The sequence below is a fragment of the Streptomyces sp. NPDC088733 genome (assembly GCF_044751185.1).
Classification (GTDB): domain Bacteria; phylum Actinomycetota; class Actinomycetes; order Streptomycetales; family Streptomycetaceae; genus Actinacidiphila.
The window spans coordinates 171,560-228,992 of sequence record NZ_JBIVLH010000004.1; the positions used below are offsets into that span (position 1 = coordinate 171,560).

Consider the following 57,433-nt stretch of genomic DNA (forward strand, 5'->3'; position numbering starts at 1 on the left):
ACAACGCCGAGATGTACTCGTACGCCGGCGACAAGTGGCACGTCACCGTCGCGTCCGACCAGAGCAAGCAGGTCGCCGACTACTGGCAGAAGCTGATCGACGAAAAGGTGGTACGCACCGACCTCGCGCACGGCTCGACGCAGATGTACGCCGCGTACCAGAAGAACCAGATCGCCACCTACGTGGGCGCCGCCTGGGGCTACAGCATGTTCCGCGACAACCTGCCCAAGCAGGCCGGCAAGTGGTCGATCGTCCCGATGCCCACCTGGGGCACGAGCGCCGCGTCCGGCGACTGGGGCGGCTCCACCGTCGCGTTCATGAAGGGCAACACGCACCTGTACGAGTCGGTCAAGTTCAACGACTGGCTGAACTCGGACCCCGAGGCCCTCGCGATGGAGAACAAGCTGGGCGGCCTCTACCCGGCGGCCACCGCCGGCGCGCAGCTCCCCGCGCTCTCGGAGGGCGTCCCGTACTACAACAACGAGAAGATCTTCGAGGTCTTCGCCGAGTCGTCCAAGAACATCGACACCAAGTTCTCCTGGGGTCCCACCCAGAAGACGGTGAACCTGGCGCTCCAGGACACGCTCGCCAAGGCCGCGGCCGGTGACGGCAAGCTCACCGACGCGCTCGACGCGGCCCAGGCCGCCGCGCTGAAGTCGATGAAGGACCAGGCGATCCCGGCTGCCGCGGGCAAGTGACCGCGGATGACTGACATCGCAACCCGCGCGACGCGCGTGGTGGCGGCCGGAAGGGGCCGCCGTCGTCTCAACGGCGGCGGCCCCCGGGCGGGCACCATCATCGCGTTCCTCACCCCGTTCTTCCTCCCGTTCGTGCTGTTCTACCTGGTGCCGGTCGGCTACGCCGTGTGGCAGAGCTTCCAGGTCGTGCGCCGCACCGGGGGCCAGTACGGCACGTCGTACACGACCTTCGGCGGCTTCGAGCAGTACGTGCAGGTCTTCCAGAACGCGGAGTTCTGGAGCAGCATCGGGCGCATCGGCCTGTTCGGCGTCGTGCAGGTGCCGGTCATGCTGTTCGTGGCCCTGATCATGGCGCTGCTGCTCGACACCCCGCTGCTGAAGCTCAAGGCGTTCTTCCGCATCACGGCGTTCATGCCGTACGCGGTGCCCGGCGTCATCGCCGCGATCATGTGGTCGTACCTGTACTCCCCGCAGCTCAGCCCGCTCGTGGACGCCCTCAAGGGCATCGGCCTCCAGCCCGACTTCCTCGGCCCGGGCGCCGTGCTGTGGTCGGCGGCGAACGTCTCCACGTGGCTGTGGACCGGCTACAACATGCTGATCATGTACTCGGCGCTGCAGGCGATCCCGCAGGAGCTGTACGAGGCCGCCAAGCTCGACGGTGCGAGCAACTGGGCCATCGCCTGGAAGATCAAGGTCCCGATCATCGCCCCGTCGATCATCCTGACCACGGTGTTCTCGATCATCGGCACGCTCCAGCTCTACGCCGAGCCGGCCGTGCTGCGCCAGATCTCCTCGAACATCTCGAGCACGTACACGCCGAACATGCTCGCCTACGCGGTGGCCTCCGGGAACAACTACCAGCAGGCTGCGGCGATCTCCGTGGTCATCGCCGTCATCACCTTCGTCTTGAGCTTCGGGTTCATGCGACTCACCTCGAGGAAGGCGGGACTGTGAGCAACCAGACCCTGACCCGCGAAAGCCGCGTCAGCCGGACCGCCGTCATGGCGCTGATGCTCCTGCTGGCGATCTACTTCCTGCTGCCGATCTACTTCCTGATCGTCGCGGCGACCAAGCCGCAGGGCGACCTCGCCTCCACCAACGGCCTGGTGTTCTCGCACTTCGACCTCTTCAGCAACCTCAAGCTGCTGTTCACCCGCAGCGACGGCATCTTCGGGCGCTGGGCGCTGAACAGCGTCATCTACGCGGTGCTGGGCGCGGCCGTCGGGACCCTGATCTCCGCGCTGTGCGGCTACGCGCTCGCCAAGTTCAGGTTCCGGGGCCGGGAGTTCCTGTTCTCCGTCATCCTCGGCGGCGTCCTGGTCCCCACCACCGCTCTCGCGCTCCCGCTGTTCCTGCTGTTCTCGGCGACCGGCCTCGTCAACACCTACCTCGCGGTGTTCCTGCCCAGCATCGTCAGCCCGTTCGGTGTCTACCTGGCCCGCATCTTCACCGCCGCCGCCGTCCCCGAGGAGATCCTGGAGTCGGCGCGCCTGGACGGCGCGGGCGAGTTCCGCACGTTCTTCTCGGTGTCGATCAGGCTCATGGCGCCGTCGCTGGTGACCATCTTCCTGTTCCAGTTCGTCGCGATCTGGAACAACTTCTTCCTGCCGATGGTGATGCTGCAGAAGGAGTCGCTCTTCCCGATCACCCTCGGCCTGTACGAGTGGAACGGCCAGACGGCCCGCGCCCCCCTGCTCCAGGAATCCGTGATCACCGGTGCGCTGGTCTCGATCGTCCCGGTGATCATCGTGTTCATCCTCCTCCAGAGGTTCTGGCGCACCGGGCTCGCCTCCGGCTCCCTGAAGTAGTTCCGCGGCACCGCTCCCCCGCCCCCGGCTCTCCCGCCACCCGCAACAGAAGGTCCCCCGCGCTATGCACAACTCCGCCGACTCCGCCGTTTTCGTTCCTCATTTCCACTGGGACCGCGAGTGGTACGAGCCGTTCCAGGTGTTCCGGCACCGGCTTGTCGCCGCCCTCGACACCGTGCTGGAGACGGCCGAGGCGAACCCGGACTTCCGGTTCACCGTCGACGGGCAGATGGCCGCGATCGAGGACTACCTGGAGATGCGGCCGGAGAACCGCGACCGGGTCAAGGCCCTGGTCGCCGACGGCCGGCTCGCCATCGGACCGTGGCTCATCCTGCTCGACGAGTTCCTGTGCTCCGGCGAGACCATCGTGCGCAACCTCCAGATGGGCTGGGCGGCGGCGGCCGAGCTGGGCGGTTCCATGCCGATCGGCTACCTGCCGGACATGTTCGGCCACGTCGCGCAGATGCCGCAGATCCTGGCGCGCGCCGGCATCGAGCACGCGGCGCTGTGGCGCGGTGTCCCCGGCTCCGTCGAGGGCCACGCCTTCCGCTGGCGTGCTCCCGACGGCTCCGAGGTGCGCACCGAGTTCCTCTTCGACGGCTACGACAACGGCCTCGACGTCCTGCTCGTGCCCGACCAGATCAGGCGCGCGCTCGGCGAGTACGCGGAGATGACGGCCGGGCGCTGGGGCAACGACCCGGTGCTCGCGATGGCCGGCACCGACCACAACGCGCCCGACCCGCAGCTGGCGGCCTGGCTGCGGCGCGCCTCCAGCGACGAGCGCGCCATCACCATCGCGACGCTCGACGAGTACATCCGCGAGCACGTGCGCGACGAGGTATCCGCCGTCGTCACCGGTGAACTGCGCAGCCACGTGCGCGGCAACATCCTGCCGGGCGTGCTCTCGGTGCGGCTCGCCCTCAAGCAGCGGATGGCCGCGGCCGAGCGCACCATCGACCACGCCGAGCGGGTGAACGCGCTGTGGTCGAAGCGGGACGACTCCCCGTTCCTGTCGCTCGCCTGGCACAAGATCATCGAGTCGTCCGCGCACGACTCCGTGGTCGGCTCCGGCACCGACGAGACCTCCGACCAGGTCGAGGCGCGTCTCGCCGAGGCCGCGCAGGCCGCGCGCGCGGTCCGGGACGCGGCCCTGGCCGAGCCCGCCGCGCGGATGCCGAGCGACGCTCACCTGGTCGCCAACCCGCTGCCGTTCCCGCGTACGGCACTGGCCGAGGTGGATGTCGTGGCCCCGCCGGAGGGCACGCGTCTCGTCGCGACCGCCGCCGACGGCTCGGCGCACCCCGTGCAGCTCATCTCCCAGGCGCCGACCGTGCTCAGCGACGAGCGCATGGACGCCACGCAGCTCGAACGCGTGCTGCGCCGCATCCACCGCCGCGAGCTCTTCGGCCGGCTGATCGACCACTACGAGCTGACCGCGGGCTCGCTCGTCTTCCACCTGGCCGAGGTCCCGGCGAGCGGGCCGTTCGACCTGCTCATCCTGCGCCGGGAGGTCGCCGCGGCGGCCGCCGCGCATCCGGGCGAGTGGCGGGTGCTCACGCTGGAGGAGGCCCGGGCGACCGCGCTGGTGCCCGTCCACGTGCCCGCCTCCGGACTCGCCGGCTTCCGCGTCGCGCCGAGCGAGCTGCCCGCCCCGCAGCCGACGGCGTACGCCCCCGCCACCGCGAAGGACCGCACGCTGACGAACGGCCTGGTCCAGGTCGCGGTCGCCGCCGACGGCACGCTGGACGTGACCGGCGCCGACGGCACCGTGCTGCACGGGGTCGGCCGCCTCGTCGACGGCGGTGACCGCGGCGACAGCTACAACTACGCTCCCCCGGCGCGGGACGTGCTCGTGTCGGAGCCGGCGGACGTCACCGTCGAACTCCTCGAGGACGGCCCGCTGCGTTCGCGGATCCGGGTCACCCGCGTCTACGAGTGGCCTGCCGAGCTCTCCTCCGACCGCGACGTCCGCAGCGCCCGGACCGTGGCCACCCCGGTGGAGACCCTCGTGGAGGTGCGGGTGGGCGAGCCGTTCGTCCGCGTCTCGACGTCCTTCCTGAACCAGTCCGCGGACCACCGGCTGCGCTTCCACGTACCGCTGCCGCAGCCGGCGGCCGGCTCCGCCTCCGCCGGGCAGTTCGCGGTCACCGAGCGCGGGCTGACCTCCGAGGGCGGCTGGGGCGAGTACCCGATCCCGACCTTCCCCGCCACCGAGTTCGTGTCGGCCGGGGCCGCCAACGTCCTGCTCGACCACGTCGCCGAGTACGAACTCGTCGGCGACGGCGCCGAACTCGCCATCACCCTGCTGCGCGCGATCGGCTCGATCAGCGTCAACATCCACCCGCTGCGGGACGAGCCCGCGGCGAGCGAGATCCCGGTGCCGGGCGCGCAGGACCTCGGTGTGCGCATCGAGAACCGCTTCGCCGTGGTGCCCTCGGCGACCGGCTGGCAGGGTGCCCACGCCGTCGCGCTCGCCGCGGAGTTCCGCAACGACGTGCTGGTCACCCGCGGGACCGCGTCCGCCGGGGGCCAGTTGCCCCCCGACGCCGCGGGCCTGCGGGTCGGGGGCGCGGACGTCCTCGTCTCCGGCATCCGCCGCGTCACCGGCGACGACCGCGGCGCCGGCACGGAGGTCCGCATGGTGGCGATGACCGGCACGGGAGCGACCGCCCGGGTGACCGGCGCGTTCACCGAGGCCACCACGGTCGACCTGCTCGGCCGGCCGCTGTCCACGGCGCGGGCCGAGGGCGTACTCGAACTCCCCCTCGGTCCCTGGGAGATCCGCACGGTCGTGGTCCGGTAGGGAGACAGCAGGCGCACGCGAAGGACGACGTCACAGTGACCGACACATCCATGATCCACGGCACAGGCGAACGCCCCTGAGTTCGCCCCACCTCCCCAGAGCCGGCCTTCTCCGCACGACGCCGGGTGACCGGGGCCATCGGGCCCCGGTCGTCCGGGTCGGCGCACCCGTCCGGCGTCCGGACCCTTTTGTGAGCAAGAAAGAGTTGTGACCTCGTGCCCTCCCCCATTTCCGCGTACGTTTCGGACACCTCGCCAGGGCGTGGCGCGCTGCGCCCGGCGCGCTCGTGGCTGCACTCCGACGCCCCCTCCCGGTCGCTGAACGGGAACTGGCGCTTCCACCTGTCGCCGACGGTGCCGGCGGAAGAGGACTTCGCGGCCGAAGGCTTCGACGACAGCGGCTGGGACAGCATCCCGGTGCCCTCCCACTGGGTGCTCCAGGGCGACGGCGCCCACGGCCGGCCGATCTACACGAACGTGCAGTACCCCTTCCCGATCGACCCGCCGCACGTCCCGGACGAGAACCCCACCGGTGACTACCGCCGCCACTTCGAGGTGCCCGCCGACTGGTCGCGGGCCGAGCGCGTCGTGCTGCGCTTCGACGGTGTCGAATCGCTCTTCAAGGTGTGGGTGAACGGCGACGAGATCGGCAGCGCCAGTGGCAGCCGCCTCGCCCACGAATTCGACGTGACCTCGTCGGTCCGCCCTGGCGGCAACGTCGTCGCCGTGCGTGTGCACCAGTGGTCGGCGGCCAGCTACGTCGAGGACCAGGACCAGTGGTGGCTGCCCGGCATCTTCCGCGACGTCACCCTCCTCGCGCGCCCGGCCGGCGGCATCGAGGACGTCTGGCTGCGCGCCGGGTTCGACGGCGGGCGCGGACGGATCGAGACGGAGATCACCGCCGAGCCGGCCGCCTTCCCCGTCACGCTCCGCGTCCCCGAACTCGGCGTCGAGAAGGTCTGGGCCTCGGCCGCCGACGTGGCCCCGTTCGCCGTCGACGGCGTGGAGCCCTGGTCGGCGGAGCTCCCGCGTCTGTACGACGTGACGGTGTCGACGGCCGCGGAGCGCATCGAGCTGCGCGCGGGCTTCCGCACCGTCGAGATCCGCGGCGACCGGTTCCTGGTCAACGGCCGCCGCGTCGTCCTCCACGGCATGAACCGCCACGAGACCCACCCCGAGCGCGGCCGCGTCTTCGACGAGGAGCACGCCCGCGAGGACCTGGCGCGCATGAAGCGGTTCAACGTGAACGCCATCCGCACCAGCCACTACCCGCCGCACCCGCGGCTGCTGGACCTCGCCGACGAACTCGGGTTCTGGGTGGTGCTGGAGTGCGACCTGGAGACGCACGGCTTCGACAAGCTCGGCTGGGTGGGCAACCCCAGCGACGACCCGGCGTGGCGCGCCGCCTACCTCGACCGCATCGAGCGCACCGTCGAGCGGGACAAGAACCACCCCAGCATCGTCATGTGGTCGCTGGGCAACGAGGCCGGCACCGGATCCAACCTCGCGGCCATGTCCGCCTGGGTCCACGCCCGCGACCCCGAGCGGCCCGTGCACTACGAGGGCGACCACGCGGGCGAGTACACCGACGTCTACTCGCGCATGTACGCCTCGGTGCCCGAGACCGAGCAGATCGGCACCGACGGCTCGCGCGCGCCGCTGCTGAACTGCACCCCCGCGCAGGGCGCCCGGCAGCGCACCAAGCCGTTCGTGCTGTGCGAGTACGCGCACGCGATGGGCAACGGCCCGGGCGCGCTCGACCAGTACGAGGAACTGGTGCACCGTCACCCGCGCCTGCACGGCGGCTTCGTGTGGGAGTGGCGCGACCACGGCATCCTCGCGAAGGCCCCGGACGGCACGCCGTACTACGCGTACGGCGGCGACTTCGGCGAGGTCGTGCACGACGGCAACTTCGTCATGGACGGCATGCTGCTCAGCGACGACGTCCCGACCCCCGGCCTGTGGGAGTACAAGGCGGTCGTGCAGCCGGTCCGCTTCACCTTCGGCGAGCTCAGCAGTGTCAGCGGTATCAACGGGTTCAACCTGGTCGACGCCGACCACGTCGCGATCACCAATCTGCGGCACTCGGCCGACACCTCCGACCTGCGCTTCCGCTGGCGCGTCGAGCACGACGGACGGCTCGTGGACACCGGGGACCTGGCGGTGCCGGTCGTCGCGGCGGGCGAGTCGGCGCGGGTGCCGCTGCCGAAGATCGCGGTGGCCGACGACGCGGAGACCTGGCTCACCATCGACGCCGAACTGGCGGCCGGGACCGCCTGGGCGGACGAGGGACATGTGATCGCCACGGCCCAGCTGGACCGTTCGGCCCGGCGACCCGCGCCGGCCGTCCCGCCGCGCGGCGACTGGCAGCCTGGCGACGGCACCCTGACGCTCGGCATCGCCGAGTTCGAGGGCGGGTCGCTGGTGCGCCTCGCCGGGCGCGACGTCGCGGGCCCGCGGCTGGAGCTGTTCCGTGCCCCCACCGACAACGACGAGGGCACGTCCGGGGAGAACGAGGAGACCGACACCGGCGTCGCCGGGGTCTCCCACGCCGAACTGTGGCGTCGCGACGGTCTCGACCGGCTGACCTCGCGGCTGGTGTCCGTGGAGCAGGCGGACGGGGCGCTGCGCACCGTCGCCAAGGTCTCCGCGGCGGACTCCGCCCTGTCGGTGACGGTGGAGTCCGTCTGGTCGGTCGAGGGCGGCGAGCTCGAACTGCGCGTGGAGATCGAGCCCTCGCGCGGCTGGTCGACGGTGTGGCCGCGGATCGGGATCCGGTTCGACCTGCCCGACGGCACGGCCCCGGTCGACGGCGCCGAGTGGTTCGGCCTCGGGCCGCTGGAGTCCTACCCCGACAGCATGCGCGCGGCGCGCACCGGCCGGTTCTCGTCCACCATCCGCGACCTGTCCGCCGACTACGCGCGGCCCCAGGAGACGGGGCACCGCTCCCAGGTGCGGGAGCTGTCGCTGACGAGCGCGGGCGGCGAGGTACTGCGCGTCACCGCGGTCCCGGACTCGCGCGGGCGCCGCCCGGGCTTCACGCTCGGCCGCCACACCCCGCAGCAGATCGCGCGGGCCGCGCACCCCTTCGAGCTGCCGCACTCGACGACGAGTCACCTCTTCGTCGACGCGGCACAGCACGGCCTGGGCTCGCGGGCGTGCGGGCCGGACGTGTGGGCGGAGTTCGCACTCCGCCCCGAGTCCCGCACGATCCGGCTGCGCATCGCGGCGGGCTCGTGACCCGCTGGCCCAGTGACCGAATGAACGGCGAGGGGCGCCCGCGGGAAGCGGGCGCCCCTCGCCGTTCTGGCGTCAGGCCTCGACGAGTTCGCCGGCCGGAGCGGCGGCGGTGGAGGCGGCGGCACGACGGCGGGCGATCGTGCCCGAGAACCAGTAGCCGGCGATCATCAGGGCGACGACCGCGACGGTCTCTGTCGTGCCCAGCACCCAGGTGGAGGCGGTGGCCTCCTTCGGCGGGAGCCGGGGAAGGTCGTCCAGGGCCAGCGGAACCGCCGAGTGCGCGGCCGCGTCCGCCTGGAAGGCCTGGTTGCGGGCCGAGCCGTGCAGGAAGGGCGCGACGAAGAGCAGGGTCATCGCGAGCAGCGTCTCCAGGGTGATCACGACGGGGAACTCCCGTATCAGCAGCGTCCGCAGCGGGCGCTCGTCACCGGCGGCCCGCAGCGCGTCGATCCGCGGGTGCAGCCAGAACTGGTTGAAGACGCCGAGCAGCAGCAGCGTGCCGAAGATGAGGATCTTCACGCCCAGCACGCGCCCGTACATCGTGGTGAACAGCTGCGACGGGCCGTCGACGTGCTCCCAGTACAGGAACAGGCCGGACAGGGTGATCGCGGCGACACAGCCCATGGCGGCGGCCGAGAAGCGCCGGATGGCCGGGGACCAGAAGGCGCCGCGGTCGGCGGGTGCGACCGCCCCGGGGAGGGCGAGCAGTGCCAGTCCGGCCACGCCGCCCAACCAGACGGCGCCGCCGAGCAGGTGGAGCATCCACATCACGGTCTCGAAGGTGGTGCGGCCCCAGTCGTCGGGGACCTCGTCGGGGAACTTGGTGGTGCCGAGCGCGACGGCCCCCGCACCGAGGCCCGCCACGAGCAGCAGGCGGCGGGTCGCGGCAGGCACGCGCGCGCGGAGGGCCAGGGGTGCGACCAGGAGAGCGCCGGCCAGGACGAGGGTGACCTCCAGTCCCGACAACCGGCCCGCGTTGCTGCCGTCGTAGAGCGAGTTCCATGCCGCGCCGTAGTCGTACCCGCCGTCGTCCCCGGAGTGGGCGAGGCCGGTGAGCACCGCGGGCACGGCCAGGACTCCCAGGACGACCGCGGCGCGGGCGAGCCGGACGGTCACCGCGGACAGCGCGTCGGCGCCGATCCGGCCGGCCGCGGGACCCGCGGCCACCAGGGCCAGGGCCGTCACTCCGACGAACCCCATCAGGGTTACCCAGGCCGACCAGGCGACAGCGCTGTCAGCGAACGGGCCGAGCGGGGTCGACGGCGCCGGAGCCGCGGAAAAGGGCAGCTGGAAAGGCAATTGATGGGACGGCGGCATGACTGATCACCCTCGGGCATTGGCAGGAGAAATCCAGAGGCCCTTAGGTTAGGCACACCTAACTTACCCGTCAATCCGGCTGGGACACGCCCGCGGGGACGGTGGACGCGCGGGCACAGCATGGGCGCGATGGTGGCGTACGAGCCGGCCCCGCGGCTGGAGCGGACGACCGGGCAGGGTCCCGTACACCTCTTCGTCGGCGCCGCGCACGCCCCGGGCACCGGCGCCGTGCCGACCGACGCGCCGGCGGAGCGGCCGGCCGACCACATCCGGGCGCTGCTTCGGCGGTCTGCCCGCCGAAGTGCGCAATGACGAGGCATGGGTGCGCCAGTTGACGCAATCGCTCGCCGCGGACTTCGCGCTGTACCGGTCGTACCGTCCCCGCCCCGGCGGTCCGTGGCGCCTCAGCGCGGGCATCAACGGTTTCGCCGGGGACCGGGACCATCTGGTGCCCGCGGGGCAGATGGCCGCCTGGGCGGACCGGACGACGTCCGGGTTCCAGCCGCGCAGCGAGCCAGGAGCCCACCTCTTCATCCGTGAAGGGTGGGCTCCCGTGGCCGAGACGGTCAGCGCGGTGCTGCGGCCCCGGCTTCTCGCCTGAGCCCCGCCGTCGCCTCGGCTTCGTCCTGCAGAGCGTCCGCCTGGCTCTGCAGGACGTCGAGGTCCTCCGAGATGACGCTTCCGGTGGGGATGTCCGGCAGCCGGTCCTCGATCTCGCGCAACGGGCGGTAGCGCAGCCCGAAGACGCCCCAGCAGGCCAGCAGCAGTCCGCCCATGACCATCAGCAGCCCCATGCCGCGGCCCGGTCCGCCGCCCAGCACGGTCTGAAGCGGCGCGCTGCCGGCGACCAGTGGGCCGAAGACGTGGTCGTTCAGGACCGGGGTGAGCAGGAAGCCGAGCGGCATCATGGCGGTCGCCAGCATCTGGTTCGTGGCGACCACCCGGCCCTGCAGCTCGAGGCCGACCTTCGCCTGGATGATGCTCAGCCAGTGCGCGTTGAGCACGGCGTTGCAGGCCCACCACAGGAACAGACCGATGCCCATGAGCAGCGGTGTGGGCCGCAGGCCGATGAGGGCCGTGGCCAGTCCCAGACCCACGGTGGTGCCGATCATGCCGTCGGCGCGACGCCGGGTGCCGCCCCAGAACGCCATCGTGAGCCCACCGACAACCGCGCCGAGGCCACCGGCGGCGACCACCAGGCCGAGGACCGCCGGGGTGCTGGTGGACAGCACCAGCGGGGCGGTCAGCACGGTGGTCGTGGCGGTGATGTAGTTGACCACCACGAAGAAGACGACCATCGCGACCATCGGCCTGCGGCGCACGATGAAGCGCCATCCGCCGGTGAGCGCGGCGGCAAAGGTCTCCCGCCGTCTGCGGAACAGCCGGTCCGGGAACCGTACGGCCAGCAGCACCGCCGCTCCGCACACCAGGGCGGCGATGTCCACGCAGATCATCCCGGTGAGGCCGACCAGTGTGATCAGCGCACCGCCGAGCACGGGGGCGATGAGGGTGCTGAGCGCGGTGCCCAACTGGGCGACTCCGTTGGCCTGCCCGAGATACGGCTTGGGTACGAGCTGGGCGACGGCGGCGAGATAGGCGGGGCGCTGGAACGCCGCCGTGAGCGAGGTCAGTCCCGCGAAGAGCGCGACCTCCCACACATGGAGACTGCCGGTCGCCGCCGCCGTGATCAGCCCGGTCAGGGCCACGCCGTACACGGCGGTGCAGCCCAGCAGGACCCGGCGGCGCTCGTAGCGGTCGGCGACCGCGCCGCCGAGGGGCGCGGCGAAGACCGCGGGGAGCAGCGCCAGCATGGTGATCACGGAGTAGTAACCGACCTGGTGCGTGCGCTGGTAGACCCAGACGCCCAGGCCGAAGGCGGTCAGACTCGCACCCGTCAGCGAGATCGTCTGGCTGAGGGCCAGCAGTGCGAACCGGCGCAGGTCGCGCAGGTCCTGGCGCCCCGGTCGCTCGCGGGCGGGCGGCCGCACTTCCGTGGGCCCGTCGGCCGGCACCGAGACGGGAGCGGGAGCTGCGTCGGCTCCTGGTGCGAGCCGCGCGGAGATCAACTCCGCCAGTTCGGCCGCCTGGTGTTTGACGAAGTAGTGCCCGGCGCCGCCGATCCGCGCCAGGTCGACCTGCTCGGCGAAGCCGTACCACTCCGCGTACCGCTCCTCGGACAGTTCCGTGGTGCGGTCACGGTCGCCGACGACACACAGCACCGGGGTGTTCAGCCGGACCGCGTCCGGGACGGCCAGCCGGGTGCTGAACCAGTCGACCGCCTGGCGGACGTCGTGCCGTACGCCGCGGATCACGGCCTCCTGGGTCGCCTCCTCCAGCTGTCCGCCGAGTGCCTGGAGCACCTCCCGGTAGGCGCGGTCGGAAGTCCAGCGGTCGTTGGGGAACCAGCGGTCCACCAAGGAGGAGAAGCGGCCGGGAAGCCGCGCGGTGGGAAAGGCGGCGCCGAGGACCACGCCCGCCAGTTCGGTGCCGTCGGCCTCCAGTTCCAGGGCGATGCCCACCGCCGTGGCGGTTCCGACGCAGTGCCCGTACACCAGGACCGGTCCCGCCGCGCGCTCGGCGAGTTCGGCGCGGCAGCCGTCGATCAGCTCGGGCAGGCCCGGCATGACCTCGTCCGGACGAGCCGGGTCGTGGCCCGGCGGCTCCAGTGCGAGGATCTCGGCGCCCGGGTGGCGTACCGCCAGTTCGGCGGCGAGCGGCCCGTACGAGGCGGCGGAGCCGCCCGCGTAGGGGACGCACAGCACCGTGAGGGTCACCGCGGTCCCCTGCGCCGGTCCCGCCAGGCGCTGCAGGAGCCGGGTGTCCCGGTCGCCGGGCCCGTCCAGGAAGAGGGCGAGGTCGCGGACGGTCGGGCGGGTGAACAGGTCGATGACACGGAGGTCCGGATCGATGGCCCGGGCGGCCCGCAGGGCGCGGAAGGAGTCCCCGCCGAGGGCGAAGAAGTCCTCGTCGATGTCCACGTCGGCGTCAGGGAGTCCGAGCACTTCCTGCCAGACGGCGGCGATACGGCGCTCGGTCTCCGTACGGGGCGTGACCCGGTCGGTGGGCGCGGCCTCCGTCGGCCGGGGCAGCGCGGCGCGGTCGACCTTGCCGTTGGGGGTCAGGGGGACGGCCGGGATGCCGACCAGCGCGGTGGGGACCATGTGGCCGGGCAGGGCGGCCCGCAGTGCCGTGCGGACGGCCTTGACGTCCAGCGGCTCGTCGCCCGCGGGGACCAGCCAGGCGGCGAGCTGCCGCTGGTGGTCGGCGCCGACGGCGAGGACGACGGCCTCGCGCACGCCCGGCAGGGCGCGGCAGGCCGCGGCGACCTCGCCGAGTTCGACACGGTATCCGCGCACCTTGACCTGGTCGTCGAGGCGGCCGAGGAACTCGATGAGGCCGTCGGCACGCACCCGGACGCGGTCGCCGGTGCGGTAGCAGCGGCGGGTGCCGTCCAGCGGGTCCGGTACGAAGGCGCGCCGCGTGGCCTCCTCATTGCCGAGGTAGCCGCGCGAGACACCCGGTCCCGAGATGAGCAGTTCACCGGGAACGGTGGGCGGCAGGAGCCGCCCGGCCGGGTCCACGACGTAGCAGACGGCGTTGGGGAAGGGCGTGCCGAGCGGGGCCACCGGACCGCCGCGCCGCCGCGGGTCCACCTGGCCGAGGTCGCAGCCCAGTACCGAGACCGTGGTCTCGGTCGGGCCGTAGTGGTTGTGCAGGACGAGGTCCGGGCGGGCCGCACGGATGCGGTCGGCCAGTTCCCACGGGCAGGGCTCGCCCGCCAGTACGAGGGTGCGTCGCGGCAGGACGGCCGCCAGGTCACCGTGTGCGGCGAGCAGTTCGACGTGGCTGGGCACCATCTTGACCACGTCGACCGGGTGCGCGGTGAAGTACGCCGCGAGCCGCTCGGGATCGGTGGCCGTGTCCCGCTCCACCATGTGCAGGGTGCCGCCGCCGGCCAGGGCGCCGAAGACCGAGAGGTATCCCAGGTCTGCGGCGGCGGTCGACAGCAGCGCGAAGGAGCGCCCGTGTCCGTCGACCCGCTCCAGGCCGCCGCGCACGTAGTGCACGAGGCTGCGGTGCTCCACCGCGACGCCCTTGGGCGTTCCGGTCGAACCCGACGTGAAGATCACGTACGCGAGGTCGTCCGGCCCGGCTTCCGTCGCCGCGGGAGTGGCCGGCAGCGTGCTGTCGCCGGCGATCTCGCCGATCACGCCGATCACGGAGATACGGTCCGCGGGGACGCGGCCGGTCAGGCCGGCCTCGACGAGCAGATGCCCGGCTCCGGCCGCGGCAAGGGTGCCGGCCAGCCGCTGGTCCGGATAGGAGGGCTCCAGCGGGACGAAGGCCGCCCCCGCCTTGAGCACACCCAGCACCGCGACCGTGAAGTCCCTGCCGCGCTCGGCGAGCACGGCCACCGGGGCCTGCGGACGCACTCCGGAGGCGAGCAGCCAGTGCGCGACGCGGTTGGCCCGCATGTCCAACTGGGCGTACGTCAAGGAACCGTCGGCGGCGACGACCGCCACCGCGTCCGGGGTATCGCGCGCCCAGTCCTCGACCAGGGAGTGCAGCGGGCGGTCCAGGGTGAACTCACGGACCGGACCGTGGACGATCCCGGCCTCCGGCGCGGCGGGAGCCAGCGCGCCCACGGGCGCGTCGGGGTCGGCCAGCAGCCCGTCCAGCAGGCGCAGGTACCAGCCCGCGAGGCGCCGCGCGCTGTCGGGTTCGAACCGTTCGGCGCGGTACTCCAGGATGCCGCTGAGCGTGCCGTCGGACTCCCGCTCGAAGAGCTGAAGGGCCAGGTCGGCCTTGACCGAACCGGTCGGCACCTCGCGGAACTCGGTCGTCAGACCGGGGAAGAGCGCGCCGACGTCGGGGCGCCGGTAGAAGTTGGCCATGGTGTCGAACAGCGGGTTGGCGGCGGCGGACCGCTGCGGGCGCACCCGCTCCACGACCCTGTCGAACGGCACGTCGCCGTGCCCGATCGCGTCCAGGACCGTGGTCCGTACCCGGTCGAGGAGTTCCCGGCCGGTGGGGTCGCCGGACAGGTCGCCCCGCATCACCACCGTGTTGACGAACAGGCCCACCGCCCGGTCGCTGCCGGGCGCGCGACGCCCGCCGTCGGGAACACCGACGGGAATGTCGGTGCTGCCGGATATCCGCGCCAGGAGCGCCTGCCACACGCCGAGCAGCACCATGAACGGCGTGCAGCCGGATGCCGTGGCCAGGGCCCGCAACCGTTCCTGCGATGCGGTGGACAGCGCCAGCGGCACCTTGCCGCCGGCGTCCGACGGGATCGGACGGTGCGGGCGGTCGGCGGGCAGGTCGAGCCCGGCACCGCAGCCGGAGAGCCTCCGCTCCCACCAGTCCAGCCGGTCCGCCTCCAGTTCAGCGGGGCGCCGGTCGTTCACGGCCGCGTACTGCGGCGCCGGTTCCGGTGCGGGCCGCAGGCCGAGGCGGGCGGCGTACAGCGCGGCCAGGTCCTCGACGAGCAGACCGTTGGACCAGGCGTCGGTGGCGATGTGGTGGACCACCAGCAGGAGCGCATGGTCCTGCTCGCCCAGTGCGAAGCACACGGCCCGCAGCGGGCACTCCCGCTCCAGCGAGAAGGCCCGGCCCACGCGGACGCGCACCTGCCGGTCCAGTTCAGCCTCGGCGTCGGCGTGTCCGGCGAGGTCCACGGTCTCCACCGGGACGTCCCCGGCCGGACGGGTCACCATCACCGGCCGCGGGCCCGAGGCGTCGACCACACCGCGCAGCACACGGTGCCGCTCGGCGAGGTCGCGGACGGCGCCCAGCAGGGCGTCGGGGTCGAGCACCCCGCGCAGCCGGAGCAGTACGGGCACCAGGTAGGCGGGGCTGTCGGGCTGCAACTGGGCCTGGAACCACAGGCCTTCCTGGGCCGGGCTGAGCGGTGCGGGACCGTCGCCGGCCTCGGTGGGGTGCTCCTTGCGGGCGGCCGCGGCCCGGGTGGCCAGCAGGGCTCGCAGCCGGTCCTGGTTCCCGGGCTCGACACGAGTGGTGGGGGCGCTCATCGGGCACCGGCTTCCGTGTCCATGGCGACGAGAGCCAGGCGCTCGACATCCGCCGGCATCCCGGACAGCAGCGACATCCGGCGCTGCTCGGGCGACGCGTGTGCGGCGTCGGTGGGGGTCCCGGGCAGGTCGGTGGGACGGTCGGCGAGGGCCACGGCGGCGTGGAGCTCGGCCAGCGTGGGGTCGTTGCGCAGGAAGTGCCCGGCCGGCAGGGAGACGCCGAGCCGGTCGTGGATCTCCGCGGCCAGCCGCGCGCCCAGCAGGCTGTGCCCGCCCAACGACACGAATCGCGCCTCGGCGCGGCCCTCCTCGGCCGCCTGCGGAAGCACCTCGTACCAGATCGAGGCCAAGGCGCCCGGGTCCTCCTCCTCGGCGGAGGCGGCCGTCCGTCCGGACCGTTCGCGCATCAGCCGCTGCAGGAGCGGTCGCCCGCCGTCCGCCGGACGGGACGCGACCGGGGTCCGCGCGACGTTCAGCTGCTCCTCCGCACGCTGCCGCAGCTGCTTGCGGTCGCGCTTGCCACTGCTGCTGAGGGGGAGTTCGGGAACGATCAGGAACCGGGTCGGCACGTACGCGGGCGGCACCCGGTCCGCAAGGTGCTCCCGCAGCCTTCGCGGCAGTCCTTCCGGCACCTCGGCAGTCGGCTCGGCGGGCTGGATCCAGGCCACGAGTTCCACGTCGTCCCCGATGCGCGCGGCGACGACGGTCCCCGCGGCGACCTCGCGGTGGCTGCCCAAGTGGTGCTCGACTTCCTGCGGTTCGATGCGCTGGCCGCGGATCTTCACCTGGTCGTCGACGCGGCCCAGGTACTCCAGGCCCCCGTCCGCCAGCCGCACCCGGTCCCCGGTGCGGTACCAGGTGGGCACGGACGCGTCGGCCCCGGCGGGGACGAACGCCTGGTCGGTCAGGTCCTGCCGGTTGAGGTAACCCAGCGCCAACGGCATTCCGCCGATGCGCAGTTCGCCCTCCTCCCCGGCGGCGACGAGAACGCCGTCACGGTCGAAGACGCCGAGGACGCAGTTGTCGACCGGCTGCCCGATGAGGATCCGGTCGATGTCGGCTGCCCGCTCCGGACAGGTCCAGTGCGTGACGTCGATGGCGGCCTCGGTGGGGCCGTACAGGTTGTGCAGCCGCGCCGGCAGTGATGTGGCGAAGTCGCGTGCCACGGCGACGGGCAGTGCCTCACCGCTGCAGAACACGTGGCGCAGCGAGGTGCAGCGTGCGGCACCCGGCCCGCGCAGGAACTCGCGGAGCATGGACGGGACGAAGTGGCACACCGTGATGCGGTGCTCCTGGACGGCATCCGCCACCCGTGCAGGGTCGCGGTGCTCCTCCGGGGGCAGGAACACGCAGGTGGCCCCCGCGATCAACGGGAGCCACAGCTCCCAGCCGGAGACGTCGAAGGTCACCGGGGTCTTCTGCAGGATCCGGTCCTCCGGCCCCACCGCGTAGGTGTCGCGCATCCACAGCAACCGGTTGCACAACGCCAGGCTGGGCAGGACGACGCCCTTGGGCGCACCGGTGGAGCCCGAGGTGAACAGCACGTACACGGGCTGCTCGTCGGGAACGACGGGCAGCGGGTCGAGCGGAAGCACGGAGGCGTCCCCCGCGGGGCGCAGGCTCTCCACCTCGACGGTGCGCAGCCCGTGTCCGGCGAGCACGGGCTCCGTCGGCGCGCTGACGAGCGCCACGCGGCTGCCCGCCGTCTCCAGGACACCGGCCAGCCGCACCGGCGGATCGGCCGGGTCGACCGGAAGATACGGCAACCCGGCCTTCAGGACGCCCAGCAGCGCCGCGAGCAGCGCGTTGCTGCGCGGCACGGCGACCACCACCGGCAGCCCCTCCGGCGCGTCCGTCCGCAGCACCCGGGCGATCGCGTCCGACCACGCCTCCAGCCGGCGGTAGTTGAGGGAGTCCCCACCGGACCGGACGGCCTCGCGTTTCGGATCCCGTTCCGTGACCTCCCTGACCAGGCCGGGCAAGCCGGTCGAACAATCCCGTATGACCTGGGGCCCCGCCATTTCGACGGCTCCGGTACCCGACAACTGTGGCACGTCCCTTGCTCCTCTCGCCCCAACAGGGCACGCTCAAAGCCTAGGAACGCCGCGAGTCGGGACAACCCCACTGATGCATCCTTAACAACGGGACAAGCGGACTCCTTCATACAGATTTGTCCGCAAATGCCGGGCGGTCCGGCACATCGTGCGCCACCCTTGCTGCCACGTCGGTGGCCATCACGCGCCCCGGGCCTCACGGCCCCGGACCCCGCTGGGACACGCCGGCACCCGCCTCACCCCCGTGAACGGGCAACGCCGCTGAATTGTCGGCCTCCTGACGCACTCCTTGACGGTATGCGTGGTCGCCCTGACCGGCGCCGCCGAAGGAGCGAACGGCCCCGCCGCCGGCGGACGCCGCACCCGGTGGCAACGGCCCTCCGTCCCGGCGAGGGAGTTCCTTGCGTCACGCACGAACGCGGTAGCGGGCCCCGCACGCGGGAGGCGGGCCGGCCGCCCCCGCGGCCGCTCCGTACGGCCACCTCACGTCGCGCGGACCGGCGGATCAGCCCTCGTCCATCCCGAACGAGTCGTGCACGGGCCGCACTTCGACCGCCACGACATGGAAGTCCACGACGCGTGCGGCGATCTCGCGCGCCCGCTCCGGGCTCGCGCACTCGACCACGTAGTACGCGGTGAGCTGGTCGGTCGCCTCCGTGAGCGGCCCGTCCGCGGAGGTCGATCCGTCCCCGCGCCACCGGATCGTCGTGGTGTCCCTCGGGTAGGCCAGTCCCGCCCCGTTGAGCATCTCGCCGGAGCCCGCCAGGTCCTGATGGAGCGCCTCGTGCCTGCGGAACACCTCTGCGCGCTGCGTCGCCGACATCGCCTCGGTCGCCGCGGGATCGGCATACATCAGCACCATGTACTTCATGCGGCCACCCTGGCACCGTACGCGGTCACGGCACCAGACCGGGCCAGGGTGCCGACAGCCCGTCACAGGTCCTGGAAGCGGCGCACGAACCGCCGTTGCCACGGGGTCTCCACCGCGCGGCGGTCGTAGCCGCGGCGGACGAACGCCACCGCCCGGTCGGCCGGCACCCCGTCGAGGACCGCCATGCACGCCAGCGCCGTCCCCGTCCGGCCTCGCCCTCCGCCGCAGGCGATCTCCACACGTTCGCACGCGGCCCGGGCCAGCGCCTCGCGCAGCACGTCCCGCACCTCCCGAGGATCCCTGGGCAGCCCGAAGTCGCGCCAGCGCACCCACCGGGCCTCCCACGCGACCGGCGGAGGCCGCCTGCCCAGCAGGTACACCGCGAACGAGGGCACCGGCCCCGCGGGCAGCGGATCACGCAGTCCCCGGCCCCGCACCAGCGCACCGGAGGGGAACCTCACGATCCCGCCGCCTGCCGTGTCCCAGTCCTCCGCCACCTCCGTGCCGCCCCTCAGCTCCCGGCGGGCCCGGTGACGATGCCCGAGACCTGCTCGCGCACCAGGTCCCGGGCCGCGGCGGGCAGTGTGCCGATGCCGGTGGACTCCAGGGCGTGCAGGGCCTGTTCGGCGCCGGCGTCGCACGGGACGGTCGCGCTCAGGACGTCGTAGCCGTCGCGGACGGCGACCCGCAGCCGGCTCCCTCCGGCGGGATCGGCGTGCACCGCGGCGGCCACGACGAGGGGCGGCGGCCCGCCCGCTTCGGCGGGCTGCTTGCGGTACCCGCTGGCGATCGGCTCGCGCCACCGGATGCCGAGCAGGAGGTGGTGCTTGGCCAGGGCGTCGGACAGGTCGGTCTCGTAGACCCCGTCCGTTTCGAGGGTGACGGCACGGGCGTCGAGGACGAGCGCGGCCGGCAGCAGGCAGCGCAGGGCGCTGCCGACGAGGTTGCCGCCGACCGTGGCCGTGCGGCGAACGGCTCCGGTGCCCACGCTCGCGGCCGCCCGGCGCAGTGCCTCCGGCACGCGGTCGTCGATCCGGTGCAGCACCACGGCCGCGCCCAGCGCCTCCCGTTCGATGCCGTTGGCCTCGGGCAGTTCCCGCAGCGACATGGCGTGCTCGGGGAAGCCGTCCCGCTGCCAGCCGGCCCACACGAGGGTCGCCCCGCCGATGGGCACCGCGTCCCTGGCCATGCACTCCTGGGCCTCGGACACCGTCGTGGGCAGATGCAGCAGCACGGCAGTCGACCTGCTTTCTGGGGAGCGGGCGGTGGAAGGAGATCGCTTCGCCTGTCCGATCGCCTGAGGTGCGTATTCTCCCCCGGCGGGCAGATCGGCGTACAGGGCACGGCAGTTGCGCTCTCCGGCCGCACCGGGGGCGGTCGCCGTGACCGGCGTCTCACCGGCGACCCGACACACTTGCTTGACGCGTCAATCACATCGGACGTACTTTCTCTTCGCAAGCATCTACTTGACGAGACAAGTACACGGCCATGTCGTTCACGCTGTCCACGCTGTTCAGGACGAAGACGAAGAAGAAGAAAGAGGCTCCCATGACCAGGATCGGCATCATCCTCGGCAGCACCCGCCCGGGCCGCAACGGCGAGGCCGTGGCCCGCTGGGTCCACGAGCTCGCCGCGCAGCGCACCGACGCCGAGTTCGAGCTCGTGGACCTGGTGGACTACAATCTGCCGCTGCTCGACGAGGCCTACCCGCCGGCGATGGGGCAGTACTCCCAGCCGCACACCCACGCCTGGGCGCAGAAGATCGCGTCCTTCGACGGCTTCGTCGTCGTCACCCCCGAGTACAACCACTCGGTGCCCGGCGCGCTGAAGAACGCGATCGACTTCCTGCACGCCGAGTGGGTCGACAAGGCCATCGGCTTCGTCAGCTACGGCTCGACCGGCGGCACCCGCGCCGTGGAGCACCTGCGCCTGATCGCCGCGGAACTCCAGATGGCCGACGTCCGCTCCCAGGTCGCCCTCTCCCTGTTCACCGATTTCGAGAACTTCAGCACCTTCAAGCCCGCCGACGGTCAGCGCGACACCCTCGCCACGACCTTCGACCAGGTCGTCCGGTGGGCCGACGCCCTCGCTCCGCTGCGCGCCGCCTGACACCGCACCGCGGCACCGGGAGAGGACCCCGGGCGGCGTCCCGTGGTCCTCTCCCGCCGCACCTCGCGGCACCCGTCCCTGGTGGGCGGGGCTGCGCCGATCGATGGGACGGCCGGGCGGGCGGGCCTGCCTCCGGGAGGGGCTGGGCAGGCATGGGGGCGGAGGTGCTGTCGCATGCCCAGCGGTGACATGCTCGCGCTCGTCGATGAGAGCGGCCGGGTGGTCGAGTGGGGTCCCGCGGCCGAGGAACTGCTCGGCCGGTCGCCCGAGGAGGCCGTCGGACGGTCCGTGACCGCGCTCATGGGCGCTGCCCCCGGGCCGGGCGCCGGCGGACTGCCCGGAGTGCTGGTCAAGCCGGTGCAGCGCGGCACGTCCCTGCTCTGGCAGGTGCTCTCGGCGGGCGATGCCGCGCCGGGGCCGGACGCGGCGGTCCTCCAGGCCCTGTTCGCCCACGCGCCGGTGGCGCTGTACGTCCTCGACGACCGGCTGCGCGTGGTGCGGATGAGCGCCGCCGGCCGCGGGCCGCGGGCCGTGCCCGCCGGACACCGCGTGGGCGGGCCCTTCACCGCGGTGTGCGCGTTCGAGGACCCGGAGGCGGAGGCCGACGTGGCGCGAGCCGTCCTCGACAGCGGGGAGCCCGTGGTGGACCGGCTCGTCCGGAGTGTGCGGACGCCGCAGGAGGCCAGGGACCGCATCCGCTCCTTCTCGTACTTCCGCCTCGAGGACGCCCGCGGCGGTGTGCTCGGTCTGGTGGCGTCGGCCGTGGATGTCACGGAGCGCGAGAAGGCGCTGCACCGGCTGGCGTTCCTGGACAGGGTCCGGGCCCGGGTGGGGCACCGGCTGAACGTCGCCACGGTGTGCCAGGAAGTGGTGGAGGTGGTGGTGCCCGCCTTCGCGAGCGTCGCCGTCGTCGAGGTGGTGGACGACGTCGTCCGCGGAGAGGAACCCCCCGCCGCCCCCGCCCGCCCGGACATTCCGCTGCGCCGGGCGGCCTTCAAGGGGATCGTCTCCGGTCACCCGGTCGGAGACGTGCGCTCCCTGCCGTCCGGCACGCCGTTCTCCCACGTCCTGGCCGACATGAGGCCGCGCCTGGTGCGGATCGACGAGGACAGCCGGTGGCTGGACGTCGACCCGGACCGGGGCGATGCCATCAGGCGGTCGCTCAGCCGTTCCTTGATCGTCGCGCCGCTGGAGCTGCGCGGCCAGGTGCTCGGCGTGGTCAGCTTCTACCGCCAGCTGCACGAGGACCCCTTCGAGGAGGACGACGTCCAGGTCGCGGCGGCGGTGTGCGCGCACGCCGCGCTGTGCATGAACAACGCCCGCCAGTACATGCGCGAGTGGATCATCGCGTCGACCGTCCAGCACCGGCTGCTCCCCCAGCGGTCCACCGCGCCGGACACCCTGGAGGTCACCGGCCTGCACCTGCGCAATCCGGAGAACGCGGGTGCGTGGTTCGACGTGATCCCGCTGTCCGGCGCGCGGACCGCGCTGATCGTCGGGAACGTCGCGGGGCAGGGCATGACGGCGGCGATCGTCGTGGGACTGCTGCGCACGGCCGTCCACACGCTGGCCGCCCTGGACCTGGAGCCCGACGAGTTGCTGGCCCGCCTGAGCGACACCGCGACCCGTCTGGCCGCCGCGTACGCCGCCCTGCCCCCGTTCGACCCCGGCCCGCCCGGTCCCCTGACCGCCGGCTGCCTCATCGCGGTGCACGACCCGGTGGCCCTCACCTGCACCGTCGCCCGCGCCGGCCTGCCGGAACCCGTCGCGGTCCTTCCCGACGGCACGACGCCGGGCGGTTCCGTCCCGCCGGGCCCCTCGCTCACCGGACCGGGCAGGGCCCCCTTCCCGGCGACCACGCTCAGCCTCCCCGAAGGCACCACGCTGGCCCTGGCGACGGCCTCACTCGCGGACCAGGTGCTGGCGCCGGCCGGCCCACTGCGTCCGCTCCTGGACGGCGCCCACACAACCACGCTGCCCGCCTTGCACGACGCCATCGCGTCGGCAGCCAGGGACGACAACGACGCCGCCGAGACGGTGATGCTGCTCGCCCGCACCAAGGCCCTGCCCGCCGGACGCGTGCTGACCCTGCCCCTGCCCGCGAACGCCGAGGCCGCGCCCGTCGCCCGCGCGGCGACGCTGCGGCAGTTGGAGGCGTGGGGCGTGGACGAGGAGACCGCGTTCACCACCGAACTCGTCGTCAGCGAGTTCGTCGGCAACGCGGTCCGCCACGGCGCTCCGCCGCTGCGCCTGCGCCTGATCCTGGACCGGATGCTGACCTGCGAGGTCAGCGACGGCGCGCCCAGCTCACCGCGGGTGAAACACGCCCGCACCGTCGACGAGACGGGCCGCGGGCTGTTCATCGTCGCGAGCCTCGCCGAGCAGTGGGGCACCCGCCACCACGCGCACGGGAAGACCGTCTGGGCGGAGCTGCCGGTGCCGGCCGCCCCGGCGCCCTGACGGGCGGTCCCGGGGCCCGCCGGACAGCGCAGGTGCGCGCAGCCCGTACGCTGAGGGGGCGATGAACGTCTTCAGCACGCCGTGGGGCGCCCTCGAACTGACACGCTTCCCTGCGGACCCGCGGGAGTCGCTGCGCGCATGGGACGCCGCGGACGACTACCTGCTGCGGCACCTGGCGGAGACCGGAACCGACCTGACGGGCGAGGTCGCGGTGCTCGGCGACCGCTGGGGAGCGCTGGCCACGGCGCTGGCCGCGCACCGCCCCACGCAGATCACCGACTCCCACCTCGGCCAGCAGGCCACCCTGGCGAACCTGCGGCGCAACGTTCCGCAGGCCGAGGCCGGCGTACGGATGCTGACGACGCGGGACGAGCCGCCCGCACGCATCGACGTCCTGCTGGTCAGGGTGCCCAAGAGCCTCGCCCTGCTGGAGGACCAGCTGCACCGGCTGGCGCCCGCGCTGCACGCCGGGACCGTCGTCGTCGGCACGGGGATGGTCACCGAGATCCACACCTCGACGCTGAAGCTCTTCGAGCGGATCGTCGGGCCGACGCGCACCTCGCTGGCCGTCCGCAAGGCCCGGCTGATCCTCAGCACGCCCGACCCCGCGGCGCGGCCCGGGGCGAACCCCTGGCCGCTGCGGTACGCGCTGCCCGACGACATCGGAGTGCTGTCGGGCCGCACGGTCACCAATCACGCGGGCGTCTTCTGCGCCGACCACCTCGACATCGGCACCCGGTTCCTGCTCCGGCACCTGCCCTCACGGCAGGGCCCCGACAGCGTGGTCGACCTGGGCTGCGGCAACGGCGTCGTCGGGACCGCGGTGGCGCTCGCCAACCCGGCCGCCGACGTGCTGTTCGCCGACGAGTCGCACCAGGCCGTGGCCTCCGCCGAGGCCACGTTCCGCGACAACCTGGGCCCCGCGGCCAAGGCCCGGTTCCTCGTCGGTGACGCCGCGGACGTCCTGACGGCGGTCCCGCCCGGCGGGGCCGACCTGGTGCTCAACAACCCGCCGTTCCACTCCCACCAGTCGGTCACCGACACGACCGCCCGCCGCATGTTCCACACCGCCAGGGAGGTGCTGCGTCCCGGCGGCGAGCTGCTGGTCGTCGGCAACCGGCACCTGGGCTACCACGTGCGCCTGCGGCGCCTGTTCGGCGACTGCGACGTCGTGGCGTCCGACCCCAAGTTCGTGGTCCTGCGGGCCGTCAGGCGCTGAGGGCCCCCGCCGCCCCGGCCGCTCACCCGAAGGCGGCCTCGTCGAAGGAGCAGCCGCCGCGGTCCGCGGCCGGCAGGGCGTAACGGGACGTCAGCCGGGGCGCGTGGCGGAAGTACTGCCGGAAGCCGGACGCCCGGAACCTCAAGTCGAAGGCGTGGCCCTCGACATGCCAGTGCGGCAGGTCCTGCCGGCCGTCCTCGGGGGCCAGCCGGTGCAGGGCGTCGATCTCCAGCTCCGGCGACCGGCCCCGGAACCCGAGCCCCCCTTCGAGATCCTGGACGTCCTCGAAGACCAGCGTCGCCGGGGACACCCAGAAGGTGAAGTGCTTCTCCGGGGGCAGCGGCTGGACCCATCGGACGATGTAGTCCAGGTCGAGCAGGAGACGCGGGGAGTCCGCGTCGGTCCGCTGCACGTGGAGGCCGTGCACGGTGGCGTAGTGCCACCACATGTCCTCGAAGTCCGCGTCGCTCCACACCCTCTTCGAGAGACCTGATTCCTGGTGATCATCTGCGCTCATGGCTGCATCCAACCAAATCTTCGCCCGGCAGCGGCAACGAGGGGACGGTGTGACAGACCGGGGTACGGGGCGGGTTGGCCGGACTGCCGCGGGTGGACCGGTGGACGACGGCACCGGTCGCGGCCCCGGAATCGGGGAGCAGGGCGGGCGGAGCCCGGTGTGCACGCTCGCCGCGAGGGTCTCGTCGCTCGCGGCCGGGCGGGCGCGGGACCCCCTCGCCGAGGCGGCCGGAGAATCCCCGGACGGCCCAACGCGGGCGGCAGGACGGGGGACGCGCTCGTGCCCGGCGGCTGAAGGGCGGCGCCGCATCCTACAGGGGGCCGTACGCGGCCCTGGCGGGGATCGCAGTTCCCCGCTCCACCCCGCACACGTTCCGTAGCCTCCCCGTCACAAGCGCCCGGCGGTCCGCCTGCCGGGGCACGAGCAGCGAGAGCAGGAGAAGTGACGATGGCGAACATCGAGACCTCCCTCAAGGAGACGATGACCTCGATCGAGGGCAGCGTGGGGGCAGCCCTGGTCGATTACACCAGCGGCATGGCGCTGGGCACGATCGGCGGCGGGAAGGACCTCGACCTGAACGTCGCCGCCGCGGGCAACACCGATGTGATCCGCGCCGAGACCCGCATCATGAAGGAACTCGGCATCAAGGAGGAGATCGAGGACATCCTGATCACCCTGGGCACCCAGTACCACCTGATCCGGCCGCTGAAGAACCGGAGCGGCAAGGGACTGTTCCTCTACCTCGTCCTCAGCAGTGCCAACGCCAACCTCGCGATGGCCCGCCACCAACTCAGGCGCATCGAGGCCGAACTGGAGATGTAGCGACACGACTGCCACCCGGGATCCGCATGCCCGTGAATTGAAGAATCTTTCAATTGGGCACATCCTCATCCTGAGAAGCCCGCAAATCCATCGGTGTGCGGGTCCCGGGGGCGGAAGGATTGGACAGCAGCATCGCGTCGGCCGCCCCGGTGGCCGGCGCGGAACGGCGTCGAGTCCGGGCAGGAGCAATCACACGATGCAGGTACCGCTGTACCAGGCCAAGGCGGAGTTCTTCCGCATGCTCGGGCACCCCGTGCGCATCCGGGTCCTGGAGCTCCTGCAGGACGGCCCCAAGCCGGTGCGCGAACTGCTCAACGAGATCGAGATCGAGCCGTCCAACCTGTCCCAGCAACTGGGCGTGCTCCGGCGCTCGGGCATCGTGGTGTCGATCCGCGAGGGCTCCACCGTCAGCTACGCCCTCGCGGGAGGCGACGTGGCGGAGCTGCTGCGCGCCGCGCGCCGCATCCTCACCGAACTCCTGGCCGGACAGAGCGAACTGCTCGCCGAGTTGCGCCAGGCCGACACCGGGAGCGGCACCGACCACCCGGCCGAGCAAGCCGTCCACCGAGCGGGCTGAGCGCGACCGGAGCGGCGCTTCGTCGCACTCCGCGGGCGGTTCCGGGCGCGGCTTCCCGGTCGTCCACCGTCCGCCGCGCGGGCCGGAGTTCCCCGGAACCCGATCATCACTCTTCTGGAGGCGGCGGCGCGCGCTCCCACCGGTGGTGCGGACGGACTGCTTGGGTGGGGACCCGCCACCCGGCCTCCGTCACCCTCTCCCTGGGGAACACATGCTGCACACCACCGAGGCGACACCTCTCGCCACCGCGCCACCGGATGTCGACTCCGTTCTCCGCGACCGCGTACGGCCGTTCGCCGACGAGGTCGACCGCGCGGGCCGCTTCCCCCGCGAGAGCGTGCGCGCGCTCGCGGACGCCGGTGCCCTCGGCCTGCTCAGCTCTCCGGCGCTCGGCGGGGCCGGCGGCGACCTGCGGCAGGCGGCCTCGCTCGTCGAGCGGGTGGCGGGGACCTGCGGCTCCACGGCGATGGTCCTGCTCATGCACTACTCGGCCGTGTCCGTCATCGAACGCCACGGGCCGGACGACGTACGGCGGGCGATCGCCGAGGGCCGCCACCTGAGTACGCTCGCCTTCTCCGAGCGCGGGTCGCGCAGCCACTTCTGGGCACCCGCGGGCACCGCCGTCGCCGGAGAGCCGGGCACCGTGCGGCTGGACGCGGTGAAGTCGTGGGTCACCGCGGCGGGCGAGGCCGACAGCTATGTCTGGTCGAGCCGGCCGCTGCGGGCCGACGGCCCCATGACGCTGTGGCTCGTCCCGCGCGACCTCCCCGGGCTGTCCGTGCGGGGCGACTTCGACGGTTTTGGGCTGCGCGGCAACGCCTCCTGCCCGGTCACCGCCGAGGGCGTGTCCGTGCCTGCCGAGGCAGTGCTCGGGACCGACGGGCAGGGCCTGGCGACCGCGCTGGAACTGGCGCTCCCCTGCTTCCTCGTGCTCAGCGCCGCGTTCTCCCTCGGGGTCATGGAGACGCTGACGGACCTGACCGCCCGCCACCTGCGCACCGCTCGCCTGGAGCACCTGGGCGAGACGCTGGCGCAGCAGCCCGTCTCCCGCCGCCAGTACGCCCAGTTGCGCCTGCGCACCGACTCCGTGCGCACCTTCCTGGACGCCACTTTGGACGCGATGGCCGCCGGGAGCCCGGAGGCGACGGTGCGGGCGCTCCAAGTGAAGGCGCTGGCCGGCGAGGCCGCGGCCGAGGTGGCGGACGGCGCCATGCGCCTGTGCGGAGGATCGGCCTTCCGCCGGGACCTGGGTGTGGAGCGCCGGTTCCGGGACGCCCTGGCGGCACGCGTCATGGCGCCGACCACCGAGGCGCTGTACGACTTCTGCGGCCGGGCCGGGCTGGACCTGCCGCTGTTCGAGGAGGCCCAGTGACCGGCATCGTCCTGGGCGCCGTCGCGTACGACCCGAAGGTCGTCACGATCTGGTCCGGTTTCCGCTCCTGGCTGCGGGAGCACGGCCTCGACCTGGACTTCGTGCTCTACTCCCACTACGAGCGGCAGACCGAGGACCTCGTCGCCGGGCGCATCGACGCGGCGTGGCAGTCGCCGCTGGCCTGGCTGCGCTCCTGCCGCCTGGCGCGGGCGGCGGGCACGGACGTCAGGCCGCTCGTCATGCGCGACACCGACCGCGACCTCACCTCCGTGATCGTGGTGCGGTCGAACGGGCCGGTCGCCACGGTCGCCGACCTCAAGGGCGAGACCGTCGCCGTCGGCGCGATCGACTCCCCGCAGGCGACGCTGCTGCCGCTGCGTCATCTGAGGGACGCCGGCCTCGTTCCGGGGGCCGACTTCCGCGTCCGGCGCCACGACACCGGCGTCGGCCTGCACGGGGACCACATCGGGGGCGAGCGCGAGGCGGCCAGGGCGGTCCTCGCCGGTGAGGTCGCGGCGGCCTGCATGAGCGACGCCTCCCACCTCACCTTCGGCCTGGAAGGCGCCCTGCCCGCCGGTACCACGCGCGTGCTGGCGCGTACCGCCCCCTTCGACCACTGCGTGCTCGCCGCCGGGCCCTCGCTCGGCGCGGAGCGCGGCGAACGCCTGTCGGCGCTGCTGGAGTCGATGTCCTACGCGGACCCCGACGTGCGTCACCTGCTCGACCTGGAGGGGCTCAGGCAGTGGCTCCCGGGACGGGACACCGGCTTCGGCGACCTGGCGACCGCCGTCGACGAGGCGGGCTTCTACGACGCCGAGGGCGCCGTCACGATCGCCGGCTACCGGCCGTGACCGCGGGCGAGGAGCCCTCCGGCCCCGTACTGGACCTGGCGGGCACCGGTTTCGACGAGGGCGCCCACCTCCTGCTGCGCCGCTCGCTGAGCCAGGTCGCGGCCGGGGGCCGGGTCTCGGTCGCCGGCATGGGTCCCGCGCTCCTCGCCCCCCTCACCGCCTGGTGCCGCCGCGAGGGCCACACCGTGACCCTCGCGGCGCCGCACGAGGCCCCGGTGCGCGCCCATGTGCACCGGGGTCACTCGGCCGTCGCCCGGTGGGAGGGCGCCGAACGTGCCGGGGGGCCGGACGCGCGGGAGGTCGCCGGGCAGCCGCCCCTGTACTGGGGCCTGGCCGCTCGCGGTGCCCTGGTGGAGGCCGGCGGACCCGAGGTGCCCTTCGCGGTCGCCGACCGGGACGTCGCCTGGACGGATCTCGCGCCGCGGCTCTACCGGCAGGCGGCGGCCGCGCAGTGGGACCCGCTGACCGCCGTCCCGTGGGACACCGTCTTCGCCCTGCCGGACGAGGTCGAAGCGGCCGTCGTACAGGTCATGACGTACCTGGTGGAGAACGAGCAGGCGGCGCTGATCGTGCCCGCGCGCCTGCTCGTGCAGGTGCACCCGCACTTCCGCGAAGTGCTCCAGCTCCTGGCCGTGCAGGCCGCGGACGAGGCCCGGCACATCGAGGTGTTCACCCGCCGGGCGCTGCTCAAGGGCGGCAGCATGGGAACGTCCACGGTCGGCGGCCGGGCGTCGCTGACGACCCTGCTGAGCGAGCCGGACTTCTCGATCGCCTCCTTCCTGCTGTCGGTGCTGGGCGAGGGCAGCTTCCTCAATCTGCTGGCCTTCCTCGAACGGCACGGCCCCGACCCGGTCACCCGCCGGATCAGCCGGCTCGTCCGCCAGGACGAGGCCCGGCACGTGGCCTTCGGCCTGGGGCACCTGGAGCACCGGGCGGGCGTGGACCCGCGGCTGCGCGGCCGGCTGCGGGCCGCGGTGGAGCGGCGGCACGACGCGCTGGCGGGCTCCGCCGGCCTGAACCAGGACGTCTTCGACGCCCTCGTGCTCCTGGCGGCCGGTTCATGGGATCCGGCGGCCGTCGCCCGCGGCTGGCGGGCGGTGCAGCGCCTCCAGGCGGACATGGACGAGGCGCGGCGCCACCGGCTCTCCCGCCTGGGCTTCCCCGACGACGAGGCCACCGCCCTGTCGGCGCTGCACACGCGCAACTTCATGTGACGGCGACGGCGGCATGCGGCCGCCGGGGCCGCGCGCGGGCACGACGGGGCGGTGCGTCCTACGATGGTCGAAACGGCCCCTCGCGCCCGCCTGTCCCACTGTGCCGCCCCGGCGGTCACCAGGCAGCCGACGCCCAGGGGTTCGCCGGCCGAGGGAGGCAACTCCATGTCGCGCAAGCCCGTTTCGTGCTTCCTGCTCGCGCTCGCCGTCGCCCTCGTTCCGGCGGCCGCCGTGGCGCGTGCGGATGCGCCGATGCTCCTGGACGACCTGACCCGGCGGCCTTCGGTCATGCCGTCGACCTTCGAGGCGACGAACACGGTCGCGCTGGAGGGCCTGAGCTGGTCCCACTGGGGGTCCGCGACGGCCACCGGCCGGGGCACGCTGAGGATCAACACCTGTGAGCCCAACTGCGCGGAGGGCCGCGTCCGCGTCCTGCCGGGCTCCGACCTCCAGGTCCAGGGCGTACGGATCGACCAGGGCCGGCACTACTACCGGCAGTACCGGATCCTGAACGCGTCCTTCTCCCCGTCGGACCGCGCGCTCTACTCGCACTGGACCGACGCCTACACCCCCGGGGACTTCCGCTGAGGCCGGGGGATCATTCCTCTCCGGAGAACCGCTCCCACGCGGACTGGCGGGTGATCCCGAGAGTGCCCCCGATCCTGTGCCACGTGACGCCGCGCCGGCGCAGTTCCTGCACCCACGAGCGAAGGTCGGCCTCGGCCCGGTCGATGTGCCCCGCCACGCGCGGGATGTGACCGAGCATCTCCTCGTCCGTCATCGACTCCCAGATGGGCACGGCCGGACCCGAAGGGGTGCCGAGGCTCCCGTCGACGATCGAGGCGGACAGGGCCACGCACTCGTTGCAGATGTACACACCGGGCCCGGCGACCAGCTTGTCGATCTCGGCGGCCGACTTGCCGCAGAAGGAGCAGTGGGTGAGTTCCGGCAGGGTCTCGGACACGGTCATGACGCGCCTCCAGACTGTGGACGTGCGTGAACTCTAGGCCGTCAGGGTGCTCCTGACAAGATGTCAGACATGATGATCCGTCAAAGGGTGGGTGGGTCAGACAGGTTCGACTTCCCGTCCCCGCGGACAGCTGTCGCAGCCCGTTCTCCAGCAGCGCGAACGCGTGCTCCGCATCGGCGAGCGCACCCTCGTCACGCGCGTCGGCCGGCTCCCCGTGGGCCGTGCGCTCGGCATTGGCCTGTGCGAGCGCCCCGTGGACGGAGACGATCCGGACGGCGGCCAGTCGTGCGGGGCCCGGTCAGCCGGAGTGCGGCAGCAGCCGGTCGGTCATCGCGGCCACGGCGGCGACAACGGCGGCGCGGTGGCGGTCGCGCCGGGCGGCCTCGTCGTCCCCGGGCGGGTTCCTGATCCCGGGCGGCGTGAAGAGCCAGGACTGCGCGGCGGACAGGGCGATCATCAGCGCGTCCATGCCCGCTTCGAGGCCCGCGCCCCGTGCGTCGGCGACGGCCTGCGCCTTGGCCAGGTGGTTGTCGCGTTCCGCAGCCGACGCTTCCGGCCGCTCCAGCGCCTTCCACTGGGTCAGCCGGATCAGGCCGGGGTCGTCGGTGAAGGCGTCGAACAGCGCACCGGCGTACCCGGCGAGGTCGTCGGGGGTGAACGGGACGACGTCGGCCAGCACGCGCAACCGGGCTTCGAGCACGGCGTCGAAGAGTTCGTCCTTGGAACCGAAGTAGGCGTAGATCGCCTGCTTGTTGGCCGGTGCGGCCTTGGCGATCCGGTCCACCCGCGCACCGGCGAGACCGTGCGCGACGAATTCGCCGTATGCGGCCTCGATGAGGCGGGCGCGCGTAGCGGCAGAGTCGTAGACCATGGGGACAGCCTAAAATATCCGCGCCCGGACAAAGAGACGGGCCTTTCGCGCGGCGCGGGAATCCGGCTCCGGATCAGGTGCCGCCCCGACGGGCGGTCCTCCCCGGTGCGCGCGGCCGCGACCGAACTCCGCCGGCGCGGCGCCCGGTTCCTGAGGTGCCGGTCCGGGGCCGGGCGCCGCCCCGGTCGCGGCTCAGAAGCCCAGTTCCTTCGTGATGTCGCCCCACAGACGGTCGGCGGCGCTCTCGTCGGCCGCCCAAGCGGCGATGCCGCTCCTGCCCGGCGCGGGGTCGGGCTGAGGCGCGGCCACCTGGCAGTCCTCGAAGTAGCGGCCGGTGACGCCGTCCACGAGCGGCGAGGCGGCGAGCAGCACGGAGGTGGCGGCACCCTGCTGCGGCGTCTTCCAGCCCGGCGGCACCTGGAGCTTCCGGCCGGCCTCGTCGGTCGCGCCGACGAAGCGGAGCTGCTCGTCGCTGAGGTGGCGCTGGAGGTTGGTCATGATGCCGCCGGGGTGCAGCGCGTTGGCGGTGATGCCGTCGGCCGCCCAGCGTCGGGCCAGGGCGACGGTGAACAGGATGGCGGCGGACTTGGACTGCCCGTAGGCCGTCCACGCCTCGTAGGGGCGGCGGGTGAAGTGGATGTCGTCGAAGTCGACGGGGGCCATGAGGTGCGCGGAGGAGCTGACCGTGACCACGCGTGCGCCGCCCGCCGCGCGCAGGGCGTCGTACAGCCCCAGCGTGAGGGCGGCGTGGCCGAGGACGTTGACCGCGTACTGCCTCTCCCAGCCCTGCTCGGTGCGGCTGAGCTCGGGCAGCGCCATGATGCCGGCGTTGTTGACGAGGATGTGCAGCGGGCCGCTCCAGCTCTCGCCCACGGCCCGGGCGCCCGCGGGGTCGGCCAGGTCCACCTCGGCGACATGGACGTTCCGGCTGCCGGTCTCCTGCCGGACCCGGTCGGCGGCGTGTTCCCCGCTTTCGGGATCGCGTACGGCCAGGATCACCTCCGCCCCGGCCCCGGCGAGGGCCAGCGCGGTTTCCAGCCCGATACCGGACGCGCCGCCGGTGACGAGGGCGCGCCTGCCGGTCAGGTCCACGCCGTGGACGACCTCCGCGGCCGTCGAGTGGGCTCCGAAGGGAATGCGGGGGGACGACGCAGGGGACACGGGGACTCCAAGGGGTTGCGGTGAGCGCCGGACGAATTTAAATCCATCCGGTTGGTTGGAACCATAGCCCGCCGTGGTGCCAGAAAACAACCATCCGGTTGGATGCATGTCCGGCGGGCGCAGCCCGTCACCGGGGAGGCCGCGCCCCGCGCGCGGCCCCCAGGGGCCCGGGGCAGGCTGAGAACGCGCGGCGGCCGTGGTACGGAACCCGCCACAGCCCTCACGCCACAGGTCGGCCCCCGCCACGGCACGGTGGCGGGGGCCGACAGCGCGCCGGCCCCTGGCACGACGTCTCCGGCGGACCCCCGGCGGACCCCAGGACACCCCCAGGACACCGCCGGTCCGCCCGGGCGCATTTTCGTCCGGCGTGCCCGGAATAGTTGCCTCGACATACGGGTTTGCACGGGGTGGTGGTGTAACCACCGACGCCATGTCCTCTTCCCGGCCCGGAGGCCCCACTCAATGACCCACACGACGACCGACCAGCCCACGCGGAGAACCACCGCGGCCGTCGTCCCCGTTCTCGCCTTCGCAGGCATCGTTGTCGCGGTCATGCAGACGCTGCTCGTCCCCGTCATCAAGGACCTGCCGCAACTGCTGGACACCGCCCCGAGCAACGCCACCTGGGTCCTGACCTCGACCCTGCTCTCCGGTGCCGTGGCCACCCCGATCATGGGCCGCCTCGGCGACCTCTACGGCAAGCGCCGGCTGCTGATCACCAGCCTCGCGATCATGGTGGTCGGCGCCGTCATCAGCGCCGTCACCAGCGAGCTGCTCACGATGATCGTGGGCCGCACCCTGCAGGGCTTCGCCATGGGCGCGATCCCGCTCGGCATCGGCCTGATGCGCGACATGCTGCCGCGCGAGCGGCTCGGCTCCGCGATGGCCCTGATGAGTTCCTCGATCGGTGTCGGCGGCGGCCTCGCGCTGCCCGGCGCGGCCCTGATCGCGCAGCACAGCGACTGGCACGCCCTGTTCTACGCCGCCGCGGGCCTGGGTGTGATCGCGATCGCGCTCACCCTGGTCGCCGTGCCCGAGTCCCCGATGCGCGCGAAGGGCTCCTTCGACCTGCCCGGCGCGATCGGCCTGACCGCCGGCCTGGTGCTGCTCCTGCTGCCGATCACCAAGGGCAGCGACTGGGGCTGGTCCTCCGGCACCACGCTCGGCCTGTTCGGCGCGGCCGTCGTCATCCTGCTGCTGTGGGGCCTGATGGAGCTGCGGGTGAAGGCACCGCTGGTCGACCTGCGCACCACCGCGCGCCGCGAAGTGCTCCTCACCAACCTGGCCTCGATCATGGTCGGCGTCAGCTTCTACGTGGTCTCGCTGGTCCTCCCCCAGCTGCTCCAGCTGCCGGCCGCCACCGGCTACGGTCTCGGCCAGTCGATGGTCGTCGCGGGCCTGTGCGTCGCCCCGCTGGGCCTGACGATGATGCTGACGGCCCCCGTCTACGCCCGGCTCTCGGCCCGCTTCGGGCCGAAGGTCACCCTCATCATGGGCATGCTGATCATCGCGCTCGGCTACGGCGGCGGCCTCGGGCTGATGGACTCCGCCTGGCAGACCGTGATCACCGCGGTCGTCCTGGGTGCCGGCATCGGCCTGGCGTACTCGTCCCTGCCCGCACTGATCGTCGGCGCCGTCCCGGCCTCCGAGACGGGCGCCGCCAACGGGCTCAACACCCTGATGCGGTCGATCGGCACCTCGGTGTCGAGTGCCGTGATCGGCATGGTGCTCGCCAACACCGCGGACCACGTGAACGGCGTCGCCCTCCCGACCATGCACGGCTTCCGCGTGTCGTTCCTCATCGCCACCGCCGCGGTCGGCGTCGGCGTGCTCCTCGCCCTGGGCCTGCCGGGGCGGCGGGCGGCCACGCTCCAGCTGCGGGTCAGCAGCCAGGAGGAGGCCAACCTGGCGAACGCCGGTGCGGTCCTGCGGGGCTTCCGCGGCCGGGTGCTGGCCGCGGGCGGCGCGCCCGTCGCCCGCGCCAAGGTGACGCTCATCGACCGCCGCGGCCGCCAGGCGGGCGCGACGATATCGGGCGACGACGGCACGTACACCCTCACCGTCCCGGCCGAGGGCCACTACGTCCTCGCCGCGCGCGCCGTGGGGCACGGCCCGCTGGCCTCCTCGGCGACCCACCCGGGCCACGACCGGCTGGTCGACCTGGACCTGTCGCTGCCCGGCGAGACGGTCACCGCCTGATCCGAACCCGGACGTGAGGCGAAGGCGGCCGGTGTGCCACGGGGCACCCGGCCGCTCCGCACGGCCTGCGGGCCGCTTCATGGGGGCGCCGCGGGCCCGGCTTCATCGGCCGACTTCACCCTGCCGTCGCCCGCCGGAACGCCCCCGGCCGCCCCAGCGCCGTGAACCGGCCCGGCGGCCTCGGCCCTAGGGCGGCGACTCTGCTGGGCCGCGACGTGGTCTTCGCCAAGACGCCCGGCAGCGCCCCGGACGGCCTCTTCGCCGCGGAGGCGGCGGGACTGCGACCGCCGGCCGCGCCGAGGTGCGGGCGGCCGACCGGCACACCCTGGTCCTGGAGTGGATCCACCCAGGCCGAGCGGCACCGCGGGCCCCGGCTGCATCGGCCGGCTCCCCTCGCCGCCGGCAGCGGGGCCGTGGAGCGGGTCCGCGCACGGCTGCCGCGGATCGCGGGCGCCCCGGAACCGCCCGCGCTGATTGTTCGCCGCGGACGGCGCGCCCGGCTTCGGCGTCACAGGGGGCGCAGCGCCGCCCGGGCCAGGCGGGTCAGGCAGCTGCGCATCCGGTCCTCGCCCACTTCTGCGAGCACGGCGGTCACCTGCGCGGCGGACAGATTGGCGAGCAGCGCGTGGGCCGCGGCCTCCGGATCGGCCGCGCCGTCGAGCAGGGTCACCAGGTGGCCGTGCCAGAAGCGGTACGGCTCCGCCCCGCGGCGCGTGCCCGTGCCCGCGGCCGCGGTCTCGCGCAGGCGCGCCACATCGAGGTGCCGCATCACGTGGTCGAGGTAGGCGTCGAGGAACGCGGTGAGGCGGTCGCCGGCCGGGGCCCCTGGCCCGAGCGGGGGCGGCCCGTGCGTGACGGCTTCGCGCAGGTCCCGCTCCCGTTCGGCCAGCAGGGCCGCGGCCAGTCCCGCCCTGTCGCCGAAGCGGCGGAAGACCGTGCCCTTGCCGACCCCCGCTGCCATCGCCACCTGGTCCATGGACACACCGTCCGCACCGTGTTCGGCGAACAGCCCGGCGGCCGCCTCGAGGATCGCGGCGCGGTTGCGCGCGGCGTCCGCCCGTTCCCTCAGGGGTCCGGTCGCGACCTGCGGGTCCGGGACCGTGCTCACCCGCCCACGCGGGGCGGGGTCGGCGTGCCGTGCACGCGCCTGGCGTGCGCGGCGTAGGCCCGGGGGCCGACGATCGGCATGATCATGCGGGCGACGAAGGGGGCGTGCGAGAGCGCCGCCTTGACGACCTCCGGCTCGCCCTCGTACGCCATCATGCCGAAGGCGAGCACCAGGACCTTCTTCGGCGTCTTCTCCAGCCCGTGCTCCGCGAGGAGCATCCACTCGGCGGCGGTGATGTGCCGCTCCGCCAGGGGCAGGATCTCCTTCTCCTCCAGGGCCATGTGCTCCAGCAGCGCGCTGAGCAGCCGCTCGAAGGCGGCGGCGAGCTCGTCGCCGCCCCGAGCCGTGGAACGCCAGCCCGCGAGGAGTTCCGTGGCGTCGCCGAGTGCCTCGTCGATCCCGTGGTGCTGCTCCTCCATCGTGGGCACGATCGCCGCGGTCCCCTCGCCACCGCGCTCCAGGAGGCGCGGCCACAGGACCTCGTCCTCGCCCTCGTGGTGGAGGTGCAGGATCCGGCACACCGTGTCGGCGTGGGCCGCGACGACTTCGGCACGCCGCGTGTCGCCCGCCGGCACGTCCCGCACCAGCTGCGGGAGCAGCCGGAACTCGCGCCGCATCATGGTGTGGGCCATGTACATGTCCCGCACATCGGCCATGTTCCCGTTCGCTGCCTGGTCCACCGTCACCCGAACCTCGTTCTCACCTTGTGAATGCTTCGTTGCCGCCGGAAGGCGCGAGCCGCCTCCGGGGTCCTGTCCTCGATCGCGTCCGTGTGTCAGGCGAGCGTGGCCGACAGCGTGATCGTCGTGCCCGCGAGGGCCTGGCTCACGGGGCAGTTCTTCTCGGCGTCCTCGGCCGCGGCCACGAACGCGTCGTCGTCCATGCCGTCGACGCGGCCCTCGACGGTCAGGTGGACGCCCGTGATGCCCGTGCCCGGCACGAACGTCACGTCGGCGGAGGTCACCAGCCGGGTGGGGGGCGTCCCGGCGCCGGACAGACCGTGGGAGAGGGCCATCGAGAAGCGGCTGGAGTGCGCGGCGGTGATCAGCTCCTCGGGGCTGGTGCGGCCGTTGGCCTCGTTCGCGCGCGAGGGCCGGGGCACCGGCCGCGTGCCCCTGTCCGAGGAGTCGAGGGTGACGACTCCGCTGCCCTCCGGCAGGTCGCCGTCCCGGACGCTGTGAGCGCTCCGCACGGTTGCCACGACGCCCCTTCCGCATGCTGCCACGGCCCGGTGGCACGGCCCGGTAGGGGACCTGCCATGGGGCCACCGATCTTGTTCGCGGGACGATGCTGTCAGGACGGAGTCCCCTGGCCATCGGGAGGATTCCGCATTTTGTGCGGGCCGGCGGCAGCGGTACAGCCGCCGCGCGCCGGCCTGCATGGGGAGAAGTCCCGACCCCGCCGGGTCAACCGATCTCCACCACACGCGCCCAGTCCGGGGGCGCGTCGGGGACGTAGACGGATTCGCCGTCGTCGCCGTCGTCGTAGGACGGCACGGACGACGACCACCGGGTGAACAGGCCGACCACCGTGCGGCACGCCGGGCGCGCCCGCGGCCACGGCGTCTGACCGTCCGTCAGGACAACGACGACGTCCGGACGGGGCCGGGCCCGCAGCGCCGCGGCGAAGCCGGCCCGCAGGTCCGTACCCCCACCCCCCAGCAGCGGAATCCCTTCGGCACGGCACAGTTGGTGCGCGACGGGGGCCGACGCGTCGCACGGCACGACGGTGACCATGTCGCGGCGGCCCCCTACGGCCTGGCAGATGGCGGCGACTTCGAGGAGGGCACTGCCGAGTTCGGCGTCGCTGACCGAGGCGGAGGTGTCGATGACCACGGACACCCGCGGCGGTCTGCGCCGCAGGCTCGGCAGGACGACTCCGGGCACGCCGGCGGAGCGGCGGGACGGCCGGCCGTACGAGTAGTCCTCCCCCGCGCCGGAGCCGGAGGCCGCCGAGCGGACCGCGGCGCCCAGCAACTCCCGCCACGGCTGCGGAGCATGGAAGGCCTGCTCCGCCCAGCGCTCCCATTGCTCGGAAGCCGTCCCCGGCCGGCCCCTGATGCCCTGCGCCACGCGGAACCGCACCGCGTCCCGCTCCTGTTCGCTGAGGCCGTCCGCGCCCTCCGGTCCCAGGTCCCAGCCGCGGTCGAGGCCGTCGGCGCCGCTGCCGCAGTCCAGCCAGACCATGCCCTGGGTGTGCGGCCCGAGCCGGAACCGGCTCACGTACTCCTCCATCAGCTGGTCCTCGGGCAGTCCCAGCGTCCCGGGCACGACGGCGTCCGCGGGCCGCACCAGCCCGTCGCCGTACACGTCGTCGTTGATCTCGCAGTCGGCGGCGATGTTCATCCGCAACCGGTCGCCGGGGCCGGTCAGGCCGCGCTCCTTCGCCAGGCGGTCGCTGCGCCCGTGGTGGTCGCGCAGCAGGTGGGAGACCTCGTGCACCCAGACGCCGGCCAATTCCTCCACCGGTGTCCGGTCGACGAACGCGGGCGAGACATAGCACCGCCAGTGCCGGTCGACCGCCATCGTGGGCGTCCGCGGCGACTCCACCGTGCGCAGGGCGAACAGCGCCGTCGCCAGGTACGGGCGGGCACGGGCGGCGTGCAGCCGGGCGGCGAAGAGCTTGTCGCGGTCCAGCGCGCCGGGGGTGCCGGGCGCGGGAGCCGGCGCGTCGTACGCGGTCACCGGCCGGCCTTCGCGGCGGCCGCGACGCGGGCCGCGGCCCGGTCGGCCCGGCGGGACAGGGCCACCGTTCCGGCGAGCCGCTCGATGGAGGCCGGTACGTCCCAGTCCTGGCGGCGCAGTGTGGCGAGAGTGGTCGCGGGGACGACGACCAGGTCCGGCGCCCCGGTCTCCACCGCCCGCACCAGCAGCGCCCACGCCGCGTCCCAACGGGACTTGTCCGGTCTCGCGCGCACGGCCTGCACCACGCCGTCGAGCACGGCCTGCCGCAGATCCCCGCGTTCGGGCAGGACGGCGCCCGCGGGGTCGGCGAGCAGGTCCTCAGGGTCGGGGAGGTCCATCCGGTCCGTGCTGGCCAGCAGTTCCAGCCCCGGCCCGTCCCCCACCGTTCCTCTCACCAGCAGGGACAGCACGTCACGGGAGGAACCGGCCGCGGTGGCGAAGGCGATGAGGCGCAGGGTCATCTCCCAGCTGCGGGGCGAGGGCCAGGCGCCGCCGCGGCGCGTCTCGTTGGCGGGCAGCTGGTGCACGAGGGCGGGCCGGGCGGCCAGCAGTCCGCAGACCGCGCGGCGCGCGAAGGCCACCGCCTCCGGCAACCGCCGCGGGTCGAGCGTCGGCAGCGTGGCCCTCGGCCAGGTCCCGCCGAGGCCGCGCACGACGACCTCGTGGTCGTGGGTCCACTTGAGGTGCACGAACCGGTTGGCCAGCGGCGGGCTCAGCTCCCAGCCGTCCGCCGCCGAGGACCGCGGATTGGCGGCGGCCACGATCCGTACCCCGGGCGGGAGTCGGAGCGCGCCGATCCGCCGCTCCAGCACGAGGCGGAGCAGCGCCGCCTGGACGGCGGGCGGGGCGGTGGACAACTCGTCGAGGAACAGCAGGCCCCGGCCCGCCCGCACCAGCCGCACGGCCCAGTCCGGCGGGGCCATCGGGACGCCCTGCTCGGCCGGATCGTCCCCGACGACGGGCAGGCCGGAGAAGTCGGACGGCTCGTGGACGCTGGCGATGACCGTGGTCAGGGGGAGGTCGAGGGCGGCGGCGAGTTGCGTCAGGGCCGCGCTCTTGCCGATGCCCGGTTCGCCCCAGAGCAGCACGGGCAGGTCGGCGGCCACCGCCAGGGTCAGGGCCTCCAGTTGCGGATCGGGGCGCGGTTCCGTGGTCGTGTCGCGCAACAGGCCCAGCAGGGCGCCGGCGACGTCGAGTCGGGAGGTGCGGTCGGGGTCGAGTGGCATTCCGGCCGTGGGCAGTGGGGCAGTTGTGGGCATGAGGCATCACCTGGGATTCGTGAGGGAGGAACGGCAGATGGACGGGAGGGACGCGGTTCGCGGACCCGGGTCAGCGGAAGGTCGCGGACCGGGGGCGGGAGCGGCGGTCGCGGGACCCGCCCCGGTCCGGGACACGGCGGGACCTGGGCTCGGCCAGACCCGCCCGGAAGAGCCCGTGGACGATCCGCCGCTCCGCGGCCGCCTGGAGTTCGTCCCGCAACGGGCCGTCTCGGAGCACGGCTTCGGGACCGAGCAGGCCCTCGACGACCGCGAGCGCCCCGGCGGTGTCGCCGTGGTCCAGGCGCTCACGGACGCCGGGGAGGCAGTCCGGACGGCGGTGCACCTCGTCGATCGCCTGGAGACAGGGAAGCGGGGTGCCGGTCAGCGCGGCCAGCAGTTCCTCCCTGCGGATCTCGTCCGGGCCGTGGTCCAGCGGGACGAGGATCCCGTCGACCTGACCGATCCGGTGCCGGGCGCCGCGGCACTCCACCAACCGCGGATCCCCCGCCGTGCCGGGGGCCCGGCGGGAGTCCGGCGGCACGTGCCCCGGCACGAGAGCGGCGGCGACCAGCGGGTGCAGCCGGTCCGCCGTGACGGCCCCGGCGCGCAGCAGCTCCAGGTCGGGCAGCACCCAGGTCGCCGCGTCGGGCAGCACCGGCAGCCGGGAGGCCCGGTCCTCCGCACGAAGCGACGAAATGCGTACGGTGGGCGGACCGGAACCGTCCCCGGTCGCGGTCAGGTCCACGAGCAGCGGGTCCCGCGCGCCAGGTCTGACGAGAACGGCGCCGCTTCGCCGGCCCTCGGCCCGGAGCACGAGCTCGGCCTCCGCGGGCCATCGGCCGACGGCACACCGGGGGTCAGGGGACCGGTCGCCGGCGGGCGGCCGGTCCGCTCCCGACCGGATCCGCAACTCGTCGGCCCTGCGGGCGTCCCACAGGTGCCGGTGCAGGTCGAGCCGGAACCGGCGGTGCGGACGGGGGTGGGGGTGGGCACCCGCCGCGGCCTGACCTGCTTCCCACAGCGCGAGGCTGATGCGCTGACCGGCATCCGCCCAGGCCGGAGGCGTCCGCACCACGAGGTGCAGGGACCGCTCGCCGTCCTGGTACCGGGCCAGGGGGATCGTCAGCCCCGGCCGCAACAGGCCGTCGGGGGCGATCCTCGGCATGTGCCAGCGCAGCAGGTCGGGAGCCAGATGGCGCAGATCCGCGCGGACCCGGGCCGCGAGAAGCCCGCCGTGCGTGCGGGCCAGCGCGCGCAGATCGAGATCGACGTCGAAGCCCGCGGCGGCGCACGCGCCGGCCCAGTCCCCCGCGCGGCGGCGGGCGGTCGCGGCCTCGATCATGGACGGCGGCACGGCGTACTCGCGTACGCGCAGCCACAGCGAAAGACGGGAATCCCCGTACGCGTTCTGAGTGAGCATCAGCACTCACCTTGCGCGGACGGGACCCCCGATCTGTTGAGAGGGAAGGTCGTCATCGCGGGGAGCATAGCGCTCGGTTTCCGGCTCTGCCACACCTATTCGGCCGGCCGCCCCGGCCGCCGTTCGGTCCAGTAGCGGTGGAGGGCCCAGGCGGCACCGAGCGCGGCGGCCACCCAGACGATGGTCTGGGCGAGGACCGCGGGTGGGCTCAAGGGGAGGAGTGCCGGCCCGGGCGGCAGCACCACCATCTGCAGGGCGGCGCCCACCGGCACGGTCAAGGCGGCCGCCAGTCCGGCCACTCCGCGTCGCCTTGTGCTCGCGCCCACTGCCCCCAGGACCGATCCGAACAGCAGCGCCGCCACGCACCAGACCACCAAACCACCGCCCGCGTCCGCGACGAGGGAGTCCGTCGCGTAGTACGCACCCGTGGCGGCGACCAGGGACACCGCCCCAACCAGCGTGCCCTGGAGCGGCGTTCGGGCCATCGCACCCACCAGCACGGCCAGTGCGGCCCACGCCCAGCCCGCGTCCATCAGCAGGCTGAGCACCTTGGCGGCGTCGGCCCACACGGTGCCGGTGATCGGCGCGCCGATGTCCGAGTACGGGGAGGACAGCGCGTTGACGAGTGAAGTGGCGGCCCCGAATCCCGCACCGGCCCCGAGGCCGACCGCCATGATCCTCATGGCAGGACCATAGCCACCCGGCCGTCGCACGGCAGCGTGAAATGATCTTCGCGAAACGTTGCCAACAGCTCGCCTGCGGGCGGATCGGACAAATCCATCCTGGTCGGCGGCAGACGAAAAGCCCCTGGCAGGACAAGGTCTCACCACAAGATCTTGTCCGAACCACCAGAGGCTTTACGTTGGTTACCCATGTTGCCACGCTCGACGTTCCGCGCCATGTCGTGGATCAACTTTCCCGGTTGCCGGACGCGCACCGACGGCGGTTGGGCACTCCGCGGAGATCTCGTACGCTGAGTCCGTCCCGTCAGGCCGTGCTGGTCCTGCGCTGGTTCCGGGAGCGGGGCTGTGTGCACTGCCTGGCCCGCGACGCGCGGCGCCGGCATCGGCATCGGCATACACATTCCGATCCGACGCCCCAAGGGCCAGTCCGAGCAGGCCCTTCACGCCGACACCCGCACCACGAACATGCCCCGGCGATGACAGGATGGAGCCGCCTACGCGTGTTCCAGCTGGCGGCGCATATCGAGTTGATGATGCCGCAACTCGTGCAGCGTGTGCACTGCGAACCAACGCAGGGATCGCACGGCCGTCTCGGGGTAGGGGACGCTCAGAGTGCGTTCCCAGTCCGCGGGTCCGAGCTGGTCGAGTCCGTGGGTGAACAGCAGGGCCGCGTCGTTCAGTTGACGAGCGACATCGGCCGGTTCCTGCTGAATGTATCCGTCGTGTTCGACCCGCTCGTCCCGCCCCATCGGCTCGGTGACCGGCGAGTCGCTGCGTCGCGCGGCAAGCAGCCGTTCTCGCTGGACGAACAGCACATCGCGCATGTGACAGGCGTACTCGAGGGGACTCCAGAGCTGAGGTGCGGCGCGTCGTCGGAGTACGACAGGGTCGGCGCGCAACAGTTCCACATATTCGGAGACATAGTGGTGGGTCAGCACCGACACTTTATCGGCCAACGCCAGATCGTACTCGTAATTACATTCAGTACAGTGCAGCATGGTATCCATAATATCTAATCTCGCCCCTCGGAATGAAGGAAAACGACTGTCTCGCTTATCCGCCGTTGAATCCTGATGACCTCTGGGACCCTGGCGCACACAGTCCCGCCCATGACCGAGATCAGGGGAGAAGGAGCTGATGATAGCCCTGCAGTTCCCGAATCTCAGTGGTTACTTGGACGGAGTATGCGCTGGGGATCGTGAGGTGCTCCTTGAGCAGGCCCAGTATCAGTTTTCCCAAGCGTTCCTTCAGCTCCTCGGGACGGCCTGGCAGGATGTCGACGATTGCGTGAACCATGTGGTGGTGGGGGCTTCCGTCGCCGACAACAGTCTCGTCGAGGACGAGGAACCGGGTCTTGAATCCCCCCAGCGCGCTACTGATCAGGTCGGAGGCCGCAGCGTGCGTGGCCAAGGCGAACCCTCTCCTGTCGAAACCCGCCGCCAGGGCTTCCGGGTACTGGACCGTGATCTGTGGCATGCCTACACCTTCCCGTAATCAAAAGACCCACCAATAGCGCGGCGGTGTGATCGCGGGTCGAACTCGTCCGAGTCGCTCAGCTCGGACGCAGTGGTCGAGCCTGCCGCGGTCACCGCGCCGCCCACCTCACCCTGCTCCGGCCACGGCCTACTCGCCGACATTCCCGACCGATTCGGAGCTGCCCGGCTCCCGACCCGATATCCCGACACCATCGACATCCGCCATCAGCTCAGCGGCGACTCGCGCATCCGGGTCCGAACTGGCCGGGCGCTGCCGGCACACCCCCTCGATCTCCACGAGCAGGTCGGGCCGGCACACGTCGACGTTGAAGTAGGCGATCTCGGAGTCGGCGCGGAACACCTGCGCGCAGATGTCGCGAACGGTGGCAAGGTGCTCGGGATCGCGGACGTAGACCTTGACCTGGTCGAGATCCCGCGCGGCGTAACCGTGGCCTTCCACGCCGTGCCGGTGCAGATTGTCGCGACCGACGAGTGCGTCGATGTTGCAGAGGGTCTCGAGGGTCTGCCGTGTGACGTCGTCCGCGTGCACGGTGTCCTCACCCAGGATGCTGGCCGTGCCCGACACGAACACGCTCCCCGTCTGCTGCCCCCGCAGGAACGTCGCTCGGGCGAAGCTCGGAGACTTCGGTCCGTACCGTGACGGGTACTGGTAGGCCGGGGTCTGCCGCGGATTTTCCAGGTGGACGGTCCGGCCCTGTTTCGCGGCGAGGACACAGAGGTCGATGCCGGGACTGAGCGTGCCGATTCCGGTGGCGGCCGGCAACTGCGGGAACTGTTCGGCCCAAGCAGCGAATGCTTCGGCCCGGCCGACGCAGAAGTCGCGGTAGATCTCGACACCTTCCGCGTTCGGGCCGGTGATGTCGCCGATCAGGTTCCACATGCGTACCAGGTGGGTGTAGCCGCTTTCCCACATGAACCGCAGGGCGTCATCGTACAATTCGCGCACCCGCTCCCGGTACACCGGCTGCGGCCCGAGGCGTACGGCGTAGAACAGGTACTCGCCGTCCTCGGAATAGACGGCGTCCCCCGACGTGCCGGAGCGCGCGGGCCGGTCGGTCTTCCAGACCTCCTCGATCGGAGCGCCACTCCCGTTCGCCATGTGGGTGGTCAGGCAGGGGATCCCATCGGCCAAGGTGGGCGCGGCCGGTCTGTCGGCGAAGATGATCCGCCCCAGCACACTGCCGCCCGTCGCGTCGGCCACACCGGCAATGCTCGGGACCAGATCGGACCGCAGCCCCCGCACACGGTTCCGAAGTTGTGAGTGATTCAACGTATCTCCAAAGCTTGATCCAATGACGGCGGCGCCCGCCGCGAGGCGCAGCAGGGCGCATCTGAATCGGGTTCCGGTCCGACGAATTCGACCAGCACAAACCAGTGGAACGGCGCTCAGGACGGGTCGCAGCAAGCCCGACTTGCCTGCGTCCTCGGCCATGCGATGCCTGTGCCGGTGGCCGCGCTCAGGGCGCGACTCCCTCCTCGCTCGCCAGCACGGCGAGTGCCCGCTGCTCGACCACCGCGGCCAGATCGACCAGCACCGGAAACTCGAACACGGTGCGGACGGAGACGTCGACGCCCAACGCGTCGAAGATCTCCCGGGTCACCCGGATCGCGGTCATCGAGCTGCCCCCGCACTCGAAGAAGGAGTCGGAAGCGGCCACCCCCTGCACTCCGAGCACCTGTTCCCACGTTGCCGCCAGAAACTCCTCCACCACGGTCGCGGGCTCCACCCGCTTGCGCCCCGCCGGCTCGCGCTGCGCCCCGGGGAGCGCATCCGGCTCATGCGATGGCGGAACGGGCACCGCGAACGCCGAGCAGACACGGTCGGGATGGGCGCTGCCCTCGGTGAGGACCTGGAAGAATCCATCGAGCAACGCCGAGGCGGTCGCCTGATCGAAGCGCTCCACGTCGTAGCACAGCTGCACCTCGGTCCCGGCGACCGTGTCGTTGACCAGGAAGGTGGCTTCGTTGGGAGCCGCGCCGGAGTCCCGCTCGCCGAGCACGTGGAGCTCTGCGGCACCTGACCGCAGGCGTACCGGCAACCCGGACGGGCGCACCGACAGGACCACCGGGGTCAGCGGTACTCCCGGTGGCCGCACCACGCCCGCGGCGTCGGCTGCGTCCGACAGTGCCGCGGACGGCAGATCGCGGTGCGTCAGTGAGCGGTTGCGCGCCAGCGCCGCCTCTGCCACCACCGTCCGGAAGCTCTGCTCGGCTTCCCACCGCACCCGGACGGGCAGGGTCGCGATCAACGGACCGACCACGTGGTCGAGTTCCACCACATCGCGTCGCGCCGCCGGCACCCCGACGAGAACGTCACGGGTACCGGTCCACCTGGCGAGCAGCACGTCCAACGCCGCCAAGTACACCGCGAAGGGGCTCAGCCCACTGAGTGAACCCAGCTTGCGCACCGCGTCGACCGTCTCCGGTGCGAGTGGACGGCTCAGGCGCTTTCCCCGGCAGCTCAGAGCACCGCCCCGGGCACGGCGGGACACCTCGTACGGTGGCCGCGCGCCGGCCAGTTCCTTCGTCCAGAACTCCCGATCGGCGGTGGTGTTCGCGGCGAACAACGTTTGTTCCCAGCGGGCCACGTCACTCAACTGCACGGCTGGTTCCGCCATCGACTGCCCGGACCCGGCGAGGTGCGTGGCCAGTTCCTGCAGAAGGATGCCGGCGGACCAGCCGTCGAAGGCCACATGGTCCACCGCGATGACCAGGGTGGCCGTGTCCTCCGCGGTCCGGACCAAGGCGGCGCGCAGCAGCGGCACGTCGACGTCGAGCGCGAAAGGCTGCCGGGCTGTCTCGTCGAGGACGGAGTGGATCTCCTCGTCGCTCATGGCCTGCGCGTCGTACTCGGTGAACGGGACCCCGGCCGGCGGGCGAACCTCGCCCGTCACCTCCGTCCCGTTCGCCCGCACCACCGTGCGCAGCGCCTCGTGTCGGACGACGAGAGCATTCAGGGCGGCGGTCAGGGCGGCCGAGTCGACCCGGCCGGTGATGCCGATCGCGAACGCTTCTGCGGTGGCGCCGGGAAAGCCGCTGACCTGGCGAGTCATCCACAGCTGGCGCTGCATGTCGGTCAACGGCACACTCGCGGCGCCGAAATGCCGCACCGGTGGCGGCAGGGCCGTCCCGGCATCAGCCAGCCGGCGCGCCAGGCCCGCCACGGTCGGCTCGGTCAGGAACGCTCCGGGCTGGACCGCGGTGCCCAGTTCCGCACGGACGCGGGCGACCACCCGGGCGGCGGCCAGCGAATGGCCACCCAGGACGTCGAACCGCTCCGACCGGCCCACCCGGGGCAGGCCCAGCACGTCCGCGATGATGGCGGCCACCTGCTCCTCGACCGCGCCGTGCGGCTGCTCACCGTCGCCGCCACCGGTGCCGCCGGTGGCGGGGATGGGAGGCAGCGCTGCCCGGTCCGCCTTGCCGCTCGAGCTCAGGGGCAGGTTCTCCAGCACCATGATGCGAGCGGGGACCATGTAGTCGGGCAGCCTGCCGCGCAGGTGATCGTGAAGCTCGGCCTCGGTGACCGGCGCGGCCCCCGCCGGCGCCTCCACATAGGCGTGCAGCGTGCGGACGCCCTGGGGGTCCGCCGGGGCGGTGGCCACGGCGTTGCGCACGCCCGGGTGCGCGGCCAGCGCGGACTCGACCTCGCCGAACTCCACCCGGAAGCCGCGCACCTTGACCTGGTCGTCCAGGCGGCCGAGGTAGTGCAGGACACCGTCGACGCGGCGGACGAGGTCGCCGGTGCGGTAGCGCCGCGCACCCAAGGAGGCGGGGTCCTCGACGAATCGCTCGGCAGTCAGCTCCGGCGCGCCGAGATAGCCGCGGGCGACGAGTGGTCCTGCCACCCACAGCTCGCCAGGTGTCCCGTCGTCGACCACCCGCTGATCGGTGTCGCGGACGGTCAGCTCGCTGCCGGCGACGGGCTGTCCGATGGGCGGGTTCCCGTTCTCCGCCCGGCCGATGACGTGTGTGGCGCAGAAGACGGTGCACTCGGTCGGCCCGTACACGTTGACGACGGTCTCCACTCCCGGCTGTGCGTACAGACGGTCGACCAGCGAGCGAGTGGCCGCCTCGCCGCCGAGGTTCACGCGGCGCACCCCGCTGGGCAGTGGCTGTTCCAGCAGGGCGGCGATCGCGGAAGGCGGCGCGCCGATCATCGTGACCTCGTCGCGGGCCGGCAGCGTCGGCAGGGCAAGGATGTCGTCGGCCAGGACTACGGAACCACCGGTGCTCAACGGCCCGAAGATCTGGTGGACCGATGCGTCGAAGCTGAGCGATGCAGTGGCCAGTCCCGCTCGCAGATGCACGGGATCGCTCGTGCTTTCCACCCACCGCAGGAAGGCGACCACAGAGGAGTGCTCGACCGCCACACCCTTGGGTGCGCCGGTGGAGCCGGACGTGAACAGGACGTACGCGAGACCGTCCGCTGGGACAGGGGCGCCGCCGCTGTCGTTCAGGTCCTCGACGATGACGGGCTGGGCACCGGTCGCCGCGCAGGTGGGGGCCAGCTCGCGGGTGGTCAGCACGTACCGGATCGCCGCCTGCTGGACCATTTCCTTCCGGCGGGACAACGGCAGTTGCGGGTCGAGCGGGACGTAACCGCACCCTGCCCGCCACACCGCGAGAATCCCCGCGACCATCCGCTCATCGCGGGGGAGACAGACACCGATCAGGTTCCCCGCGGGCTCGGCCAGGCCCTGCGCGAATCGGGCGGCCAGGGCCGTCAACTCCTGATAGCTGGTCCGGCGTTCGCCTGCGATGACCGCTGTGGCGGTGGGAACACGTTCGGCCTGGGCGGCCACAAGATCATAGACAGTCGTCATTGCGTTCTCTTCGAGAATTGGGGCAGGGATGGTCCAGTTCGCCGGCCGGACTGGTGGCGCCGGAAGCCGACCTGACGTGGTTTCTTTTCGGCGTGGACCGTCTCGGCACCAAGTTCAGCAGTACCTGTGCGCGACGGGATAGCCCGGCTTCGGCATTCATACGGAGAACTAACGGGCGCCAAGTTCCGGCAACCGGACCAGGCACACCGGTCAGGATCACCAGCGCAGGCGGGCAAGGGATCCGGGACTACTTGACCAGGCCCGTGGGTCGGACCCCACCCCGCTCGCGATGACCCAGCAGGTCGGGACTCACGAGAGTGTCCAATGGGCGGCGGATCCGATGATCAAGGAGATGCCTGATGAGCGAGACCATCACCGAGCACGAGGCCGTGGAGGAGCCGGTCATCGAGCGAGCTGTTGCAGCAGTTGACCAGGCGGGTGCTGGAGTCGGCCCTGGAGGGCGAGATCACCGATCACGTCGGCTATGACAAGCACGATGTGACGGACGGGAACAGCGGCATTTCCCGCCCAACGGCACCCGTTCAAAGACCGTGCTGAATACCCACAAATCGGCCCATCCGGTCCGGTTGGCCAAGACGTGTGACGGCCTGCACATTCCGTTCCGAACGCAACGGACGAGTTAGCATGTCATTAAAGGCTCTTGTGTTGTGCTTCGCGACCTCTATAGGTTTCGCGCTGAAATCAGCTACAAGCAAGTGGAGCACACGTGCGGCCCCAACCGAACCCGGGCACAGCCGAGGTAGCAGGTCGACGGACGTCCCTAACTGCGTACTTCGCGTTGCCGACTCGGACGGCGGACCCTTCCCCGTCGGTGACGACGACGGCGAAATGTACATCGGGGGCGCTCCCCTTGCGCTCGGCTACCTCAACGATCCCGAGCGGACCGCCCACGCGTTCGTGGCCGCGCCACCCGGATCGTCCGTGGACCGGCTCCACCGGACCGGTGACCGGGTACGTCTGATCGAGGGGCAGTTGGAGTACCCGGGACGAACCGACGACCAGGTGAAGATCCGGGGGCGGCGCATTGAGCCGCAGGAGGTCGAACACCACCTGCGTTCCCACCCATTGGTCGGCAACGCCGCTGTGGTGGCGGTCCGGGTCGTGGAGGACGCCGAACCAGTGGCATGGATCCGGGTGGGGGCCGGCACCTCGCCCCGCGAACTCTCCGCCGTCCTCCGCGCACACCTGGCCTTGCTCCTGCCGCCCGCCCATGTGCCCGGGCACTGTCCACTGCTCGACGAAGTGCCCCTGACCGGCAGCGGGAAGCCGGATCGGGCGGGGCTGCGGGCGCGAGCGTCTCTCCCCCACATGTCCGAGGTGCCTCCACACCCATCCGAGGTCTGCGGGGCCGCCCCCGCCGCAAACCCCGGCGCCTGTATGCCGACCGGGGCTACGACTTCGACGAGTACCGCCGACTTCCATCAAGGTCTCCTCCGACTTGCCTGCAGCATCACCTGTCTCCGACGGCTTCGGGCGGCATTCTGAAACGATTAGTTAAGGTCGAGTAAATGTCTATGGTGAACGAAACCGCACATCACGGCACCACGGTGCTGCGGGCGTCACGGCTGTTCGACGGCGAAACGGTCCTGCCGTGGGACGACCCCGTCGTGATCCTCAAAGGAACGACAGTAGTCGGAATCGGCCGTGCCGCGGATCTGCGGCTTGGAGAGACCGTCGTGGACTTTCCGGGCGCCACCCTCATTCCCGGTCTGATCGATCCCCACGTGCACCTCGCCTTCGACGCGGGCCCCGACCCGGTGAAGTCACTCGCCGATCGCGACGACGATGCTGTCGTGGCCGCGATGCGCGTCGCGGCCGCGACAGCATTGCGCGCCGGCATCACGACCGTGCGCGACCTCGGCGACCGAAACTTCCTGTCACTGGCCCTGCGAGGCGCGACGGACCTCCCGACCATCGTGGCGGCCGGGCCGCCGCTGACCACCGTGGCCGGGCACTGTCATTTCCTCGGCGGTGAGGTCGGGCCCAGCCCCGCCGAACTCCGGGTCGCGGTGCGTACCCATGTAGAACGTGGTGTCGACATCGTCAAGATCATGGCCAGCGGCGGCACGATGACGACGGCCAGCACCCCGGAGCAATCACAGTTCGCCCGGGAAGCCCTGCGTGCTGCTGTCATGGAGGCGCACCGGCACGGGATCCCCGTGACCGCGCACGCGCACGGTTACGACGCTGCACTCGACGCGATCGAGGCCGGGGCGGATGGTGTGGAACACGCCGGTTTCTGGTCGGCCGAAGGAGTCGTCGCGCCGGGGCGTGAACTCGTCGAGCGGATCGTCTCCCAGCGCGTCGCGCTCGGCGCCACCGCCGGAGCGCTACCCGGAACCGGCTCGGTGGTGCCCGCGGCCGTATCCCGGAGAATGCCTGAAATCATAGCCAACTTCGCGGCCCTGCACGCGGCGGGAGCGGTGATCGTCGCGGGCACGGACGCGGGGATCGGCCCGTACAAACCGCACGATGTGCTCCCGTACGCGCAGGATCGGCTGGCCGCATACGGAATGGACCGGATGGCCATCCTGCGGAGTATGACGTCGGTCGCCGCCGGTGTCTGCGGTCTTGGCCACCGCAAGGGCAAGCTGAAGCCGGGGTACGACGCCGATGTCGTTGTCGTACAGGGCGATCCGATCAGCGATCCCTCCGCCCTGCACCGGATTGCGGCGGTCTATTCCCGCGGCACCCGAGTCGATCCGCAACGCCGGCACCAGGGCCCTGCCTCACACTGAGCGCAGATGGTCCACACCCACGCAGATTCGTCCAGAGCCCGTCCTCGGGTGATCTCGCCCGGCCGTTCCGTCCCCACGGCACATCGAAGACTTCCGCAGTCCGGGCTGTCGGCGCTCCAGTTCTCGGACGGCCGACAGCCTCCGCCGATGCGGGTTGCGCGAGGTCGCCGGCCACGCTCGTCGAGGAGTGCTCAGCGCCGGTTGCCGCGTTGGGTGGTGACCCCGCGGCGGAGGTCGCCGTGGGGTCCAGTTGGTCCGCCGCACCGTTTTCCGGAAGCACCTGCACCGTGTCGGTGTGCCCTTCGGTGAACCGGCCTGGGACCACGGTCGTCGGTGTCGCGCGGGTCTCCCCGGCACGACAGCGGCGCCGGACAGGAGTCCTGCCCGGCGCCGCCCGCCCGTTCTCGGGTGTTCCGCCGACGTCAGGGAAGCCAGAGCGTCAGGAGGAAGCCCGGGCTGTCCCACGTGCACGTGTACTGGTAGGCCTGGCCGGAGTCGACGAACTTCTTGCCGGCCGTCTTGCAGGCCTCGCTCGTCGAATACACCTTGTACGGCACGCTCGCGTTCGCCGGGGCGGCGAGCGCCAGCATCCCGGTGAGCGTCGCGGCCACGGCCACGGCGACCGAGGCGCCCCTGCGCTTGTTCATGTCCCCTCCACGAAGAGCTCGTTGCTACGACTGGATCACCGGCATCCTCACACCGTCACAATGGACACGTCAAGAATGCGGATCATGTACCGGCCGCACGGGTCGATTCGGTGGGCGTTCACGATGCGGGTCTGTCGGCTGCGAGGACAACTCTGCGGCCCTCGGAGCAGCGGTAGGAGACGGTGTTCCGAGCGGCGTCATGCTCGCGGGGCAGCAGGATCTCCAGGGCGCCGCGCGACGCGTCCAGCGGTGTTGTGGGTGGCGTGGTTGTCGCAGACGAGGTGCACCTCGAGCCCGGCGGGTACTCCTTGTCGACCCGGATCAGGAACTTCTTGAACTCGATCGCCCGGCGGCGGTGCAGTGCCGGCATGACGGTGCCATCGGCGATGTCGAAGGCGGCGAACAGGTCGGCCGGCTGGGGCGGTTCACGCGGGGGCGTGCATCGGATTGTCGTACGTGGACGCGGTGCACGGGCTTCGTCGGCGTCCGCTGCGGGACTGCACAGTTCGCGTCATGCCGCCCTGGCACTGGAAATCCCATGGCTCTCGGCCGTCGATTCAGCCACTGTGCAGGAGTGAGCACTGAAGAGAGTCCCGTCGAACATCAGGACCGGTGGATCCTGAACCTCCGCGGCATGAGCGTCACCAAAATCAGCGTGGACGTCCGGCTCGTGCTGGCCCTCGACTCCGGCTGGGAAGTCGCGATGGAAGCCCCCGTCAAGCTCTCGCACGGGACGGCCCACGCCAACCCGTCCGTGCTCCTGAACCCGGAATCGCAGGACGTCGCAGCGTCCCTCGCGCTCTTCGGAGCGAAGGTCCTGTCGGCGGTCGCGTTCAAGACCGGCACCCTGCGTCTCGTTTTCGACACCGGCCACCACCTCACCTGCTCGTCCGATCCGTCCTTCGAAGCGTGGCAGGTCACGGGTCCCTCAGGATGGTGCTTCGCATCACTGCCTGGAGGCGACCTCGCCGTCTGGTCCGGCTCAGGAGTGAGCGAGTCCCAGTCGCGGCACGCGGACGACTGACTTCAACGAGACAGGACAGCTCAACGCGGGGCCAGGGAGGGCGCATGGGGCTGGTATTTTTTCCGGGCGACGGGGACACGAGCAGTCCTGATGTCCCCTGGTCCTACAGCGGTTTTGCCGCCTTCCGACAACGCCTGGCCCAGGCCGAGGGGTTCGCCCTCTCCGCGATGTGGGGGTTCGGCGGCGAACGGCCGTGGAGCGAGGTGACCACCGTGCTGAAGTCGCTCCTCGATCATCCGGACGACAGCGGTGACGACCTCTCGCCCGCCGACTGCGCGGCGATCCTGCCCCGTCTGGAGGTCATCGTCGATCAGTGGGCACAGGGCGGCGACGACCCGCTCCTCCACCGGCACGTCGAGGACGCCCGCCGGCTGGCGACCGTCCTACGGGTCTGCGTCGACAAGCACGTCCCCCTGCTCTTCCTGTGAGACACACCGACAGTCGTACTGTGGCCGAACAGGTTCGCCGGAGTGGGTGTGTTGTGCAAGGTGACGCTGTTGTGATCCATAATCCGTGTCGGCAGCTTCGGGGAGGGAGTGCCCATGCGGCACAAGGGTGGGTCTGCACGAACAGTCGGGCGAGTAGTGGCCGTTGCCGTTGTCGCTGTCCTGATGAGCGGTTGTTCGTCGAGCGAGCCGGCGCAGGCCAAGGAGTGGCAGCAGGATTACTGCGGCAAATTGGGCTCCTGGCAGAACGCGAAGCACGCGGCCGCGGCGGATGACGCGGACGTCGACACCGGTGGCGGACTCGATGTCCGCTCGCCCAAGTTCGAAGACACCGAATCCGCGGGTCAGGCAGCCATCGACGCCTCGAAAAGGCTTGCCCGGCACGGCCTTGAGCACGGTGGCACCTCCGTCCTCGACGACACCGTCAATGCGGTGGGCGGCGACGTCGGGGCTGAGTCGCGTGCGGTGTCCTACTGCGACAGCTCAGGCTTCGAGACGTTGGTCGGTTCGGCCGGCTGGACCCAGCGGTGAGCAGGACAGTGCCGGTGACGTCCGGTGACGCGATGTTCTGGGCCTACGACGTGGCGCTCGGGGTTCTCTTCGTCGAAGCAGCGCGCGTCGGTGCGGAGATGCCGGCGGACCTGCGGCCCTCGTGGTGGCCGGAGTTGGAGAAGGTGCTCCGCACCCATGCGGTGGTGGGCGGCAGTTTCGCTGTCGTGCTCGATGACGTCGGCGTCGAGCAGCGGCAGATGTTCCTCAGCTGTGTTGTGGAGGCGGCTCGCCGGATCGAGGCGCGTGGTGGCGTGAGCCGGGACGAAGTCTCGACCTGGCCCGAGTTGGAGGAGAGCGCGACCAGCTTTCTGCGGGGTGCAGAACACATCGCCGCCGCGCCGCTTGTTGAGCTGGCGCAGGCTCTCGTCGATCTGGCTGCCGGCACGCTCTCTCCAGCCCCGGCCGAACGCTATTGGTACTACGGAACGCCGGAGGGCCGGATCGCGCGGTAGGCGCGGTTGGCCTGACAGGCCGTGTCCCGCGCCCCCGGCGTCAGGACACCGGTTGACGGGCCGCCGCTGCCGGGGCGCTCGGCGTGGGGCGCAGGCCGGGGGCGAGGAGGAGGGTGACCGTGACGGAGACGACGGCCAGGGCCGTCATCGCGGTGGCCGGGGAGCTGTGCTGGGCGACGGTGCCGGCGAGGAGGGCGCCGAGGCCCTGCCAGGCGAGCATGCCGGAGGAGTGCAGGCCGAGGGCGTGGCCGCTGAGTTCGTCCGGGGTGAGGGCCATCAGGCGTTCCTGGAGCACCAGGCTCGCCGCGTAGCCGACCGACGCGAGGGCGACGACGGCTGCCGCGAGGGCCGGCGCGGGGTGCAGGGCGAAGAGCAGGTAGGGCGCGGCGAGGAGCAGCCGGAGCACGGCGCCCGCGCGGTCGCGGCATCGGGGCGGGAGGAAGCGGCCGGCCAGCGTGTCGCCGACGAGCATGCCGCAGGCGGCGGAGGCCAGCAGCGCCCCGGCGTGGGCGGGGGTGTACGGCACGAAGAGCGACTCGCAGCCCACGATGAGGCCGTTGGGCACCCAGAGCGCGAGGTACACGGTGCGGCGCGGACGGGACGACCAGAGCAGGACGTTGGTCCGCCAGGTCTCCGCGGGCGACGGGCGGCCGGCCGCGCGCGGCGGCCTGGCGGCCAGCCCGAACCGGGTGGCGGCCGAGGCGGCCAGGTACAGGACGGCACCGACGAGCAGGACGCCGCGCGGCGACAGGGCGGAGAGCAGGAGGCCGCCGACGGCGAAGCCGCAGATCTGCATGGTGCCGGTCGACATGTTGAGCACGGAACGGCCCAGCAGGAAGCCGCCCTTGGGGAGGATCTGGTGGAGCAGGCCGTAGCGGACCCCGCCGCCCACGGAGGCGACCAGGCCTTCGGCGGGCAGGATGAGGAAAGCGGCCCACAGCGGGAGACCGGGGACGGCCAGCGCGGCGGTACCGAGGGCGAAGAGCAGCGAGACGGCGCTCAGCGCGGCCCGCGGCGGCAGGCGGTCCGCCGCGGACAGCAGCAGGGTGGCCCCGGCCACTTGCGCGAGGGACGGGCCGAACATGGCCAGCGCGGACAGCAGCGGGGAGCGGGTCGCGTCGTAGACCAGGGTGCTCAGGGCCAGTCCGCCCACCGTCTGCGCCGCCACCTGGGCGGTGGCGGCGAGGAACAGCGGGGTGAACTCCGGTGTGCGGAACAGCTCTCGGTAGGTGCGCATGCAACGGAGTGTCGGGGGCGGCGCGCCGTGCGCTTAATGTTTCGCACGGACGCGAAACGACAGGGAGGCGGGGCGGGATGGGCTGGTGGCAGGTCAACACCGAGACGCTGGTGGGCAGCCGCTTCGTGGTCTCCCCGCTGGCCGAGGCCATCGCGAGCCTGAAGCTCCTGGACCGGGGCAGCGCCGCGCACCCCGGGGAGCGGGCGTGGCTCGACACCCATCTGCCCGCGTACCGGGAGCGGGTGGGCGGGGACCCGGTGAACGCTCTGCTGGTGCGCGTCGCGCTGGGCGGCGCCTGGAACGCCGATTTCCTGACGCCCACGCCCGCCGGTGACGGCAGCCCCGGTTTCGAGGAGGAACTGTCCCCGGTCCGCGGGACGCCGCCGGACCTCGCCCTGGCGCACATGGCGGTGTCGGCCGGCGGCACGGTCCCGCCGCCGCTGCGCCAGCCGGATCTGGCGGTGCGTGCCGCGGACGTCCTCACGTGGGTGTGGACGCACACGGTCCTGCCGGACTGGCCGCGGCGGCGGCGCGTGATCGAGGCCGACATCGTGGCGCGGACGGCGCAGTTGAGCCGGGGCGGCTGGGCCGAGGCGCTGGACGCCATGCGCCCGGGGATGCGCTGGCTCGGCGAGGGCCGGTTGCAGATCAACACGCGGGACAACCCGCCGCGCGACGTGTCCGGGGCCCGGCTGATGTTCGTGCCGGTCACGCCGGTCGCCGGGTGGGTGTCGTGGGACGAGCCCCTGCGGTACGCGGTGGTCTACCCGTGCTCGGGGGCTCTCGCCGAGGCGGGCGGGCCGCGGGTCCCCGAGGCGCTGGGTGCGCTGCTCGGTCCCGGGCGGGCCGCGGTCCTGGTGCTCGTCGGCACGCCGAAGAGCACGACGCAGCTGGTCGCCCTCACCGGCCAGGGGCTGGGGTCGGTGGGGCGCCATCTGAAGGTGCTGCTCGACGCCCGCCTGGTGCGGCGGCGGCGCGCCGGCCGTTCCGTCCTGTACTACCGGACGGAGGCCGGCGACGCGCTGGTCGCGGCCCAGCACACGGACTGATGTGCCGTCAGGACGTGCCGCGCAGCCAGACCGTGGTGTCCGCGGGGACGACGCGGTCGTCGAGCGGGGCGCTGGCCAGCAGGACGTCGTCGCCGGGGGCGAGGGGCACGGGGTCGGGGCCGAAGTTCGTCAGGCAGCGCAGTCCGGGGCCGCGGCCGAAGGCGAGCCACGAGCCGTCGTCCGGGCCGTCGACCGCGAGGGCGGCGTCCGCGGGCGCGGTGTGCCGCAGGCGCAGCGCGGAGCGGTAGAGCTCCAGCATCGAGGCGGGGTCGTCCTCCTGCGCTGCGACGGTGAGGTCCGTCCAGTCGCCGGGCTGCGGGAACCAGCAGTGGTCCGCGGGGGCGGTGCTGAATCCGTAGGGCGCGGCGGTCCCTTCCCATGGCAGCGGCACGCGGCAGCCGTCGCGGCCGCGTTCGCGGTGGCCGGACCGTTCCCAGAGCGGGTCGCGGAGCCGGTCGTCCGGCACGTGGGCCTGGGGCAGGCCCAGTTCCTCGCCCTGGTAGAGGTAGGCGGCTCCGGGCAGGGCGAGCATCAGCAGCGCGGCGGCGCGGGCGCGGCGCAGGCCGCGGGGGCCGCCGCCGTACCGGGTGACGGGCCGGATCGCGTCGTGGCTGGAGGCGACCCAGG

48 protein-coding genes and 3 pseudogenes (2 of these 51 cut by a window edge) are annotated in these 57,433 nt (G+C 72.4%); 26 read left to right on the forward strand and 25 right to left on the reverse strand.

Annotation, left to right across the window (positions count from 1 at the left end; all coding sequences use genetic code 11):
- The 5 genes from ACIP64_RS09640 to ACIP64_RS09660 form a co-directional block, all read left to right on the forward strand.
- Positions 1-698, forward strand: partial view of an ABC transporter substrate-binding protein gene (locus ACIP64_RS09640; protein WP_401583442.1) — the 3' portion only. 652 nt of this gene lie to the left of the window's left edge; the window shows 698 of its 1,350 coding nt (coding positions 653-1,350); its start codon lies off the left edge, out of view; its stop codon occupies positions 696-698.
- A gap of 6 nt (positions 699-704) precedes the next feature.
- Positions 705-1,652 carry a carbohydrate ABC transporter permease gene (locus ACIP64_RS09645; RefSeq protein WP_401583444.1) on the forward strand — a complete coding sequence of 316 codons (948 nt, stop codon included), beginning with the start codon at positions 705-707 and terminating at the stop codon, positions 1,650-1,652.
- Between the two features lie 47 nt (positions 1,653-1,699).
- Complete coding sequence (locus tag ACIP64_RS09650; protein ID WP_401583813.1) at positions 1,700-2,506, forward strand: carbohydrate ABC transporter permease; 807 nt, start codon at positions 1,700-1,702, stop codon at positions 2,504-2,506.
- A gap of 64 nt (positions 2,507-2,570) precedes the next feature.
- Positions 2,571-5,309 carry an alpha-mannosidase gene (locus tag ACIP64_RS09655; RefSeq protein WP_401583445.1) on the forward strand — a complete coding sequence of 913 codons (2,739 nt, stop codon included), beginning with the start codon at positions 2,571-2,573 and terminating at the stop codon, positions 5,307-5,309.
- A 215-nt stretch (positions 5,310-5,524) separates the two neighbouring features.
- Positions 5,525-8,548 carry a glycoside hydrolase family 2 TIM barrel-domain containing protein gene (locus ACIP64_RS09660; RefSeq protein WP_401583446.1) on the forward strand — a complete coding sequence of 1,008 codons (3,024 nt, stop codon included), beginning with the start codon at positions 5,525-5,527 and terminating at the stop codon, positions 8,546-8,548.
- A 72-nt stretch (positions 8,549-8,620) separates the two neighbouring features.
- On the opposite strand, the gene ACIP64_RS09665 is transcribed toward ACIP64_RS09660, so the two are convergent.
- Entirely contained in the window at positions 8,621-9,748 is a 1,128-nt protein-coding gene (locus ACIP64_RS09665) for a copper resistance D family protein (RefSeq protein WP_401583448.1), read from the reverse strand.
- A 237-nt stretch (positions 9,749-9,985) separates the two neighbouring features.
- Between ACIP64_RS09665 and ACIP64_RS09670 the strand changes: the two genes are divergently transcribed.
- Together ACIP64_RS09670 and ACIP64_RS09675 are read left to right on the forward strand one after the other, a co-directional pair.
- Complete coding sequence (locus ACIP64_RS09670; RefSeq protein ID WP_401583450.1) at positions 9,986-10,177, forward strand: hypothetical protein; 192 nt, start codon at positions 9,986-9,988, stop codon at positions 10,175-10,177.
- A gap of 19 nt (positions 10,178-10,196) precedes the next feature.
- Positions 10,197-10,466, forward strand: coding sequence for a thioesterase II family protein (locus ACIP64_RS09675; RefSeq protein ID WP_401583452.1), 270 nt, complete (start codon positions 10,197-10,199; stop codon positions 10,464-10,466).
- Here the strand turns inward: ACIP64_RS09675 and ACIP64_RS09680 are convergent.
- The 5 genes from ACIP64_RS09680 to ACIP64_RS09700 all read right to left on the reverse strand — a co-directional run bounded on the left by ACIP64_RS09680 (position 10,432) and on the right by ACIP64_RS09700 (position 20,056).
- A complete protein-coding gene (locus ACIP64_RS09680; protein WP_401583454.1) occupies positions 10,432-15,897 on the reverse strand; it encodes an amino acid adenylation domain-containing protein in 5,466 nt (1,821 codons plus the stop codon). The two genes, ACIP64_RS09675 and ACIP64_RS09680, sit on opposite strands and share 35 nt — an antisense overlap.
- Positions 15,894-17,879 carry a non-ribosomal peptide synthetase gene (locus tag ACIP64_RS09685; protein WP_401583456.1) on the reverse strand — a complete coding sequence of 662 codons (1,986 nt, stop codon included), beginning with the start codon at positions 17,877-17,879 and terminating at the stop codon, positions 15,894-15,896. The genes ACIP64_RS09680 and ACIP64_RS09685 overlap by 4 nt, the downstream gene beginning before the upstream one ends.
- A 577-nt stretch (positions 17,880-18,456) precedes the next feature.
- Positions 18,457-18,822, reverse strand: a complete 366-nt coding sequence (locus ACIP64_RS09690; RefSeq protein ID WP_401583458.1) for a YciI family protein — start codon at positions 18,820-18,822, stop codon at positions 18,457-18,459.
- Positions 18,823-18,884: 62 nt separating this feature from the next.
- Positions 18,885-19,319, reverse strand: coding sequence for a protein-tyrosine phosphatase family protein (locus ACIP64_RS09695; RefSeq protein WP_401583459.1), 435 nt, complete (start codon positions 19,317-19,319; stop codon positions 18,885-18,887).
- A gap of 14 nt (positions 19,320-19,333) precedes the next feature.
- Positions 19,334-20,056: an FAD binding domain-containing protein gene (locus ACIP64_RS09700; RefSeq protein ID WP_401583460.1), complete on the reverse strand. Its 723-nt coding sequence runs from the start codon at positions 20,054-20,056 to the stop codon at positions 19,334-19,336.
- A 314-nt stretch (positions 20,057-20,370) separates the two neighbouring features.
- Here ACIP64_RS09700 and ACIP64_RS09705 point away from each other — a divergent pair, with 314 nt between their 5' ends.
- The 3 genes from ACIP64_RS09705 (at position 20,371) to ACIP64_RS09715 (ending at position 24,610) form a co-directional block, all read left to right on the forward strand.
- Entirely contained in the window at positions 20,371-20,931 is a 561-nt protein-coding gene (locus ACIP64_RS09705; protein ID WP_401583816.1) for an NADPH-dependent FMN reductase, read from the forward strand.
- Positions 20,932-21,105: 174 nt separating this feature from the next.
- Positions 21,106-23,391, forward strand: a complete 2,286-nt coding sequence (locus tag ACIP64_RS09710) for a SpoIIE family protein phosphatase (RefSeq protein ID WP_401583462.1) — start codon at positions 21,106-21,108, stop codon at positions 23,389-23,391.
- A 61-nt stretch (positions 23,392-23,452) separates the two neighbouring features.
- A complete protein-coding gene (locus ACIP64_RS09715) occupies positions 23,453-24,610 on the forward strand; it encodes a methyltransferase (protein ID WP_401583464.1) in 1,158 nt (385 codons plus the stop codon).
- 22 nt (positions 24,611-24,632) lie between these two features.
- Here the strand turns inward: ACIP64_RS09715 and ACIP64_RS09720 are convergent, their stop codons facing one another.
- Positions 24,633-25,127, reverse strand: a complete 495-nt coding sequence (locus tag ACIP64_RS09720) for a hypothetical protein (RefSeq protein ID WP_401583465.1) — start codon at positions 25,125-25,127, stop codon at positions 24,633-24,635.
- A 447-nt stretch (positions 25,128-25,574) separates the two neighbouring features.
- Here ACIP64_RS09720 and ACIP64_RS09725 point away from each other — a divergent pair, with 447 nt between their 5' ends.
- The 6 genes from ACIP64_RS09725 (at position 25,575) to ACIP64_RS09750 (ending at position 30,551) form a co-directional block, all read left to right on the forward strand.
- Entirely contained in the window at positions 25,575-25,949 is a 375-nt protein-coding gene (locus tag ACIP64_RS09725) for a hypothetical protein (protein ID WP_401583466.1), read from the forward strand.
- Between the two features lie 196 nt (positions 25,950-26,145).
- The gene (locus ACIP64_RS09730; RefSeq protein ID WP_401583467.1) at positions 26,146-26,526 is read left to right on the forward strand and encodes an ArsR/SmtB family transcription factor; all 381 of its coding nucleotides are present in this window, start codon (positions 26,146-26,148) and stop codon (positions 26,524-26,526) included.
- A gap of 211 nt (positions 26,527-26,737) precedes the next feature.
- A complete protein-coding gene (locus tag ACIP64_RS09735; protein WP_401583469.1) occupies positions 26,738-27,898 on the forward strand; it encodes an acyl-CoA dehydrogenase family protein in 1,161 nt (386 codons plus the stop codon).
- On the forward strand, positions 27,895-28,749 hold the full coding sequence (locus tag ACIP64_RS09740; protein WP_401583470.1) for a phosphate/phosphite/phosphonate ABC transporter substrate-binding protein: 855 nt from the start codon (positions 27,895-27,897) through the stop codon (positions 28,747-28,749). The genes ACIP64_RS09735 and ACIP64_RS09740 overlap by 4 nt, the downstream gene beginning before the upstream one ends.
- On the forward strand, positions 28,746-29,963 hold the full coding sequence (locus tag ACIP64_RS09745) for a ferritin-like domain-containing protein (protein ID WP_401583472.1): 1,218 nt from the start codon (positions 28,746-28,748) through the stop codon (positions 29,961-29,963). Before ACIP64_RS09740 ends, ACIP64_RS09745 begins: the two co-directional genes overlap by 4 nt.
- Positions 29,964-30,128: 165 nt before the next feature.
- Positions 30,129-30,551, forward strand: coding sequence for a hypothetical protein (locus tag ACIP64_RS09750; RefSeq protein ID WP_401583474.1), 423 nt, complete (start codon positions 30,129-30,131; stop codon positions 30,549-30,551).
- A gap of 10 nt (positions 30,552-30,561) precedes the next feature.
- Here the strand turns inward: ACIP64_RS09750 and ACIP64_RS09755 are convergent, their stop codons facing one another.
- The 3 genes from ACIP64_RS09755 to ACIP64_RS09765 form a co-directional block, all read right to left on the reverse strand.
- Positions 30,562-30,933, reverse strand: coding sequence for a ClpX C4-type zinc finger protein (locus tag ACIP64_RS09755; RefSeq protein WP_401583475.1), 372 nt, complete (start codon positions 30,931-30,933; stop codon positions 30,562-30,564).
- A gap of 298 nt (positions 30,934-31,231) precedes the next feature.
- Positions 31,232-31,804 (reverse strand): TetR/AcrR family transcriptional regulator, encoded by a 573-nt coding sequence (locus ACIP64_RS09760; RefSeq protein ID WP_401583477.1) that lies wholly within the window; start codon positions 31,802-31,804, stop codon positions 31,232-31,234.
- Positions 31,805-31,996: 192 nt separating this feature from the next.
- The gene (locus ACIP64_RS09765) at positions 31,997-32,965 is read right to left on the reverse strand and encodes an SDR family NAD(P)-dependent oxidoreductase (protein WP_401583479.1); all 969 of its coding nucleotides are present in this window, start codon (positions 32,963-32,965) and stop codon (positions 31,997-31,999) included.
- A 462-nt stretch (positions 32,966-33,427) separates the two neighbouring features.
- Between ACIP64_RS09765 and ACIP64_RS09770 the strand changes: the two genes are divergently transcribed.
- A complete protein-coding gene (locus ACIP64_RS09770; protein ID WP_401583480.1) occupies positions 33,428-35,164 on the forward strand; it encodes an MFS transporter in 1,737 nt (578 codons plus the stop codon).
- A gap of 508 nt (positions 35,165-35,672) precedes the next feature.
- On the opposite strand, the gene ACIP64_RS09775 is transcribed toward ACIP64_RS09770, so the two are convergent.
- The 11 genes from ACIP64_RS09775 to ACIP64_RS09825 all read right to left on the reverse strand — a co-directional run bounded on the left by ACIP64_RS09775 (position 35,673) and on the right by ACIP64_RS09825 (position 48,640).
- Positions 35,673-36,272, reverse strand: coding sequence for a TetR/AcrR family transcriptional regulator (locus ACIP64_RS09775; RefSeq protein WP_401583482.1), 600 nt, complete (start codon positions 36,270-36,272; stop codon positions 35,673-35,675).
- Positions 36,269-36,952, reverse strand: a complete 684-nt coding sequence (locus tag ACIP64_RS09780) for a hemerythrin domain-containing protein (protein ID WP_401583484.1) — start codon at positions 36,950-36,952, stop codon at positions 36,269-36,271. The genes ACIP64_RS09775 and ACIP64_RS09780 overlap by 4 nt, the downstream gene beginning before the upstream one ends.
- Positions 36,953-37,047: 95 nt before the next feature.
- Positions 37,048-37,473 (reverse strand): OsmC family peroxiredoxin, encoded by a 426-nt coding sequence (locus tag ACIP64_RS09785; protein WP_401583486.1) that lies wholly within the window; start codon positions 37,471-37,473, stop codon positions 37,048-37,050.
- Positions 37,474-37,678: 205 nt separating this feature from the next.
- Entirely contained in the window at positions 37,679-38,956 is a 1,278-nt protein-coding gene (locus tag ACIP64_RS09790; protein ID WP_401583488.1) for a VWA-like domain-containing protein, read from the reverse strand.
- Complete coding sequence (locus ACIP64_RS09795; protein ID WP_401583490.1) at positions 38,953-40,215, reverse strand: AAA family ATPase; 1,263 nt, start codon at positions 40,213-40,215, stop codon at positions 38,953-38,955. The genes ACIP64_RS09790 and ACIP64_RS09795 overlap by 4 nt, the downstream gene beginning before the upstream one ends.
- Positions 40,216-40,285: 70 nt before the next feature.
- Positions 40,286-41,635 (reverse strand): hypothetical protein, encoded by a 1,350-nt coding sequence (locus ACIP64_RS09800; protein ID WP_401583491.1) that lies wholly within the window; start codon positions 41,633-41,635, stop codon positions 40,286-40,288.
- Positions 41,636-41,730: 95 nt separating this feature from the next.
- Positions 41,731-42,318, reverse strand: a complete 588-nt coding sequence (locus ACIP64_RS09805; RefSeq protein WP_401583493.1) for a hypothetical protein — start codon at positions 42,316-42,318, stop codon at positions 41,731-41,733.
- Positions 42,319-42,812: 494 nt separating this feature from the next.
- Positions 42,813-43,325: a DinB family protein gene (locus ACIP64_RS09810; protein WP_401583495.1), complete on the reverse strand. Its 513-nt coding sequence runs from the start codon at positions 43,323-43,325 to the stop codon at positions 42,813-42,815.
- 112 nt (positions 43,326-43,437) lie between these two features.
- A complete protein-coding gene (locus tag ACIP64_RS09815) occupies positions 43,438-43,794 on the reverse strand; it encodes a 5-carboxymethyl-2-hydroxymuconate Delta-isomerase (RefSeq protein WP_401583497.1) in 357 nt (118 codons plus the stop codon).
- Between the two features lie 147 nt (positions 43,795-43,941).
- Positions 43,942-45,015, reverse strand: coding sequence for an FkbO/Hyg5 family chorismatase (locus ACIP64_RS09820; protein WP_401583499.1), 1,074 nt, complete (start codon positions 45,013-45,015; stop codon positions 43,942-43,944).
- Positions 45,016-45,271: 256 nt separating this feature from the next.
- The gene (locus tag ACIP64_RS09825) at positions 45,272-48,640 is read right to left on the reverse strand and encodes an amino acid adenylation domain-containing protein (protein ID WP_401583501.1); all 3,369 of its coding nucleotides are present in this window, start codon (positions 48,638-48,640) and stop codon (positions 45,272-45,274) included.
- A gap of 414 nt (positions 48,641-49,054) precedes the next feature.
- On the opposite strand from ACIP64_RS09825, the pseudogene ACIP64_RS09830 reads away from it, so the two are divergent.
- The 4 genes and pseudogenes from ACIP64_RS09830 to ACIP64_RS09845 all read left to right on the forward strand — a co-directional run.
- Positions 49,055-49,197 (forward strand): annotated as a pseudogene (locus tag ACIP64_RS09830) (transposase); the annotation flags it as partial.
- A 292-nt stretch (positions 49,198-49,489) separates the two neighbouring features.
- Positions 49,490-49,915: pseudogene (locus tag ACIP64_RS09835) on the forward strand (non-ribosomal peptide synthetase); the annotation flags it as partial.
- A gap of 74 nt (positions 49,916-49,989) precedes the next feature.
- Positions 49,990-50,146: pseudogene (locus ACIP64_RS09840) on the forward strand (IS5/IS1182 family transposase); the annotation flags it as partial.
- Between the two features lie 29 nt (positions 50,147-50,175).
- Positions 50,176-51,399: an amidohydrolase family protein gene (locus tag ACIP64_RS09845; protein ID WP_401583502.1), complete on the forward strand. Its 1,224-nt coding sequence runs from the start codon at positions 50,176-50,178 to the stop codon at positions 51,397-51,399.
- Positions 51,400-51,821: 422 nt separating this feature from the next.
- Here the strand turns inward: ACIP64_RS09845 and ACIP64_RS09850 are convergent, their stop codons facing one another.
- Together ACIP64_RS09850 and ACIP64_RS09855 are read right to left on the reverse strand one after the other, a co-directional pair.
- On the reverse strand, positions 51,822-52,046 hold the full coding sequence (locus tag ACIP64_RS09850) for a hypothetical protein (RefSeq protein ID WP_389244354.1): 225 nt from the start codon (positions 52,044-52,046) through the stop codon (positions 51,822-51,824).
- Between the two features lie 118 nt (positions 52,047-52,164).
- On the reverse strand, positions 52,165-52,416 hold the full coding sequence (locus ACIP64_RS09855; RefSeq protein WP_401583504.1) for a hypothetical protein: 252 nt from the start codon (positions 52,414-52,416) through the stop codon (positions 52,165-52,167).
- Positions 52,417-52,584: 168 nt separating this feature from the next.
- On the opposite strand from ACIP64_RS09855, the gene ACIP64_RS09860 reads away from it, so the two are divergent.
- From ACIP64_RS09860 to ACIP64_RS09875, 4 genes are all read left to right on the forward strand, one after another.
- Complete coding sequence (locus ACIP64_RS09860; RefSeq protein WP_401583506.1) at positions 52,585-53,070, forward strand: DUF6188 family protein; 486 nt, start codon at positions 52,585-52,587, stop codon at positions 53,068-53,070.
- 44 nt (positions 53,071-53,114) lie between these two features.
- Positions 53,115-53,498, forward strand: a complete 384-nt coding sequence (locus tag ACIP64_RS09865) for a hypothetical protein (RefSeq protein ID WP_401583508.1) — start codon at positions 53,115-53,117, stop codon at positions 53,496-53,498.
- A 156-nt stretch (positions 53,499-53,654) separates the two neighbouring features.
- Positions 53,655-54,047 carry a hypothetical protein gene (locus ACIP64_RS09870; RefSeq protein ID WP_401583510.1) on the forward strand — a complete coding sequence of 131 codons (393 nt, stop codon included), beginning with the start codon at positions 53,655-53,657 and terminating at the stop codon, positions 54,045-54,047.
- 14 nt (positions 54,048-54,061) lie between these two features.
- Complete coding sequence (locus tag ACIP64_RS09875; protein WP_401583512.1) at positions 54,062-54,520, forward strand: hypothetical protein; 459 nt, start codon at positions 54,062-54,064, stop codon at positions 54,518-54,520.
- Positions 54,521-54,560: 40 nt separating this feature from the next.
- Here ACIP64_RS09875 and ACIP64_RS09880 read toward each other — a convergent pair whose 3' ends face one another.
- On the reverse strand, positions 54,561-55,757 hold the full coding sequence (locus ACIP64_RS09880) for an MFS transporter (protein WP_401583514.1): 1,197 nt from the start codon (positions 55,755-55,757) through the stop codon (positions 54,561-54,563).
- Between the two features lie 77 nt (positions 55,758-55,834).
- Here ACIP64_RS09880 and ACIP64_RS09885 point away from each other — a divergent pair, with 77 nt between their 5' ends.
- Complete coding sequence (locus tag ACIP64_RS09885; protein WP_401583516.1) at positions 55,835-56,806, forward strand: transcriptional regulator; 972 nt, start codon at positions 55,835-55,837, stop codon at positions 56,804-56,806.
- Between the two features lie 7 nt (positions 56,807-56,813).
- Here the strand turns inward: ACIP64_RS09885 and ACIP64_RS09890 are convergent, their stop codons facing one another.
- A protein-coding gene (locus ACIP64_RS09890; protein WP_401583518.1) for a glycoside hydrolase family 13 protein crosses the window boundary here: on the reverse strand, positions 56,814-57,433 show its 3' end. It continues 1,006 nt past the right edge of the window; the window shows 620 of its 1,626 coding nt (coding positions 1,007-1,626); its start codon lies off the right edge, out of view; its stop codon occupies positions 56,814-56,816.

Bases quoted from the DNA above. Each gene is read 5' to 3' on its own strand.
- ACIP64_RS09645 (WP_401583444.1), top strand. From the start codon at position 705: ATGACTGACATCGCAACCCGCGCGACGCGCGTGGTGGCGGCCGGAAGG.
- ACIP64_RS09650 (WP_401583813.1), top strand. From the start codon at position 1,700: ATGGCGCTGATGCTCCTGCTGGCGATCTACTTCCTGCTGCCGATCTAC.
- ACIP64_RS09655 (WP_401583445.1), top strand. From the start codon at position 2,571: ATGCACAACTCCGCCGACTCCGCCGTTTTCGTTCCTCATTTCCACTGG.
- ACIP64_RS09665 (WP_401583448.1), bottom strand. From the start codon at position 9,748: ATGGGGTTCGTCGGAGTGACGGCCCTGGCCCTGGTGGCCGCGGGTCCC.
- ACIP64_RS09670 (WP_401583450.1), top strand. From the start codon at position 9,986: ATGGGCGCGATGGTGGCGTACGAGCCGGCCCCGCGGCTGGAGCGGACG.
- ACIP64_RS09680 (WP_401583454.1), bottom strand. From the start codon at position 15,897: ATGAGCGCCCCCACCACTCGTGTCGAGCCCGGGAACCAGGACCGGCTG.
- ACIP64_RS09690 (WP_401583458.1), bottom strand. From the start codon at position 18,822: ATGAAGTACATGGTGCTGATGTATGCCGATCCCGCGGCGACCGAGGCG.
- ACIP64_RS09705 (WP_401583816.1), top strand. From the start codon at position 20,371: ATGACCAGGATCGGCATCATCCTCGGCAGCACCCGCCCGGGCCGCAAC.
- ACIP64_RS09710 (WP_401583462.1), top strand. From the start codon at position 21,106: ATGCCCAGCGGTGACATGCTCGCGCTCGTCGATGAGAGCGGCCGGGTG.
- ACIP64_RS09715 (WP_401583464.1), top strand. From the start codon at position 23,453: ATGAACGTCTTCAGCACGCCGTGGGGCGCCCTCGAACTGACACGCTTC.
- ACIP64_RS09720 (WP_401583465.1), bottom strand. From the start codon at position 25,127: ATGAGCGCAGATGATCACCAGGAATCAGGTCTCTCGAAGAGGGTGTGG.
- ACIP64_RS09725 (WP_401583466.1), top strand. From the start codon at position 25,575: ATGGCGAACATCGAGACCTCCCTCAAGGAGACGATGACCTCGATCGAG.
- ACIP64_RS09730 (WP_401583467.1), top strand. From the start codon at position 26,146: ATGCAGGTACCGCTGTACCAGGCCAAGGCGGAGTTCTTCCGCATGCTC.
- ACIP64_RS09735 (WP_401583469.1), top strand. From the start codon at position 26,738: ATGCTGCACACCACCGAGGCGACACCTCTCGCCACCGCGCCACCGGAT.
- ACIP64_RS09750 (WP_401583474.1), top strand. From the start codon at position 30,129: ATGTCGCGCAAGCCCGTTTCGTGCTTCCTGCTCGCGCTCGCCGTCGCC.
- ACIP64_RS09755 (WP_401583475.1), bottom strand. From the start codon at position 30,933: ATGACCGTGTCCGAGACCCTGCCGGAACTCACCCACTGCTCCTTCTGC.
- ACIP64_RS09760 (WP_401583477.1), bottom strand. From the start codon at position 31,804: ATGGTCTACGACTCTGCCGCTACGCGCGCCCGCCTCATCGAGGCCGCA.
- ACIP64_RS09770 (WP_401583480.1), top strand. From the start codon at position 33,428: ATGACCCACACGACGACCGACCAGCCCACGCGGAGAACCACCGCGGCC.
- ACIP64_RS09795 (WP_401583490.1), bottom strand. From the start codon at position 40,215: ATGCCCACAACTGCCCCACTGCCCACGGCCGGAATGCCACTCGACCCC.
- ACIP64_RS09800 (WP_401583491.1), bottom strand. From the start codon at position 41,635: ATGCTCACTCAGAACGCGTACGGGGATTCCCGTCTTTCGCTGTGGCTG.
- ACIP64_RS09805 (WP_401583493.1), bottom strand. From the start codon at position 42,318: ATGAGGATCATGGCGGTCGGCCTCGGGGCCGGTGCGGGATTCGGGGCC.
- ACIP64_RS09810 (WP_401583495.1), bottom strand. From the start codon at position 43,325: ATGGATACCATGCTGCACTGTACTGAATGTAATTACGAGTACGATCTG.
- ACIP64_RS09815 (WP_401583497.1), bottom strand. From the start codon at position 43,794: ATGCCACAGATCACGGTCCAGTACCCGGAAGCCCTGGCGGCGGGTTTC.
- ACIP64_RS09825 (WP_401583501.1), bottom strand. From the start codon at position 48,640: ATGACGACTGTCTATGATCTTGTGGCCGCCCAGGCCGAACGTGTTCCC.
- ACIP64_RS09845 (WP_401583502.1), top strand. From the start codon at position 50,176: ATGGTGAACGAAACCGCACATCACGGCACCACGGTGCTGCGGGCGTCA.
- ACIP64_RS09850 (WP_389244354.1), bottom strand. From the start codon at position 52,046: ATGAACAAGCGCAGGGGCGCCTCGGTCGCCGTGGCCGTGGCCGCGACG.
- ACIP64_RS09855 (WP_401583504.1), bottom strand. From the start codon at position 52,416: ATGCCGGCACTGCACCGCCGCCGGGCGATCGAGTTCAAGAAGTTCCTG.
- ACIP64_RS09860 (WP_401583506.1), top strand. From the start codon at position 52,585: ATGGCTCTCGGCCGTCGATTCAGCCACTGTGCAGGAGTGAGCACTGAA.
- ACIP64_RS09865 (WP_401583508.1), top strand. From the start codon at position 53,115: ATGGGGCTGGTATTTTTTCCGGGCGACGGGGACACGAGCAGTCCTGAT.
- ACIP64_RS09880 (WP_401583514.1), bottom strand. From the start codon at position 55,757: ATGCGCACCTACCGAGAGCTGTTCCGCACACCGGAGTTCACCCCGCTG.
- ACIP64_RS09885 (WP_401583516.1), top strand. From the start codon at position 55,835: ATGGGCTGGTGGCAGGTCAACACCGAGACGCTGGTGGGCAGCCGCTTC.